Source organism: Rhodococcus sp. 06-156-4 (genome assembly GCF_002259345.1).
GTDB lineage: Bacteria > Actinomycetota > Actinomycetes > Mycobacteriales > Mycobacteriaceae > Rhodococcoides > Rhodococcoides fascians_E.
In genome coordinates, this window is record NZ_NPGB01000005.1 from 1 (window position 1) to 48763 (window position 48763).

Genomic DNA, 48763 nt, shown 5'->3' on the forward strand with positions numbered 1-48763 from the left:
TGGGGTTCCGTCGGCCAGTACGGCGGGGTTCTGGCGTAATCCGAGCAGTGTTTCGGCGTCGAGGAGGATCTGCACCAGCGGACCCCGCCGAGGATCGGGACGGTCCGCGGCACCGTCCAGCGGGCAATGCTCACCGCGCCCGCACTGGCATTCGAGGGCGTGTTCGCCGTGGATCAACGCCATCAACCCATCGACGCGTAACGCTGTGCTCGATCTGGGGTCTTGCTGGCAGACCGTTGCGGCGATCTCGGTCACCAATGCGTCGACTTCGGCGCCTTCGAGGTCGGTGACGATCGCTTCGAGTACCGATGCCCCGCCGGAGTCGCGGCGCACCCGCATCCCCCGGCTACTGCGCACCGTGCTCTCTTGCGCGGCTGCGGCTTCGTCTCGGTCGTGGGCGAGCCACAGTCGCCACAGCCACAGTCGTAGTGATCGCGGGGTCAACCGTTCCGCCGCAGCGACGGCCTCGTGTTCGAGGGCCGCGATGGTGGCATCGGATGCTTTGCCCAGCACGGCGGTCAGTACCTGGATCCGCGGCCAGTCGATTCCGCCGAAGACGAACCGCAGCGCTGTGAGCGGCATCCGCGACAGCTCCTGCCCGACGGTCAGCAACGGCCGCGTGGCGCTCTGCGACAGGCCCAGCGTCACCGCCACCTCGGTGACCACCTGCGCCAGAACGGTCAACGGATCACCACCAGTGTTGTCGGCGGTGGTGATGTTGTCGGCGTCGGTGAGGCGGATGTCGGCGATTTCGCACACCGCTTCCACCGTTCTGGCGCGGGCGATGTTCTCCCGTACCCGGCATACCGCGGCGTAGCCTGCCAACCCGGCCACGCATGCTGTACTCGATCCCGCCGAAACCCCCGTATCGAACATACTTTCGAATATACCGAGAGGGTCCGACACGAACCGCAGAAAGCCGGTTCGACCTGCGGTTTCCCTCGAAAAGCGCTGGAAGTGCACCGCGCCACGGGTGTAGCGTCCGGCCACTATGACAGTGAACAACGATTCCACCGACGATCCGATGGACGGGTGGTTTCCGGAAAGCGTGGCCGCGCGATACGACGATCCGGGAGGCGAGAACGATTCTGCGGCAATCGATCCGGCGGTGGAACTGCTGGCGCAGTTGGCGGATGGACCGGTCCTGGAGTTCGCCGTGGGGACCGGACGGATCGCTGCACCGCTGGCGTTGCGCGGGCTACGGGTGAGCGGCATCGAGCTGAGCGGTGCCATGGCGTCGAGAATTGCAGCCAAATCTGGTGGAGAGTCGGTCGAGGTGCATATCGGAGACATGACCTCGACACGGATCGACGGTGAGTTCGCCCTGGTGTGTCTGGTGTTCAACACGATCGGAAATGTGACCACTCAGGATGGGCAGGTGGCCGTGTTCGAGAACGCCGCATCCCACCTACGTCCGGGTGGACGGTTCCTCGTCGAAGTCGGGGTGCCGGACGTGCGCCGGCTACCGCCCGGTCAAGACACGGTCCCGTTCGCGGTGAACGATGCGGGCGACGGCGGTGGGTATGTCGGGTTCGATCGGTACGACGTCGCCACGCAACAGTTCACCTCGACTCATGTGACGGTCTCCGGTGACGGCTCGGGGTCTTTCCGCCGCATTCCCTTTCGATACGTCTGGCCCGCCGAGCTCGACCTCATGGCCCGGATAGCCGGGATGAGGCTCGAGAGTCGGTGGGCCGATTGGGATCGGTCGGATTTCACATCGGACAGCGTCAAGCACGTGTCGGTCTGGCGGAAACCTACCGGTTGAACGCCCGACGCACGCGAATACTCCGGGCCAAGTGATCACGCTGCTCGACGACGAGCCTGCGCAACGCGGCCGGTGCCCACTCGTGGGCCGTGAGCCACGCGTCGGCGGCGTCGGTCGAATCCTGCTGCGGGAACAGGCCTACGACGAGCCGGCGGGCGATCTCGATGCTGCGGGTCGACCACAGGTCGGCTATGACGTCGAAGTAGCGATCGTCGAACGCGGACAACAGCTCACGGCCGCCGGCACGGAAACCGGCAAGTGTGGCGTCGACGGCGTCGTTGGACAGTTCGTCGGAGTCGATCACGTCGGCCCAGGCCCGTGTCTTCGCCTCGGGCGTCGGTTGCGCGGCGACGGCGGCACGGTAGGAGTTTCGGCCGGAGGACGTCGCGTCCGTGTCCAGCTCGGCATCGAGGCGCGCCACGGTGGTACGGCCGAGGGCGCTGAGCGAACGCAGCAACAGCCATCGCTGCTCGGAATCGAGATCGATTCCCTCGATCGGCAAGGTGCCGTCGACGACGCGCTCGATCTGCCCGGCCCGAACATCCGACCTCTGCGACGCCGACGCCACCGCTCGGAACCAGACGATCTGTGCGTCACTGCCCGGGTCCGCGGTTTCGAGCCTGCTCCAGCACGTTGCGAGCCAATCCGCGGCCGCCGAGCCGGTTTCGGGCAGATAATGATCGACTGCGTACTGGCTGTTCGCCACCACCGCGCCCGCGATGCCTACCTTCGGCTCCGATCCCGCGAATCTCGACGCGATGTCGAGGTAGATCGCGGGGTCCAGCTCGGCGTCGCGCGTCGCATTCCACAGTGCCGACCACACCAACCCGCGCGCCAGGGGATCGATCAGACGCCCGAGCGACGTTCTGATCGTCTCCAGCGAGCGGTCGTCGAAGCGGATCTTCGCATAGGTGAGATCGTCGTCGTTCAGCAAAGTCAGTGCAGCGCTGGGTAGATCGACGGGTGTGGTTGCATCGGTGATGTCGATCTCGTGACGGCCGGTCCGCACGAGGTGCCCGTCGGAGTCCTCGTCGTACAGTCCTATGGCGAGGCGGTGCGGACGTGGATCGGTCTGTTCGACGGCGGATCCGGTGTAGGACAGCGTCGACACGCCCGTCGTTCGGAGCCAGGCCGACGCCCATTCGTCGAGGTTTCGTCCCGACGCCGCCGAAGCGTGGGTCAAAAGATCCGCGAGCGTGGTGTTCCCGTAGGCGAATTCCGCGAAGTAACGCCGCGAGGCCTCGAAGAACGCGTCCTCGCCGACGTATGCGGCAAGTTGTTTGAGGACGCTGGCCCCCTTGGCGTACGTGATGCCGTCGAAATTGAGCTTCGCTGCTTCGAGGTCCGGAATGTCGGCGACGACGGGGTGCGTCGTCGGCAGTTGGTCCTGAAGGTAGGCCCAGGCTTTCCGACGGTTGGCGAAGCTCACCCACGCGTCGGAGAATCGCGTTGCGCGAGCCGAGGTGAACGCGCCCATGAAGTCGGCGAACGATTCCTTCAACCACAGATCGTCCCACCACTCCATGGTCACCAGGTCGCCGAACCACATGTGCGCCATCTCGTGCAGGATGGTGTTGGCGCGCTGTTCGTACTGCGCTTCCGTTGCCGCGGAACGGAACACGTAGGACTCGGTGAACGTGACGAGGCCAGGATTCTCCATTGCGCCCAGGTTGTACTCCGGGACGAAGATCTGGTCGTACTTCCCGAACGGATACGGGAAGTCGAACGCATCGTGATAGAAGTCGAGGCCCTGCTTGGTGATCTCGAAGATGTCGTCCGGGTCGAAGTGTTCGGCAAGGGACGCGCGGCACAGCGCAGCCAACGGTACGGTGAGTTCTCCTCGCTGCCAGGAAGAGTCGACGCGGTGGTACGGCCCGGCGGCGACGGCCGTGATGTACGTGGAGATCGGCAACGTGGGTTCGAACGTCACGGTGGCGCCGGACCTGGTGCCGGTGCGGTTCGACAGCACTTCCCAATTCTCGGGCGCCTGTACCTCGAACACGAACGGCGCCTTGATGTCCGGCTGCTCGAAGTTCGCGAAGACGCGCCTGGCGTCGGCTGGCTCGTACTGCGTGTAGAGGTAGACCTCGTCGTCGGCGGGATCCACGAACCGGTGCAACCCCTCGCCGGATCGGCTGTACCGACCCACTGCGTCGACGACGACTACATGGTGGCCACCGAGGCCGATGAGTCCGATGCGCGAACCGTCGTGGTCGACGGGGACGGGTGTGCCGTCGACGGTCACGGAACGGACCTCGGGACCGATGAAGTCCAGCCATGTCGCTTCGGTGGTGGCGTCGAACTCGAGGGTCGTGCGGGTGCCGAAGGTGGTCGCCCCGGATTCGGATGCTTCCCGCAGGTCCAGCTCGACCCGATACGACACGCCGGTGATGTGGCGGGCGCGGCGTCTGGTCTCGGTTCGGGTCAGGTTCGCGGTCATGGGTTCCACCCTAAGGGAGTGGCATTGTCGTCAACCAGGGTTGACAACAGGGCAATGTCAACTTAAGTTGACGACATGACGGAAGCAACGACTCTGGCGGCTGCGGCAGGTAGCCCCGATCCGAAGGAAGGGCTCCGGGCGGTACTGGCCCTACGGCGACTCCTCGAGCGGCTCGAAGCGATTCAGGTCACGAACGCACGCAGGCAAGGCTGGTCGTGGCAGGCGATCGCCGACTCGCTCGACGTGAGCAAACAAGCAGTGCACAAGAAGCACAACAACATCTGACGCACGACACGTAGGGAGGACGGCGATGTTCGAGAAATTCACCGACGAGGCGCGGATGGCAGTCCTCGCCGCGCAGACGGAGGCGCGAGACCTGCACGCGACGCGGATCGAGCCCGTGCACGTGTTCCTGGGCGTGCTTTCCTCTGCCGACCGCGACCTGAAGGCCGTACTCGAAGACGAGGGATACACCCGCGATTCGGTGCGTACGTCGTTACCCGACGGCGGCGCCCTCGGCGCGAGCGATGCCGAAGCGCTCGGTTCGATCGGGATCGATCTCGATGCAGTGCGGGCAAGCCTGGAAGCGTCGTTCGGTGCAGGGGCACTCGATCGACCACGGAGCGAGAAACGAGGATGGCTCGGGCGCAGGACGGGGCACCTCGCGTTCGCGTCGGGATCGAAGAAGGCACTGAAACTGTCGTTGGTGGAGGCACTTGCCGCCAAGGACTCCGAAATTCGCTGCAAGCACGTCCTGCTCGGGTTGATCAGAGCCGGAGATCTCGAGCGGAACGGAGTCCTCGACGACCCGGACGGATTGCGCGCGCGTCTCGCGTCGTGACCGGATTCGAGTCCTGGGGCGAGGATGTGTGCTCGCATAGGGTGTGGGCATGACATTCCTGGTACGGCTCGTCATCAATGCAATTGCGATCTGGCTCGCGGCGCAGTGGGTCGACGGCATCGACCTGGCCAGCTCCGGGCGCGGCACCGGATGGGACCTGGTGGTCCTCGCGGGCATCGCCGCGGTGTTCACGATCGTGAACGCATTCATCAAGCCAGTGGTCAAGCTGCTGTCGCTACCGCTTCTGATTCTGACGCTCGGGTTGTTCACCCTGGTCATCAATGCCCTCATGCTGATGCTCAGCGCGTGGATCTCCACCGCCACCGATTACGGTCTGCTCATCAGCGGATTCGGCGCAGCGTTCTGGGGCGCGTTGATCATCTCGATCGTCAACTTCCTGCTCGGTGCGTTCGTTCCCGAGAAGCGCTGAGCCCCAGCAGGCTGGGCGACAGACAGACAGACAGACAGACAGACAGACAGGCAGGCTAGGCGACGGCGAGTGCGATGCCGGTCGTGAGTCCCCACACCAGCATCGCGAGCCCGGAGTCACGTAGGGCGGGGATCAGCGCGAGGCCCGTTGCTCCGGACCGGACCGGCTTGTTCGCCCGAGCGGCGAGCGGCAGTGCGATCAGAGCGATCAGGGCCCACGGTGTGCGCGCGACGAGCGCTACGGTGACCGCGAACGGAGCGACGACCAACGCCAGGTGCACGAGGCGAGTCCGGGTGTCTCCCAGCCGGACCGCGAGTGTGTTCTTGCCGGAATCCGGGTCGGTGTCGATGTCCCTCAGATTGTTGGCCACCAGAACTGCGCTCGAGAACGAGCCGACGGCCACCGCCGAGACAACACCGGCCCAGTCGATCCGGCCGGCCTGAACGAACTGAGTTCCCAGCACCGCCACCAGACCGAAGAACACGAACACTGCGATCTCGCCGAACCCGCTGTAGCCGTAGGGTTTGCTGCCGCCGGTGTAGAACCATGCGCCTGCGATGCAGACGACGCCGATGACCACGAGCCACCACGCGGATGTCGCCGCGAGGACGAGCCCGGCGACGGCGCCGACGGCGAAGCATCCGATGGCAGCGGACTTGACTGCCCTCGGCGACGCGACACCGGAGCCCACGAGACGCAACGGCCCGACTCGCTCGTCGTCGGTCCCGCGGATGCCGTCGGAATAGTCGTTGGCGAAGTTGACGCCGATGATCAACGCGAGAGATACGACGAGCGCCAACACTGCTTTCCACCACACGGCCCCATCGATCGACGCCGCCGCGCCGGTGCCGACGAGAACCGGTGCAATGGCGTTCGGGAGGGTCCGCGGGCGTGCGCCCTCGATCCAATGTGCTGTGGTGGCCATGGCTCGATCCTTGCCTATCGACTCCGAGCGCGTGTCGGTGAGGTACCGAGCACGCCGATCACGGGAACGGTAGGCGCGGAATCGGGGGTAGTTGGATCTGAGGCAGCTCGATACGCGGAAGCCCGAACGGGGCAGGCGGTGGCGGGGGAGGCGGCGGAGGAGCCACGTAACCGCCGCCGTAGCTACCGCCACCGTAGCTACCACCGCCGTAACTACCGCCACCGTTGCCGGAGTGCGGCGCAGGTGCTTCGGGGTCCGGTTGCGGCGCCGCGGTGGTCGTTGCCGTGACAGTCGGCGCGACCGGCGGTGCGGACTTGTCGGCTGCAGACGCCGTCGGCTCGTCGGACGCGGTCACTTTCGTCGTCGACGCGGTGTCGGCGATGGTGGTCACCGGGGTACCCGCCACAGTGCGGTCGGTGCCGTCGTCGGGCCACACCATCCAGGACAGAAAGCCGATGGCGACGATAGACGGCAGGCCGAACCTGAGCAACGGCGTCAACAACGTGCGAGCACTGCGTTTCGCGACCGTCGGCGCGGGCGGTCTGGCACCGTCCACCCTCGTCGCGTACAGCGCAGCACCCTCGGCGGCCATGAGCTCCGGGGCGTCGGGCACCACGACGGGAATGCGAAGGTAGCGACTCAGGACGTCCCGGATGAGCGGAATTCGTGCGCCGCCGCCGATGGCGACGACGACCTCGGGTGGTATCTCCGACATCTCGGCCAGATCGCGCAGCGCGATGGCCGTGCGCTCGGCGGGGCGGATGATCTGGAGGTCGAACATGCGCCGATCCATCAATCGGAACTGACCGTCGGAGGTCTGCGTCGCCTCGTGGGTGGTGAGGGCTTCCTTGATCTCCCGGCTGAAATCCAGCAGTGAGGCTTCTTCCTCGTGGTTGCGAGGTTCCGCGAGGATGTCGAGCGTCAGCAGGTGTTCACGAACGGTCCAGTCGATGGACGAGCCACTGAGCTCGTTGGATCGGGTGGCCGCGTAGATCGTCCCGCTGTCGATGTCCGCGATGGTCATTTCCAAGCCGGTGGCGCCCAGGTCGTACAACGCGACCGTGCGATATCGGAACTCCGGATCGGCCCGCAGCTTCTCGATGGTGCCGGAGATCTCCGAGATGATGTGCACCTCGGAGACGTACTCCTCGACCAGCGCGGTCTTGAGGGCGGAACTGTAATCCGGGTCCGGGAAGGCGACACCGAGCGACGTCGGTGCATCCGGCCGATCGACGATGGCGCGAATTGCGTGCGCGACGTCCTCGGCGTCCGGGACGGACCGCGCCGACGGGAAAGTCTCGACGGTGAACGAATGCCCGTCCGACGTCCGGACCGCGCGGATGCCGCTCGCACCCATGGACATGCCGACTGACGAACCCATCGTTGCTCGTGGCCTCCCGTCCAGTGAGCGTTCCGATCCCCGACCCGTCACACCATACCGTCAATCGGTTTGTTTTCCGACTCATAACCGACTGAAAGGTGAAAATGCAGGTGATGTCGACCGTTGACTACGATTGCCCGCAGTGCACACGCAACCCGTCGACCAGCGCGCGGCCGACATCAGGCCGACCCCACGTCCCGACGTCGAGGTGGGGTTGCTCGGTGCTGTCGTGACACGGATCGACGGTGTGCTCGTGTCGGTGCCGGGCGCTCGGGCGAGGGCTCTGCTGGTGGCGCTGGCTCTCGATCCCGGTCGCCGACGGTCCGTTGCTGCGCTGGTCGACGACGTCTGGCCGGGTGAGCCGCCCCGCTCACCGAAGAACGCCCTGCAGACCCAGATCTCGCGGCTTCGGTCACTGCTTCCCTCCGGGGCGCTCGATGTGGGCCCGAGCGGCTATGCGCTCGTTCTCGGCGTCGACAGCGTCGACCTGACGCAGGCGACGTCGCTGTTGTCGGCTGCCCGACGCCACGTCGAACGCGGTGACCACACGGAGGCGCTGACATCCGTCGCCGACGCCCGCGAACTGTGGCGCGGTGAGCCGGGCGCCGACCTCGGTGATCTCCCGATCGTCGAGGATCTCCGCCGTCGGTCCGACGCTCTTTCCGTGGACCTCACCTCGGTCGAGATCGCGGCCCACCTCGGGAGAGGTGACCACCGGGCCGCATTGCCGTTGCTGACCGCGTCGCACGAGAACGATCCACTGGACGAGGGGGTCGCTGCGGAGTTGATGCGCTGCCTTCGCGCGCTCGATCGGACCAACGAGGCCCTGGCCGTGTTCGCCCGTGTTCGACGCCTCCTCGTGGACACCCTGGGTGCGGATCCGTCGCCCGCGCTGGTGGAGTTGAACGTAGAGCTCCTGCAGGCTCCTGCTCCTGCGCCGAGGACCCAAGCCGCGGTCGGGCTCAGAGCATCGCCGAACGCCCTGATCGGCCGCGGTGCGGACATCGATGCCATCGAAGCGACGATGCGAGAGGCGCGCGTGACGACCATCGTCGGGCCCGGCGGCGCGGGTAAGACGCGCATCGCACACGAACTGGGTCGGCGTGCCGCCGCGAGCATGCCGGTCGCCTTCGTCGAACTGGCGTCCCTGAGGCGAGGGGAGGACGTCGCGTCGGCGATCACCGGAACCCTCGGCCTGAGCGAATCCGACCTCAAGATGACCGGTTTTCCGATCACGCGGGTGCAGACCGCGGGTGAACGTCTGCGTGACGCGCTGTCCGTCGCGCCCGGCCTGTTGGTCCTGGACAACTGTGAGCACGTCGTCGACGACGTCGCGCAGGTCGTCGACGAGTTGGTCGCCGCCAGTGAGTACGTCACGGTCCTGACGACGTCGCGATCACCGTTGGCGATCACCGCGGAGGCGACGTACCAACTGCCTGCACTCGAGACGGACGGGAACGACTCGGCCGCGACGCAGTTGTTCGTCGCGCGTGCTCGGGCCGTGCGTCCCGGCGTGACGTTCGACCGGGGTGACGTCGCGAGCCTGTGCCGGTCGCTCGACGGGTTGCCGCTCGCGATCGAACTTGCCGCGGCTCGGGTCCGCACCATGAGTGTCGCGGACATCGGCGCCGGTCTGGAGCACCGATTCTCGTTGCTGCGCAGCAGTGATCGGACGAGGCCCGAGCGGCATCGCACATTGCGCGCGGTGATCGACTGGAGTTGGGACCTCCTGCTCCCCGCGCATCGTGCGGTGCTCAGCCGGTTGTGCCGTTTCCCGGCGGGCTTCACCGCCGACGCTGCGGCTCGCGTGGCCGGGTTCGGCGACATCGACATCGCCGATGTCGCCGACGCGGTGGACGGGCTCGTCGGACAATCGTTGCTGACGGTCGAGGACCGGGACGGTCGAGTTCGGTACCACATGCTCGAGACCGTGCGGGAGTTCGGCGAGGAGCATCTCTCGGCCGCCGATTCGGCGCTGGTGACCGACCGGCTGATCGAGTGGGGTGTGCACGTTGCCGGTGTCGCCGAGGTCGACTTCCGGGCGTCGAGGCAGATGGTGGCGACCGCCTCCATCGAGGCGGAGCACGACAACATCGTCGACGTGCTGCGCAGTGCGTTGCAGGAGAAGCGTTGGGCCGCAGCGTACTCGGTCTTCGCGATACTGGCCTGCTCGTGGTCCATGCGCGGCGCGCACACCGAGGTGTTGAACTGGGCGCCGCGGATGACGGAGGCCCCGTTCGACGGTGACGGCGTGCGCGATGTCGACGACAATTCGATGGTGCTCGCCCACCTGGTGTTGCTTGCGCACGTCGGGTACAACGCCGACGTTAGGTCATCGGCTCGAATGCGTGTGCGGCTGCGTCGAATTGTCGGGTCCAGGAACGGCATCGACGCGAGCCTGAGGTTCGTCGCCGCGGCGCTGCTCGGACGATCCGACGGACGTGGGCTCGCTCGGATGCTCGCGCACGGCACGCGGTCGGCGGATCCGGCAGTGCGCAACGCAGCCTTCATGATCAGAGCGTCGCTGCACGAGAACTACGGCCACCTCCACGAGGCGGCATCCGACGCCGAGGCAGCCAAACTACTGGCTGCCGAACGCGGAGACCTGTGGAGTGTCGCGTCGTCGGCGCAGGCTCTCGGCAGCATCCACGGCCAGGCGGGAGCGGCGGACGACGCAATCGAGAACTACACTCTCGCCGCGGATCTGCTGTGGGACATGCACGCCTACGACGAATCGGTGCAGACCCGAGGATTCGCCGGTGCGTCGATGATCGCGGCCGGACGTGTAGACGAGGGGCGGGCCGTGCTCGATCGAATCACCGAGTTGGGCTCCGGATCCGGCTCGGCGTTGTCCTCGGATGCCGAGTACGCGGATCAGCGGGCAGTATCCCTCGGCGCGACGCGGGCGGAAGCCGATCTGGCAGAAGGGAAGATCGCCAGCGGGCTACTGCTGTACCGGCGGGCGATCGACGGTGCACGGTTCGAGGAGGAACGACGCGGCGACCCGTACATCACGATGCTCGCCAGCGCGTCCGTCGCCGCCCACGCCCTGCACGGCGCCACCGGTGAGATCGACTCGCAGGCAGCCGATCTGGGCGCCGCGGCCTCGCTGCGGTTGGGGCCGGTGGGTTTTCAGGATCTGCCGCAACTGGGTGCGGTGGCGTGTGCGCTCGGCTCGTACCTGGTGCAATCCGGGCGCGACGCCGGTGGCGGTGTCTCGCTGATCGCGCTGTCCCGCAAGCTTCGAGCGAGGCAGGACTACCCGTCCATGCGGATCGATCGGCACCTGGACGCAGCCCGAGCCATGCTCGGCGCGGACGTCGTCGATGCCGAACTGACACGAACCGAGTCGACGAGCCGAGCCGGAGCGCTCGCGGAAGTGTGCGAACTGCTCCGGCTCTGAGGCTCACGCCTTGCGCATGTAGGCCTTGACCGTCAGCGGGGCGACGATCACGACGACAGCCGCCGCGCCGACGAGCGACCACACCAGGTCCATGCCGACGGTGCCGTTGTTCGCCAGGTCACGCACCGCGGTGACCAGGTGCGAGACGGGGTTGACCTTGACGAATGCCTGCAGCCAGCCCGGCATCGTGTCCACGGGAACGAATGCGTTGGACAGAAATGTCAGCGGGAACAGGATGAGCATCGAGATGCCCTGCACCGACGACGCCTTGTTCATCAGGACACCCATCAGGGCGAAGATCCAGCTGATGGCCCAGGCGCAGAAGATCACGAGAGCCCCCGCGGCGACGAGGCCCAGTGCACCGCCTTCCGGTCGGTAGCCCATCGCGAAACCCGTCGCGAACGTGATGACGGTGGCGATGAAGTACCGCACCACATCGGCGGTCAACGCACCGGCCAACGGTGAGATGCGCGCGATGGGAAGCGATTTGAAACGGTCGAACACGCCCTTGTCCATGTCTTCTCGCAACTGCGTACCGGTGACTACGGATGTGGTGATGACCGTTTGCGCGAGGATGCCGGGAATGATCAACGGGAGGTAGCTCGACACGTCGCCGCTGATCGCGCCGCCGAAGATGTAGCTGAACATCAACGTGAAGATGACGGGTTGGAACACCACGTCGAACAGTTGCTCCGGGTTGTGCTTGAACTTGAGCAGTCCTCGGTACGCCATCGTGAACGAATTGGCGAAGGACTGGCGTAGCGAGATGTGGCGCGTCGGATTCAGGTCCGGTTGTACCGCGGCTGGTCGGTCGATTGTCGTGGTCATGCTGCCTCGTTCTCGTCGCGGCCGGTGATGGTCATGAAGACCTCGTCCAGGCTGGGTTTGGTGACGGTGATCTCGTCGACATCGATACCGTTGTCGCGCAGACGAATCAGAATGTCCGGTGTCTGCGACGCATCGGTCATGGGTGCGGTCAGACGACCCGATTCCGGGGTGATCTGAACTTCGACTCCCAACTGCTGGGCGACGATGGACCGCGCCTCGGCGAACCGTGTCGGCTCACGCAACGTCAACTGCAACGACGACGATCCGACGGAGGACTTCAATTCGTCCGCCGTGCCGTCGGCGATGACCTTGCCGTGGTCGATGACCGCGATGCGGTCGCACAACTGATCGGCCTCGTCGAGGTACTGCGTGGTGAGCAGGACCGTCGATCCCTGGGCGACGAGGCGTCGGATCGTGTCCCACATCTGGGCGCGGGTGCGGGGATCGAGCCCGGTGGTCGGTTCGTCGAGAAACAGCAGTGGAGGGGAGGAGATGAGGCTCGCCGCCAAGTCCAGGCGTCGACGCATACCGCCGGAGAAGTTCTTCAGCGGCTTGGTCGCGGCCTCGGTCAGACCGAATTCCTCGAGCAGCTCGGCTGCCTTCAGTCGGCTGTCCCTCCGGCTACGACCGAGCAGCCTCGCGAAGACGATCAGATTCTCCGTCGCCGAAAGATCCTCGTCGACGGACGCATACTGCCCGGTCACACCGACGAGGGACCGGACAGCCGTCGACTCGCGGGTGACGTCGTGGCCGAAGATGCGCGCCGAACCTGCGTCGGGACGCAGGAGAGTCGCGAGCATTCGGACGGTGGTGGTCTTGCCTGCTCCGTTGGGGCCGAGGACTCCGTACACGGAGCCGGTGGGGACGGTGAGGGACACACCGTCGACGGCGCGGTGTGCGCCGAACGATTTGACGAGGCCGTCTGCCTCGATGGCTGGGTTCATGTCGACCAGCGTGAACCCAGCCGCTTGCACGGTGCATGCACGACGCTTGCACCGTGCGCGCGGTCAGAGCGGTAGTGCCGTCTCCGTCAGCCCCGGGCCACCGCCGACGCGTCGGAACCACTCGCGTCCGAACACACTCGCCAGTATTTCCGGTGGCATCTGCAGGAACGGGCCGAAATCGCCGACCTGGGTCTCGTGCGCTTCCATTGCTCGTCGCTTCGCATCCATCACCGAGCTGACGTCGACGACGGTCGTGATCTCCGATTCCGGCAGACCGAAGCTCTCCACGTCCGGCGGGGTGCTGTCGTCCGACCAATTGGGGTTGGCCTCCATCAGCCGCTTCATGTGATCGCGGTTGGTGGTCGTTTCGTAGATGTGCGTCGTGCCGGCCAGCTCGCCCGCCCGGAGCCCGACGACGTGCACCTTGATGTGGTCCGGGTGCCCGTAACCACCGTGAGGGTCGTAGATGGTCAACACATCCGCCCGCTCCTCCTCCAACACGGCCGCGAGCTTGCCTGCCGCCTCGTCGACGTCGGCGTTGCAGAACGCCGTGCCCAGATCGTTCTGCGGAGTGCCCGCCATGCCGGAATCCGCGTAGTGCAGCAGCACGATTCGGCTGACACCGAGAGCGTCGGCCGACTTCTGCAACTCGGTCCTCCTGCGTTCCGCGAGCGACTCGCCGTCGGACAGAATGCCGTCCGGGAACTCGCCCAGTGCTCCGTCCGTCGCCGTCACCAGTACGACGCGGTGGCCGGCGTTCGCCGCGAGACGCATGACGCCACCGGTCGTGAAGACCTCGTCGTCGGGATGGGCGTGAAAGCAAACCAATGTGCTCATGACCGGAAATGCTTGCACACCGTGCGCCGGGCGGTCGACTTCACCGGCTCGGGTTCGACGCGGTCAGTATCTCGCGCAGGCGGGCACGATCGAGCTTGCCCGGTCCGCGGGTGGGGAGGGCGTCCACGAGATACAGCTCCCGCGGTGCGGCTGTGGCATCCAGAGTCGGGGCAACGTGCGTACGCAGATCGTGGAGTGTCAGTGGCCCATCGGCTACCACTGCCACCACGACCTTCTGGCCGAGTCGCTCGTCCGGCAATCCGAGAACTGCGCACTCGCGTACCAGCGGATGCGTCGCGAGAGCCGCCTCGACCACCTGAGGTACGACGGTGAGCCCACCGGTGGAGATCGCCTCGTCGAGACGCCCGGAAATGGACAGCACGCCGCCGGAGACCGCCCCGGCGTCGTCGGTTCGGAACCAACCGGGCTCGGCGAACGCAGGGTGATCCGGCATGCCTCGATACCCCAGAGCGATCGTGCTCCCACCCAGCACCACTCGTCCCGAGTCGATACGAAGCAGAGTGCCGTCCAACGGAACTCCGTCGTAGACGCATCCGCCTGCGGTCTCGCTCATCCCGTACGTTCGGATCAGCCGAATACCCGCGGCAACAGCGCGCTCGCGCAACGGAATCGGTGTCGCCGCACCGCCGAGCAGTACTGCGTCGAGAGAGGCGACCGCCTCGGTCGCCGTCGCATCGTCGAGAACCTTGACCAACTGCGTCGGCACCAGTGAGGTGTATCGAGGACCGCGCATCCGCCCGATCGCGTCGGGCAGCAACGACGTGTCGAACCCGCCTGTGACATCCACGATCTCCGGATCGGTGCCCGCCAACACACTGCGCATCAGGACCTGGAGCCCAGCGATGTGATGCGCAGGCAGCGCCAGAAGCCACGATCCGTGACCACCGAGCCGAACCGCCGTGGCCTCACCGCTCGCGCGCAGCGCCGACGCCGACAGCATCGCTCCCTTCGGCGTGCCCGTCGTACCCGAAGTGGCGACGACGAGCGCTGCGCCGTCCTCGATCTCGGTTCCCGGGGCCAGAGCGTCGCGCAGCCTCTGCGTCTCGCGTGGATCCGAAGCGGGAACCGGGAGCACCGCGGGCGACGAGCCATCCAGAACGTCGACGAGCCGCGGCAGGATGTCTGCCGCGGCGTCGCCGGTGGGGATCTTCAGTTCTTCGAGCACGCTCACAGGCGAAATTCTAGATCGTGAACGGATCCGCCAATGGCCAACCACCCGCAGCCAGCTTCGATCGAACTCGCGAGATGTCCTCCTCGCGAGGCATCTCGTTGGTGACCTTCGTGATGACGACGGCGATACCCGCTTTGTCGGCGGGCAACTGACCTCCCGCGATGAGCGCATCCACGACGGCCTGGATCTCGTCCTCGGTCAACCGTCGAGTCAGAAGAGCCAGTAGCGGAACGTAATCCGCATCCGGCACACCTTCCGGATACCCCGCTCGAAGCCACTCCAGAATCGACTGGAGAAACGAGGGCACAGCCATCACACCCCACCGTCCGTCACTCTGGGGTGAACCCGGGGCGTTCCGCGAGAGGCCAACCGCCCGAAGCCAACTTCGCCGAGACGCGGGCGATGTCGTCTGCCGTCGGCTCGTGGTCGACGAGTTCGCGGATGTAGTCGGTGATCTCGGAGTTGGTGATGGCACCGTCCTCGAGCGCGCCGCCGTTGGGTGCGACGAGGCCGAGCACGACTTCGTGGACCTGAGCATCGGTCAGTGCCGCCTTGCGAAGCAGCGCCACCAGAGGAAAACGATCCTTCGGTGGAACGCCCTCTGGGTAGCCCGCGCGCAGCCACTGAAGCACCGACGCCGGGAAGGTTGCTGTCTCGGTCATGGTCATGCCTCTCAGAAGACGGAGATGCCGAAGGTGCTGTCCAGGAAGTTCTTCATGATGAAGAGGATTCCCGCGACGATGGCGACGACGACGACGGCGAAGCACAGGATGCCGGCTGCGGTGGCCGCGGCCGGGCGAGCGCGGACGGTGCCGTCCTCGGCGATGTCGCCGGTGGAGAGTGCTCTGAGCCCCAGAGCGAAGATGGCGGGCAGTCCTGCACCGAGCAGCAGTCCGACGAGCACTACCTGCCAGAGCGAATCGAGGGTGTGGGTGAGGGTTTCCATGTCAGTCCTAAACCTTGCTCGGGGTGTTCTCGTCGGCCGGGATCAGGCCGCCGTCCCACTCGGCGTTGACGTTGTCGGGGTCGACGGGCTGGCGGCGCGAGCGGATGTACATCAGCGCCGACAGTGCGACGAGGATGGCGAACACCAGCAGAATTCCGGGCAGGCCGCCGACGATGTGAGCGAGGAACCAGCAGACGGCTCCGACGATGCCCGCTGAAGGAAGGGTGATGACCCAGGCGACGGCCATGCGGCCGGCGACACCCCAGCGGACCTGAGCTCCCGGCTTGCCGATGCCGGATCCGAGAATCGATCCGGTCGCGACCTGCGTCGTCGACAGAGGAAGTCCGAGGTGGCTGGAGGTCAGAATGATTGCTGCCGACGACGACTCCGCCGCCATGCCCTGCGGTGACGCGATCTCGACGAGTCCCTTGCCGAGCGTGCGAATGACACGCCAGCCGCCCAGATAGGTACCGAGAGCGATGGCGAGTGCGCAGGTGACCTTGACCCACAGGGGCATCTCCGAGTCCGGCGTCACGGTTCCGTAGGCGACGAGCGCCAGGAAGATGACCCCCATGGTCTTCTGTGCGTCGTTGGTTCCGTGGGCCAGCGACACGAGTGAGGCGGAACCGATCTGGCCCCAACGGAATCCACGTTCCTTGTTCTTCTCCGGGATGGCGTTCGTGATGCGGTAGACACCCCAGGTTCCGACGGCGGCGACGAGGCCTGCGACGACCGGCGCGAGGACGGCCGGAAGGACGATCTTGCTCCAGACTCCGTCCCACACGACACCGGAGGTGCCGAGGCCGGCGATGGTGGCGCCGATGAGGCCGCCGAACAGAGCGTGGGAACTGCTCGAGGGGATTCCGAGGAGCCACGTCGCGAGGTTCCACAGGATGCCGCCGACGAGGCCGGCGAAGATGATGGTCAGGAGGGATTGTCCGCCGGTGTCGCCGAGGTTGACGATGCCCTTGGCCACGGTGGCGGCCACCTCGACGGACAGGAAGGCGCCGACGAGATTGAGGACGGCGGACAACGTGACGGCAACCTTGGGCTTGAGTGCCCCGGTCGCGATGGACGTCGCCATGGCGTTGGCGGTGTCGTGGAAACCGTTGGTGAAGTCGAAGGCCAGTGCCGTTACGACCACCACGAGAAGTACGAGGAATTCTGCGCTCACGTCTTGAAAGTGTGGGGTACCGAGTGCCCGTTCGGATAATTTTGCTCAGAGTGTTCTTCTCGGGTTCTTCGACGACGCCTCTGGTTCATCTTCCGTTCACCTTTTTGCACTAATTGCCCGATTTGTGAGAGGCGTGCGTCACTCGGCTCCGAGGGCGGGTCGGACCGCGCGATTGTGGGACAGTGGACGGCATGCAGATCGACGACGCAGTGGCCGCAGCCCTGTCGTATCTGGACTCCGTCGACCCTGCGTCGGCAGCGGATGCGGCGCTGGGATGGGAGGGGCTGCGTGCGGTCTCGCCACCCGGCGGTCCGACGCAGATCTCGGTGCAGACGTTTCTGTGGTCCTACCTCGGCGAATCGGTGGGGGACCCGGATCGTGCGTGGGACATCGCGGAAGCGCTCGCAGAACTTCTCGATCGGCTCGGGCACGCCCGGTACGCCGACATCGCGCGCAGCGAACGGACGCGCGAGCTACTGACGACCACCGACGAAGGCAGTCGGCAGGAACGCGTCGAACGCGCCGTGAACGCCTCGGGTGTCGCACCCGAGGACAGCGACCTGATCACCTGGCAGGACGTTCCGGAAGGGGCCGAACGCGCCATGGTCGACCTCATCGGAGAAACCCTCGAAGTCGCTTCCGTCGCAGGAGAATTCCAGTCCTCCGGTATCGACGGCAAGCCTCTGCGGGACTCGGCGGTCGCCGCGAAACGTCGACGGATCACCGACTCGGTCCTCCGATCCGAGCGTGCCGGTGGTGTTCTGCTCGAGCAACTGCTCGACCATCGGATCGCACTCTGGACGAGGTACAGCCCGCCGCGCGTCGAGCTCTACCGAGACCTGAACACCGCGCTGCACGACGCGATCGCCCCGGCCTACGGCTGCGTCCGGCGACTCGAAGGCATGCTCGCCATCGTCGGCGACGGAATCACGTTGACCGACAAGGGGTATCTCCCCGCTCCGGTCGTCGAACAGGCACTCGGGACACTGTGGACACCGCGGGAATGGCCGTTTCCCGTCGGCGACGAACGAGGAACCGAGCCCGTCCTCCGTGTCCGACGACTCCTGCTCCGGTTGGGTCTGGTCCGGAAACGCCACGGTCGCCTGCTGCCGACGGCACGCGCCAAGGAGATGAGCGCGGATCGGTTGTGGTCGACGCTCGTCGAACGGCTCGTCGGCGCCGAGTACCACCCGGAGTCCATCGCGGCCGAGGTCGTGTTGGCGGACGTCGCTCGAGGCAGTTGCTCGGACGATCCGTCTCCTCTGGTGACCGAGCTGTTGGCCGCCGAGGGGTGGTCGCACGTCTGCGGCCCCGACGCTGCCGACAAGGATCTACCCCTCGGCGACGACGTTCTGCAGGATCTGGCGGCGCTCGGCCTCCTCGTCTACGGCGACGATCCCGCTCCCACGCCCGACGGGATGCGTCTCGCGGCCGCTGTTCTGCGGCGGAGACTGCTTCACACCCGAATTCCGTCGGTGTGATCGGCAGGGTTCGGGCGGTGTGACCGGAATCCGACGCTAAGCTGACGTGCGGCCGGATTTCGAGAAGGCTCGAACAGCAGGGCAGGGACTGCGGGACAGGAGACGACGATGGAGCACGATCCGTCCTCGGCTGCCCGTCGGCCGCAGGCTCGCAGGCAGAGCGATTCCGCCCGCCGGTATCTCGATCTCGAGGCGACCACCCCGGCGTTGCGGTCGACGGTGGAGCTCGCGGCACGCAGTGTCGGCTTCGCCATCGCCCAGCTCAACGTCCTCGACGAGACAACCCAGTACACGCTCGTCAACATCGGCGGGCCGCCGGTGTCGACGGTCGAACGCTCGGACACCCTGTGCGACGACGTCGTCCGCAGTGAGAAGGCCGCCGTGTTCACCCGCAATCGCGTCGACGCCACGGTGCGGCAACGCAACATTCTCGACCAGAACGGGGTCGCGTCCTACGCGTCGGTTCCGCTGCGCGGGCGTGAAGGATTGGTCATCGGCACCTTGTGTCTGCTCGACAGGATGCCCCGCGAGCTCAGCGACAGTCAGCTGCAGGAGCTCGAGCAGTACGGGTCCGTCCTGGAAGAACAGCTGGATCTGCATCGCAGAGTCGGGTCGACGGCCGCGAAGCTCGACAACGACCACGACCTTGCAGGTGCGCTGTATGCGGGCCAGATCGTGCCGTGGTTTCAGTCCGTCGTGGATCTGCGCACCGGGGAGATCATCGGGTTCGAGGCACTGGCACGCTGGCACCACCCGCGGAAAGGCCTCGTCTCGCCCGCCGACTTCGTGCCGTTCGCGGAGTCGAGTGAACTGATCATCGACATCGATCTCGAAGTACTGCGCCTCGCGGTGAAAGAAGCGGAAGCCTGGCATACGACACGACCGGACCTGAGGTTGAGCGTCAACCTGTCCGGTCGCCACCTCGCGCACCCCGACGCCGTCGCTCAGTTGCAGAGCGCCGTCGCCATGTCTTCCGTCGCGCCGAGCTCGATCTCGCTGGAACTGACCGAGACGTCGTCCGTCAGCGACGGACCGCTCATCCGCAGACACATCGACGATGTGCACGCGCTCGGATTCCGGGTGCTGCTCGACGATTTCGGCTCCGGCTGGTCTTCGTTGGAACGCCTCGTCACGTTCGAGCCCGACGGAATCAAGATCGACGGACACCTGACGAAGTACATCGACACCCCCCGCGGGCGGGCACTGCTGCGTGCCCTGTCCACCGTCGCCCTCGACCTCGGTCTGGTCATGATCATCGAAGGCATCGAGACGCGAGCTCAGGCAGACGTCGCACTGGAGCTGGGTTGCACTCTGGCACAGGGGTTTCTGTGGTCGCGGCCCCAGTCGGCAGCAGCCGTGCGCAGGGTCGTCGCCGCGACACGGTCGTGAGAACCGGCGATCTTCCCGGCGTCAGCCCCGCGTGTCCCGCCTGAGCGGATGGTCCGCGGGAATTTCCACCAGAACGATCGGCACCCCGTCCGGATCACGAAGCCACATCTCGATCAGGCCCCACGACTCCTGCTTCGCGTCACGCTCGATCGGGACGCCCCGACCTCGAAGCTCGTCGGCAGCGGCCTCTGCGTCGCGGACCTGCAGCCACAGCGCCCCGTCGAACACCTGCGCCGAGCCCGAACTACCGTGAGCCGCGATCTCGATCAGCGACTGCCCGGCGAAGAACACCGTCCCCGCCCCGTACTCGCGATGCACGGCGAGCCCGAGGCCGTCTCGGTAGAACGCGAGAGTCTTCTCGTAGTCGACTGGACGCAGGATCGTTCGGCCGCTGAGTATCTCCACGCCTCATCGATACCACAGCCTCATCGATACCACAGCCTGCACGACGTGTGTGAGCATCAGGGCGTTGCTTCGTGGCCCGATTTTTCGTGTGTGCGCCGCGACTCCTTCATTTCCGCCTCGAAGACGTGTCGCTTCCCTTCCTGCAGTTCGTCCCTCGTCTGCTTCTCGTGCTGCCGGAACGCCGACCAGTAGAGATCGTCGAACTCCTCCACGATCTGGAACGACCACCTGCCGTCGATCGCGTTGCGACCGATCATCTCCTCCGACAGTCGGTCGGCTGCCGACGTGTTGCCGGCATCTCGCAGCGCATCGACGGCCTCGCCGAGCTGCAGGTCCGCGTGTCCCATCAGCTGGTGGAACGAGTACAGGTGACCGCGGGCGCGTTCGATCGTCTCGAGTGCCTCGGAGACCTTGCCGACGGCAGCGACGGTGTCGTCGGACAGTCCGTCCGGTCGTCGGTGTTCGGGAGACGGGGTCTGGCGGTCGGTCGTCATGATCGGTGTATTGCCGCTTCGTCAGGTTTCAATCAGGCACGGTGTCAATCAAGCACGGTGTCGATCGGCACACGGTCAGATGAGGGTGGTGACCACTCGGTTGCCCCCGGACGCTTTGGCCTCGTACATCATCGAGTCGGCCACTCTCGACGCAGTGTTCACCGTGTCCGTGCTCGTCGTCCACAGCGGGGACTCGGCGTACAGAATCGCGGCGCCGACGCTGACGGTGACCGGAACGGAATCGCCCTCACCGTGCAGGGCACGCCTGATTCCGTGGATAAGCGCGTCGATGTGCAGTCTCGACGTCACCACCGCAGCCAGATACTCCTCACCGCCCGTGCGTCCCAGCGCTCCGTACCGCGACACGTGCATGGTGAGGCGCTCGGCGACGCGGCAGATCACCGCGTCACCCTCGTCGTGGCCGTGGATGTCGTTGACCGACTTGAAGTTGTCGATGTCGACGACGATCACCGCAGCGCACTGACCTTCGCGGCGTCCCCGCGGCCACAGGTCCTCGAGGGCGGCGTCGAGACCCCGACGGTTGAGCAGGCCCGTCAGTGGGTCGAGCTTGGAACTCCGCGCGTCGGCGGACAGCGTCGTCAGGAAGATGTGCGAGGTGACGGGCACACTCATGATGCCGAGCAGCACCACGTCGGTCTGGACGAGCAGGGTGATCGTGTCCATGTCGCCGCGCACGTAGATCGCGACTGCGAAGCCGATGGCGATTCCGGAGGCGAAGATCAGGTGCGCCACCACCCAGCGCGGGCTGAGGAAGAACGTCACGAACGCACCGATCACTGCGTACAGGACACAGCCGAGCAGCGCGTTACGGAGATCGAGGACCGACAGCGCGGCGGCGACGCCCAGGTCGGAGTAGATCGCGAACGACACCACGCCGAGACGCCCGGGGAACGGCCGCAGTACCCACAGTGCAGCGATGATCAGGTTGACGGTGCACAGCGTCAACGTCAGCGCAGTCGCCGCAGTACCCGTCGGGCCGCCGATCGCGAACAGCGACGTGAACGACATCGCACTGATGTTGATCATCGACAGGGCGACGATGATCCGAACGATCTTTCCCGACGGCCGCGAGTTCTGGAACTCGCGCATCCACTCGTAGTCGTGCTTCTGCAGAAACCACGACGTCACCGACGACCACGCACTGTCCGGTGCGCGGCGTCGATGCGTGAGGGGATTTCGAGAAACGGACATGAAACCTTTAGAAGTAGCGGGGGAACGGCGACCAGTCCGGATCCCTCTTCTGAAGGAACGAATCGCGGCCCTCGACGGCTTCGTCGGTCATGTACGCCAGACGCGTCGCCTCACCGGCGAAGAGCTGCTGGCCGACCAGGCCGTCGTCCTGAAGGTTGAACGCGTACTTCAACATCCGCTGCGCCTGCGGAGACTTGGCGTTGATCTTCGCGGCCCACTCGATGGCCACGTTCTCGAGTTCGTCGTGATCGACGACGCGGTTGACTGCGCCCATTCGATGCATCTCCTCGGCCGTGTACGTGTCGCCGAGGAAGAATATCTCGCGAGCGAACTTCTGTCCCACCATCTTCGCGAGGTACGCACTGCCGTAACCTCCGTCGAAACTGCCGACGTCGGCGTCGGTCTGCTTGAACCGCGCGTGCTCGCGGCTCGCGAGCGTCAGGTCGCAGACGACGTGCAGGCTGTGGCCTCCGCCCGCAGCCCAGCCGTTGACCAGACAGATGACGACCTTGGGCATGAACCGGATCAGGCGCTGCACCTCGAGGATGTGCAACCGTCCGGCCCGGGCCTTGTCGACGGTGTCCGCCGTGTCTCCCTCGGCGTACTGGTAGCCGCTGCGTCCACGGATGCGCTGATCTCCGCCCGAGCAGAACGCCCAGCCACCGTCCTTCGGGCTCGGTCCGTTGCCGGTGAGGAGCACCGTGCCGACGTCCGAGCTGACGCGCGCGTGTTCCAACGTGCGATACAGCTCGTCGACGGTGTGGGGCCGGAACGCGTTTCGGACCTCGGGACGGTCGAACGCGATCCGCACGGTGTCGTCGGTGACGTGGCGGTGATAGGTGATGTCGGTGAGGTCGTCGAACCCGGGAACCGGCTGCCAGAGCGAAGGAGTAAAGGTCACCTGGGCCACGATAGAGCCAGTGCTTCGGACCGCACGATACGGTGCAGAGATGAGTGAAGACGCACGCCAGGACGAGTACTCCCACCACGGCGGATTCCCGAAGTTCACCCCCGCGAACGTCGGCCCCGAGTGGGGACGCCTCGTCGAGGCGCTGCGGACGCTGCAGGACCTCGCCGTCAGTACCGCTCCCACTCCGGAACTGACCGAGAAGCTCGCCGAGCAGGTCGAGGCGATGAACGCCGAACTTGCCCCGTTCCAAGTTCCCGAAGGCGAATCTCCGGCGGGGCGGGCCATCCGTCTGCCGGGCCGCGGATCACTGCTGATGCTGCCGTGGCGCATCGAGAAATTCGACGCGGAAGGCGTGCGCAGCCGAGGCGTGTTCCGCCGCTATCACCTGGGTGGGAACGGCGCCGCGCACGGAGGAACACTCCCGCTGCTGTTCGACGAGATGTTCGGGCTGATCCAGCACGCGTACGGACGCCCGATCAGCCGAACCGCATACCTGCACATCAACTACCGCAAGATCACCCCACTGAACACCGAACTCGTGGTCGAGGGCAGCGTCGACCGAGTGGAGGGCCGCAAGACGTTCATCAGTGCCGTCCTGCGTGACCTCGACGGAAACGTACTCGCGGACTCCGACGCCCTGATGGTGCAACTTCTCGAGGGCCAGCCGTGACACCGCCTCTCGAGGAGCTTCTCGCGTCCTCACACGTGCTGTCCCTGCCGATGCGCACGAAGTTCCGCGGCATCACGACACGCGAAGTGGTGGTGTTCCGCGGGCCCGCCGGCTGGGGCGAGTTCGGACCCTTCGTCGAATACGACGACGCCGAATCGTCGAACTGGCTGCGCTCGGCCGTCGAAGCAGCGTGGGACGGACCTCCCCAGCCGTATCGCGAACGCGTCCGCGTCAACGGAACAGTCCCCGCCGTCACCCCCGACGAGGTTCCCGGCATCCTGGCCCGGTACCCCGGCGTCGACACCGCCAAGGTCAAGGTCGCCGAGAAAGGCCAGGTCGGTTTCGAGACGAGCGTCTCAGGCGACGTCGCACGGGTTCGAGCCGTCCGCGCGCTCGTTCCACACGTCCGAGTGGACGCCAACGGCGGGTGGACCGTCCCGCAGGCGGTGACTGCCATCTCGGCGCTGCTGGAGGACGGCGACCTCGAGTACGTGGAACAGCCCTGCGCGACGGTCGCCGAGCTCGTCGAACTACGACGCCTTCTTCCCGGAGTGCGCATCGCGGCCGACGAGAGCATCCGACGCGCCGAGGACCCGCTGCGGGTGGTCCGCGCAGGCGGAGCGGACGTCGCCGTCGTCAAGGTCGCGCCGCTCGGTGGCATGCGGGCGCTCCTCGAGCTCGCCGGTGAACTCGAGGAGTACGGGGTGCCCGTCGTGGTGTCGAGTGCACTCGACTCCGCGGTGGGGATGGCGTCGGGTCTCGCCGCTGCGGCCGCGATCCCCAGGCTGGAGTTCGCGTGTGGCCTCGGGACCGGAAGCCTGTTCACCGGTGACGTCGCGGACGGGCAGGACATCGTGGACGGAACCATCGCGGCCGTGCCCGTCGAACCCGATCCGGACAGGTTGACGGCACTCGCCGCCGCACCCGAGCGGGTGCAGTGGTGGCACGAGCGAGTTCGGCGAACATACACCTACCTGCGGTAGTCTTCCCCGGTTCGAAGGAAGAAACTGAACCTCCGGGAGGAATTCGAAGTGGTTGCTGCACTCAGGGAATCGTTGCTCGACGAGTCGAAGCGCGATGTTCTGCTGCCCGACGTCCTGGCGCTGATCGACGCCGAGGTGTCGGACAAGAAGGGCGCCAGTGGCCTGGCGGTCAAGGGCGGCTACGGAGCCGTCAAGAAGGTCGGACCGTCGTACATCGAAAAGGCCGTCGAGACACTGTGGCCCGATTTCGTCGATCAGCTCGAGCCGTTCTGGCAGTCCTACAACGCCGCGCCCACCGGGACGTTCTCCGACTACCTCGTCGCGAACTCGGACCAGGTGTCGAACGCGCTGCTGTCGGTGACGGACTCGCGCATCGAGGACACCGACAAGAGCGTCGTGAAGAAGTTCTACGGCAGCCTGCGCGGTTCTGCGCAGAAGAACGTTGCCGAGGCACTCCCGCGTCTGGGCGCGCTGGTCACCAAGTACGCCGCCTGAGCCTCACGTGAGTGGAGCGGAACCGGCGGGTCACTCCGCAGGCTCCGCTCCCAGTAGGCCAGGGCCTACAGTTCCACTCAGAACAGTTCCACTCACAACGCGAAGCGGCCCCGGCGAACGGCGTCGACGAGCAACGCGTGATCGGCCTCGGTCTGATCGGCGTACAGCCGGGCGAACCTGCACAGAGCGACATCGAGCGTGTCGGACGTGCCCACGTAACCGGCGATCATCGACGCACCACTGGTACGCGCATGGCCCTTGGCCAGCAGCCGACCGACCACTCCCGCGTAGTCCACGAGGGCCGGAGCATCGATCGAACCCAGGTCGATCGTGCCCTTCATGTTCCGGAACTGCCGCACGTAGTACTGCCTGCCGTCGATGGTCGTCCACCCCAGCAGCGGATCGCTCACCGTCTGCAGATCCTGCTGGTACTCCACCACCCGCTGCCCCTGATGCGCGTGCCACGCATCCTTGCCGTGCACGTACGGCGCCAACACCGAACGCCTCGCCTGCTTGAGCTGCAGGAACACCACGTCGTCCGGGCTCGATCCCTCGAGCAGCGCCACGTACGCCCGCAGTCCGACGCTTCCGACGCCGACGACTCGATGCGCGACGTCGATGAGCGTGTACCCACCGAGCACCCGACGCCAGTGCGGGGAGAGCGTCGTCAGATACTCGTCCAGCCCCTCGGCCAGGAGATCCTCGTCGCGGGCCGAGATGCGGGTGGTGATCGGGGGCTCCTCGACCAGCCTGCGGGTGCCCTCGTGTTCCTCGGTGAACCGGGGAAGGACGCGGTCGCTGGTGCGCCGGCGAGCCTTCTTCGTGGCCCGCTTGATCTCCTTGCGCAGCGAACCCTCGGTGGCGTCGGCCTGCAGTTTCTCCGCAGTGAGCCGCTGGAACGACCGCGACATCAGCGGCTCGTCGGCCAGGCGTGACACCTCGACGCGGTACGCCCGCACACATGCCGCGACGGCTTCCTCGCACTGGGCCTCGGTGCGCCCGTTCTGGCGGCCCGCCACCCAGATGCTCGCGACGAGGCGTCGGAGATCCCATTCCCAGCCGCCGGGGTGCGCCTCGTCGAAATCGTTGAGGTCGATCACCAGATCACGCTCGGGAGATGCGTAGAAACCGAAGTTGCCGAGATGTGAGTCTCCGCTGATCACCGGATTGATGCCGGTCGACGGCAGCAGCGCCACGTCTCGGGCCATGACGATGGCGGTGCCGCGCAGGAACCCGTACGGCGACTCCACCATCCGTTCGGCCCGCACCGGGATCAGCCAGTCGATTCGACCGTCGTGGGAGAACTCGATCTGGCGGATCGGGTCGTAGCGATCCGCGGGCGGAGTCCAGTCGCCCATCGACTCGCGGGAGACCTTGTCACGCAACTGCCTGCCGAGTTCGTAGCGTTCGGCACGTGGCGTCGGCCGTGATCGGAGCGAGGCGTAGGCCTGACGACCCATCTCGCCGATCTCGGGAAGCACTGCATGACCTTTTCGAGCATCGGGCATGACTAGAACTGTATGACCTGTGCCTCAGTCCGTGGTCGCGGGACGCCCGGGTCGATCGAGCAGACGAACCTCGGGAGGAAGACCCCATTCGTTGCGGCCGAGTCGACTGGCCGGGGCGACGGCGGCGAACGACGGCAGCCCGTCGTCGGCGAGGGCATCGGTCCGGACGGCGAGGGCGACGACGCGGCCCATGACGACGAAGGAGTCCCCGACCTCGACGATTCGGTGCAGCGTCGCCTCGATCGCGATGGGTGAGTCCGCGACGCGGGGCGGGGCCACCTTCTCGCTGTGTTCGCTCGCGATACCGAGCTCCTCGAGCTCGCTGACGCCGTGCTCGTAGCCGGCCGAGGACGCGTTGATCTGCTCCACCATCGCGTCGGTGGCCACGTTGATCACGAACTCGCCCGTCGCCTCGATGTTCCGCAGGCTGTCCTTGCGGCCCACGGACGTGAACTGCACGACGGGCGGGTTGGACGAGGACACCGAGAAGAAGCTGTACGGCGCGAGATTGGCCACACCGTCGGCGGACACCGTGGAGACCCAGGCGATCGGACGCGGCACCACGGACGCTGTGAGCAGGGGATAGAAGCCACCGGGCGGCATCTCGGACGGATCGAAGACAGTTCTCACTGCTCCATGGTGTCAAACAGGACACATGCGGGCCGACTAGGGCGCCGACGCGAGAATCTGACAATCTGAAGTGGTGAACCCGTCCAGTGCTCAGGCCACAGCTGTCGTCGACGAACTCGTCCGCGGTGGTGTTCGAGACGTCGTGCTCTGCCCGGGCTCGCGGAACGCGCCGCTCGCGTTCGCTCTGCAGCAAGCCGACGCCGACGGACGGCTTCGCTTGCACATGCGCATCGACGAACGGACTGCAGGGTTCCTCGCGATCGGCCTTATTCTCGGCAGCGGTGCCCCGGTACCGGTGGTGATGACGTCGGGCACCGCCGTCGCCAACCTCGGCCCCGCGGTACTCGAAGCCAACTACGCCCGCCTACCGCTGATCGTGCTCAGCGCGAACCGCCCGTACGAAATGCTCGGGACCGGCGCCAACCAGACCGTCGAACAACTCGGGCTGTTCGGCAGTCAGGTGCGCGCGACCATCAGCCTCGGGCTCGCCGAGACCGATTCGCAGAACAGTCAGTGGCGCAGCGCCGTGTGCCGTGTCCTTGCCGCGTCCCGCGGAACCAGGTCGGGAAACGCCGGCCCCGTCCACTTCGACATCCCACTGCGCGAGCCCCTCGTGCCCGATCTCGCCGACGCCACCGCCGCACCCGCGGGCCGTGTGGACGGGTCCGCCTGGACGACGACCCAGCAGGCGACGCTCGACGTACCCGTCGACATCGATCTGTCGATCGACACCGTCGTCGTCTCCGGGCACGGCGCTGCCCTGCGGCCGGAGTTGGCGGGGTTGCCGACCGTCGCCGAACCCACAGCTCCGCTGCACGGGCTGCCGCTGCATCCGCTCGCGCTGGCACAACTGCGGCCGAAGCAGGCGATCATCACCGGCCGCCCGACGCTTCATCGCCCGGTCTCCGCCCTCCTCGCCAACCCCGATGTCGACGTCTTCGCGATCACGACGGGTCCGCGGTGGCCCGACGTCTCCGGCAACGTTCTGGCCACCGGAACGCGGGCTGTGGTGACGGGAAGCCCGAGCGAGGGATGGCTCGCACGCTGCGGCGAACTGTCCGCGCGCGCCGACATCGCCGTGCGGGACCAGCTGGCGGCGCACCCGAAACCCACCGGCCTCCACGTCGCCGCAACGGTCATGTCCTCGTTGCGGGACGGTGACCAACTGCTGCTCGGAGCATCCAACCCGGTGCGCGACGCCGCACTCGTGGCGTATCCGACGCCGGGAGTCCGGGTCCGGTCCAACCGCGGCGTCGCCGGAATCGACGGCACCGTGTCGACGGCGGTCGGTGCGGCACTGACGAGCCCCGGACGCACCATCGCGTTGCTCGGTGACCTGACGTTCCTGCACGACGCGTCGGGCCTGCTCATCGGTACCGGTGAGCCGAGGCCGGAGGACTTGACGATCGTCGTCGCCAACGACGACGGCGGCGGCATCTTCGAACTGCTCGAACAGGGCGATCCGCAGTACGCCGGTGCATTCGAGCGTGTCTTCGGAACCCCGCACGGCATGGATCTCGCTGCCCTCTGCGCGGCCTACCGAATTCCGCACTCCCGCGTCGACGTGACCGAACTGGCCGACGCTCTCGCCGGCCCCGCTCCCGCCCCTCTTGCTCGTTCCGCAGGCTCCACTCCTGCCCCTCTTGGTCGTTCCGCAGGCTCCACTCCTGCCCCTCTTGGTCGTTCCGCAGGCTCCACTCCTGCTCCCCATGGTCGTTCCGCAGGCTCCACTCCTGCCGGCATCCGGGTACTCGAAGTGACGACCGAACGCTCCGGCCTACGTGAACTGCACGCCGGGATTCGCTCTCGGCTGTAGGAGTTCGGTCAGTCGGTGTCTCTCGCTTCGGCCCACTCGACGGTCTCGCGGGTTTCCTGGTCGACCATGTCCTTGATCATGTCGTTGATGAGCGACTCGATCTTGCCGCCGATCAGAGGGATCTTGACGGTCGAGCGGCCGCGCACCGTCAGGATCGACCCGTCACCGTCGGGGCGAAGCGCCAACGTGCCCTCGACCTTCGCGGGCAACGACGACGAGCCGCCCGCGAGGGTGCCGTCGGCTGCATCGCCGTCGAGTGGCCCCCAATGGTCGGTGCGGGTGATCAGCAACTTGCCCTTGATGACCTTCTTGACGAACCCCGGCAGCTCGGACGTGCCGACCTCCTCGGAGATGTCGACGGTGAAGGCGCCGTCCTCGTGGCGGATCATTTCGTATCCGTCGGTCTTCTTGGCCTTCTCGAACCGTGCCAGCCACTGATCTTCACTGGTCAGTGCTTCGTGGACGTCGGCGGGAGGGTACTCGGAGACGATTGTGAACTCGAAGTCGCGAGACATGCCAGCAGACGCTACCTAAAGAGGCGAGCCGGTGGGCGCACAGTAACGTTTATCGGCGTGAGCACCCCGAAAGTCACGCATCGAGCGCGGATCTCCGTCCTGATCGTCGCTACCGGGATTTCCGTTCTGGCGTTCCTGTTGGTGGTCGCGGCGTGGCAGAACGATCGCACCATCACCTCGGACGAGGGACGCGCGACGGCGGAAGTGCTGTCGGCGGGAAAGTTGCGTTCCGCAGTCAGCTTCGTGACCCCGGACGGTGTCACCCACAATCCTCAACTGGGTGTGCTGTACCCAACCAATCTCATTGCAGGACAACGCATCGACGTGGAGTACGCGCGCGAAGATCCCGATCTCGTCCGCGTGGCCGGGCGTGACGCAAGCGTCGCGCTCGTTCCCGCCGGCTCGGTCATCGGCGGGACCTGGATCGTCGCGGGTGGAGTGTTGTTCCTTCTCCGGCGGCGGGAGACGTCGGCTTCTTGATCGGCCGAGCGGGTCGCATTGCCCGATACTCCGCGCATCGACGGGAATGCGGCAATCGAAGGAAGTATCGGGCAATTCATCGCATCATGAGCGATCGTGGGTCAGGCGGTGGACGACGGCTCTCGCGGATCCATCGTCGTCTCGCGCCGGGACTCTTGCGTGACGCCGCGCAGCATTAGCGCGAACTTCGCCCGCTCGTAACGTCGGCGCTGCCGGATGGTCCGAGTGCGACTCCACACTGAGGATCGTGCGAGTAGCCATCGTTGCGGAATCGTTCCTACCCAACATGAACGGCGTCACGAATTCGGTGCTTCGAGTTCTCGAACATCTCCAGCGCACCGGCCACGACGCCATGGTCGTCGCCCCGGACAATCCAGCGGGCAAGCCGCGAGCCTCGATCGAGCACGATCGCGTACCGGTCCATCGCGTCCCGGCCGTCATGGTCCCCAGGATCAGCTCGCTTCCTGTCGGCGTGCCCGGCCCGGGCCTGACGGCGACGATCCGTGAATTCGCTCCGGACGTCGTTCACCTCGCGTCTCCGTTCCTGCTCGGTGCGGGCGGACTCGCAGCGGCCGGCCGCCTCGGTGTGCCCGCGGTGGCGGTCTACCAGACCGACGTCGCAGGGTTCGCCGAAAGCTACGGCCTCGGTCTGACATCCCGTGCGGCGTGGCGGTGGACACGTCGAGTTCACCGCGGAGCGGCACGGACGTTGGCCCCGTCGAGCTCGGCCGTCGAGGCACTCGAACTGCACGGTGTTCCGCGGGTCCACCGTTGGGCCCGAGGTGTCGACGCCGTCCGTTTCGCGCCGTCGTCGCGCCGGGAGGCGCTGCGTACGCAGTGGTCGCCCGACGGCAGGCTGATCGTCGGGTTCGTCGGGCGTCTCGCTCCGGAGAAGCACGTCGAACGACTCGCCGCGCTGCCCGACGACGTGCAGGTGGTGATCGTCGGCGACGGTCCGGACAGGGGCGCTCTCGAGAAGCTGATGCCGACGGCGATCTTCACCGGCCAGCTCGGCGGCGACGAGTTGGCGCAGGCGTACGCAAGCTTCGACGTCTTCGTTCACCCCGGCGAGCACGAGACGTTCTGCCAAGCCGTCCAGGAAGCACTCGCCAGCGGGGTCCCGGTGATCGGTCCCGACGCCGGAGGCCCACGCGACCTGGTGGCGCACTGCCGCAACGGCTACCTGTTGCCCGTCGACAGATTCTGCGAGTTGCTGCCGAGCGCCGTGGCGGCATTGGCCTCGCCTGTCATGCGTGCCCGGTTCGGTGAGGCCGCCCGCACGTCGGTGCTGCACCGCACCTGGCCCGCGATCTGCGACGAGTTGCTCAGCCACTACGGCGACGTCCTCGGGTGGCAGCGCGAGCGGTCGCTGAGAACGGCCTGATCCCGGCGGCGGCTAAACTCGATCGTGTGCCTACAAGTTCACGTGCCACCCTCGAGAAGGAACCGCACGAGGTCGCCTCGATGTTCGACGGCGTCGCCCGTCGGTACGACATCACCAACACCGTTCTGTCGTTCGGTCAGGATCGCAGTTGGCGGAAGCTGACCCGCGCTGCGTTGAACCTGAAGCCGGGGGAGAAGGTCCTGGACCTCGCGGCTGGAACCGGGGTCTCCACGGTCGAACTGGCGCGTAGCGGCGCGTGGTGCGTCGCAACCGATTTCTCGAAAGGGATGCTGCAGGCCGGCGCTGCCCGGCCGGTGCCGATGGTGGCCGGCGACGCCATGCACCTGCCGTACGCCGATGCCAGTTTCGACGCCGCGACCATCTCCTTCGGGCTGCGGAACGTCTCCGACTTCCAGGCGGGTCTGAAGGAAATCGCGCGTGTCACCAAGCCCGGCGGTCGCCTCGTGATCTGTGAATTCTCGACGCCGACGTTCACCCCGTTCCGCACGGTGTACATGGAATATCTGATGAAGATGCTCCCTGCAGTGGCGCGGGCCGTCTCGTCGAATCCGGACGCCTACGTATACCTGGCGGAATCGATCCGCGCCTGGCCGACGCAGGAGCAGTTGGCCACCACCATCGCCGAGTCGGGCTGGTCCGGAGTGCAGTGGCGCAATCTCACCGGCGGAATCGTCGCGCTGCACCGCGCCGTGCGCTGATCGTCAGGTGAAGGGCGGCCGGCTGTCGACTTTCAGTGACGCGGTGCCCGACGCTCTCCATGCCCTGGCGACGAGGTCCGAATCTGCCTCCGTCACCAGGTTTCCCATGACGCGCACCGCGACGGTCATCAACGCACGCGAGCGCATACCGATCGGTCCCGTCGCGGGCAGGAAGCGAGGGACGGTCAGGAGCCCGGCGAGGCGTCGGGCGATGGAGAAGGCCTGTCCGTAGTGCTCACGCAGCAGCGTCGGCCATGCCAGTGTGAGGTCGTTCTCGCTCAGCATGTCGGCGACGAACCGGCCGCCTTCGAGGCCGTAGTCGATTCCTTCGCCGTTGAGCGGGTTCACGCACGCGGCGGCGTCGCCGATGATCGCCCAGTTGACTCCGGCCACGTTCGAGACCGCGCCGCCCATGGGAAGCAGAGCCGACGCCACTGCGCGAAGGTCACCCGTCAACGACCAGTCCTGTCGACGCTGCGAGGTGTACAGATCCAGCAGTGGCCGCAACGCTCCGGGGCCGGGGCGCTTGGCTGTCGCCAATGTACCGACGCCGATGTTCACCTGACCGGTGCCGAGCGGGAAGATCCAGCCGTAGCCGGGCTGTACGGTGCCCGCGGCGTCACGCAGTTCCAGGTGGGAACTGATCCAAGGATCGTCCGACCTGTCGGAGTCGATGTACGCGCGGGCAGCGACCCCGAACGTGGTGTCGCGATGCCACTGTCGACCGAGTTTCTTACCGAGTGTGGAACGCACACCGTCGGCGACGATCAGCTTCTCGCAGCGGATCTCCTCACCGTTCGCGAACGTCACCGAGGTGACTTTCGCGCCGTCTCCGGTTGCGTCGACGGCCTTCGCGCCCTCGATCATCGTGGCACCGGAATCGACCGCCGCAACACGGATTCGGTCGTCGAGTTCGGTTCGCGGGACTGCGCTCCCGACCGTCGGCAAGGACCCGCCCGGCCATTCCAGCTGAAGTTCCTGACCGAAACCGGACAGCCGCAGGCCGCGATTCTCCGCTCGTCCGCGAACCCAGTCGCCGAGTCCCAGACGATTCAGCTCGGCGATCGCGCGCGGTGTCAGTCCGTCGCCGCACGTCTTGTCACGCGGAAAGGTCGCCGCGTCCGCGAGGACGACATCCCGGCCTGCTCTTGCGGCCCACGCCGCGGCGGACGACCCGGCAGGGCCCGCGCCGATGACGAGGACGTCGGTGCTTCGCACAGCGCTCACCCGTCCAGTAAAGCAGTGGCGCCGACGGGCCTGCTCCCGCGGGGTTTCGGCCCCCTCTCGCGTGGTGTGTGGCACCTTCCGGCGCTCGCCCGCGCCAGGTTCACTACGGTAGAGACGAAACGACGCCCCCGACGAGGACAGGACGAACAATCGTGAGCACTTTCGACGCGGCCGGATCGACGGTCGTTGCCGGGGTCGACCTCGTCGATCCGCAGCTTGCAGACACCGTCGCCGCGGGGCTGGAACGCGTCGAGAAGCTGATGATCGCCGAATTGTCCGACGGCGAGGATTTTCTCACCGAGGCCGCGCTGCACTTGGCGAAAGCGGGCGGTAAGCGATTCCGTCCGCTGTTCACCGTGCTGACGGCTCAGCTCGGACCCAACCCGACGGACGAGTCGATCGTCACCGCAGCGACCGTCGTCGAACTGGTGCACCTGGCGACGCTGTACCACGACGACGTGATGGACGAAGCGACGATGCGGCGCGGCGCCGAGTCGGCGAACTCGCGCTGGGGCAACAGCATCGCCATTCTCGCCGGCGACTACCTGTTCGCCCATGCGTCGCGGTTGGTGTCGACGCTCGGTCCCGAGGCCGTCCGCATCATCGCCGAGACGTTCGCCGAGTTGGTCACCGGCCAGATGCGCGAGACCATCGGCGTCAAGAAGGACGAGGATCCCGTCGCACACTATCTCCGCGTCGTCTGGGAGAAGACCGGTTCGTTGATCGCGGCGTGTGGACGCTTCGGCGGTACGTTCTCCGGCGGAGACGCTGATCACGTCGCGTCGCTGGAACGTCTCGGCGACGCTGTCGGTACGGCGTTTCAGATCTCCGACGACATCATCGACATCTCGTCGGCGACGGAGCAATCGGGCAAGACGCCGGGCACCGACCTTCGCGAAGGTGTGCACACACTGCCTGTTCTGTTCGCGCTTCGGGAGGACGGCGCCGACGGCGATCGATTGCGGGTACTGCTCGACGGCCCCGTGACCGACGACGCGTCGGTCACCGAGGCGCTCGAACTGTTGGGGCGCTCACCGGGAATGGTTCGGGCCAAGGAGACTCTGGGAGAGTTCGCCGCGAAAGCACACGCCGAGCTCGAGAAGCTCCCGCAGGGTGCAGCCAACGATGCGCTGGGTCGACTGGTGGACTACACCGTCGAGCGGGTCGGCTAGATCCCGCTCGTCTCCGGCGCGCTACCCACGGGGAACTTCGTGGGGTGCGCTGATCGTTCTTCCCGTGGGTAACGAGAGAACTTCGGGAAGAGGCGCTGCAATGGGTTTCGCGAACAACGCAAAGACGTTCGGCCTGTTGGTCGGTATGTCCGCGCTCATCGTCTTCGTGGGGGCGTTGTTCAACAGTCCGACGATCTTGTTCGCGTCGATCGCGCTCGCCGTCGGGATGAACGGCTACGCCTATTTCAACAGCGCGAAGCTCGCACTGCGAGCGATGCACGCCCAGCCGGTCACCGAGGTGGAACAGCCGGCGATGTTTCGCATCGTGCGCGAGTTGGCGACGACGGCGCACCAGCCGATGCCCGCGCTGTACATCAGCCCGACGAACAACCCGAATGCGTTCGCCACCGGCCGCAATCCGCGCAACGCTGCGGTGTGCTGCACCACCGGCATTCTTCAGATCCTGGACGAGCGTGAGTTGCGGGCCGTTCTCGGCCACGAACTGTCGCACGTCTACAACCGCGACATTCTGATCTCGTCGGTGGCGGGCGCGATGGCCGCGGTGATCTCCGGGCTCGCGAACTTCGCGATGTTCGCATCCATGTTCGGCGGCCGCGGCAACGGCGGCGCCAATCCCTTTGCGCTGCTGCTCGTCTCACTGCTGGGGCCCATCGCGGCCACCGTCGTCAAGCTGGCGGTGTCGCGTTCTCGCGAGTACCAGGCGGACCGGTCGGGAGCCGAGCTGACGGGCGATCCGCTTGCTCTGGCGTCGGCGCTGCGCAAACTGGAGCGAGGCGTTCAGGCGGCACCGCTGCCGCCTGAACCGCGCCTCGCTGCCGAGTCCCACCTGATGATCGCCAGCCCGTTCCGGGCCGGAGACAAGGTCGGCAAACTGTTCTCCACGCACCCGCCGATGGCGGACCGTATCGATCGCCTCGAACGAATGGCCAGGGGAGAGTAGAACTAGCGGTAGTTGACGAACTGAAGCGCGAGGCCGAAGTCCTCGGACTTGAGCAGCTGCTGCACAGCCTGCAGGTCGTCCCGCTTCTTGCTGCTGATGCGTAACTCGTCGCCCTGGATCTGCGCCTTGACGCCCTTGGGGCCGTCGTCGCGGATCTTCTTGGTCAGCTTCTTCGCGTTCTCGCTCGAGATGCCCTGAACGAGCTTCCCGGTCACCTTGTAGACCTTGCCCGACGCCGCCGGCTCGTTGGTCTCGAACGCTTTCAGCGACACATCGCGGCGAATCAGTTTTTCCTTGAAGACGTCGAGGGCGGCTTTCACCTTCTCTTCGCTTTCGGAGGTGATCACGATCACCTCGTTGTCGCCGCTGCCCGACCACTCGATCACGGTGCCGGAACCGCGGAAGTCGAACCGCGTCGCGAGCTCCTTCGCAGCCTGTCCCAGAGCGTTGTCGACCTCTTGACGGTCGACCTTGCTCACTACGTCGAAGGAAGAATCAGCCACGTGCAACTCCTGTACTCGAATCGGTTTCGATCGGCTTCTGTGAGCCGATCCGTGAGGCTCGTCCTGACGACGTTAGCTCGTTCGCACCCGCGCTATCCACCCGGTTTGCGTTTCCGGGGGACGTTCGTTGTATTCTTCTCTCCGCGTCGAAGAGAGCGAAAGTTCTCGTCGAGCACCCGGCAGATTGCCCGAGCGGCCAATGGGAGCGGACTGTAAATCCGTCGGCTTATGCCTACGTAGGTTCGAATCCTACATCTGCCACACAGATGCCCCGGCGAGAGAAATTCTCGCTGGGGTTTCTACTGTAAGAGGATCCGCAGAAGGCGCGGCGAGCACGCAATTTGGTACTCGACGCTCGGACTGTGTAACCTCTTGAAGGCTTCGACGCACGGCTTGCCGCGCAGAGAAGCGAACGCCCCCTTAGCTCAGTCGGTAGAGCGTTTCCATGGTAAGGAAAAGGTCAACGGTTCGATTCCGTTAGGGGGCTCGCTGGATTGGATGGTTCGCGTCCACACCCTTGTTAGTGAGATGGTGTAGGGGTGAGCACCTGAGGCGGTGTAGCTCAGTTGGTAGAGCAAACGACTCATAATCGTTGCGTCGCCGGTTCAAGTCCGGTCACCGCTACACAAGAAGAATGCACAGTCCTGATTAACCGGATCAGATTTACCCGAAAGTAGGCATCCAGTGGCCTCCTCCACCGATGTGCGGCCCAAGATCACCTTGGCCTGCGAGGTTTGCAAGCACCGTAACTACATCACGAAGAAGAACCGCCGCAACGATCCCGACCGCCTCGAGCTGAAGAAGTTCTGCTCGAACTGCGGCACGCATCGCGCGCACCGCGAGTCTCGCTAGTCGCGAGCCTCATCGGCTGCTGGTTCTCGTTCGGAGTCGACGCCACGCGTTAGGCTTACTTTTCGTGCCCTAACCGCATCTGCGTCCTGGGTAGAAAAGGTTCTTTCAGCGTGACCGAGTCAGTGCAGGACCCAGAGCTGGTGCAAGATCCAGCTCTGCATGCGGCGGCGATGGTGGGCCACCACTACAAGGTGGACCACGCCTACGAGGTCGGTCGTGAGAAGGTGCGTGAGTACGCCCGTGCCGTCCAGGACTGGCACCCCGCCCACCACGACGAGGATGCAGCCAAAGGCCTCGGATACGACGGCCTGCTTGCCCCGCTGACGTTCATCTCGTTGGTCGGCATCATCGCGCAGTCGCGGATGTTCAAGGAATTCATCACCGGGTACGACCCGAGTCAGATTCTGCAGACCGATCAGAGGCTGCAATTCCACAAGGCCATTCAGGTCGGTGACGAGTTGTCCTGCGAGGTCTACCTCGAATCGTTCCGCCAGATGAGCGGCAGTGACATCATCACCACCAAGAACATCGTGACCGATCAGAACGGCGAGCTGGTCCAGACGACCTGGACGACGCTGGTCGCCCGAACCGGCGGCGAAGTCGACGAGAACATCGCCCACGCAGTCAAGGAAGTGATCATGCATGGCGCTTCGTAGTTTTGCGGATGTGGCGGTCGGCGACGAGCTGCCCGAGCGCGTGGTCAAGCTGACCCGCGGAGATCTGGTCAACTACGCCGGCGTGTCCGGTGATCCCAATCCGATCCACTGGAGCGACGAGGTCGTCAAGCTCGCGGGATTGGACAACGTCATCGCCCACGGCATGTTGACGATGGGTCTCGGCGCTGGGTTCGTGACGTCGTGGCTCGGCGACCCGGGTGCGGTCACCGAGTACAACGTCCGCTTCACCAGCTCCGTGTACGTGCCCGCGGATTCGGCCGCGTCGGTCGAGTACACCGGCAAGGTGAAGTCGGTCGACCCCGAATCCAAGTCCGCGGTCATCGCGATCACAGCGAAGTCCGAGGGCAAGAAGATCTTCGGTAGGGCGACGGCAACCGTCCGTCTGGCCTGACCTGCCTGATTTCAAACTTCCATAGCCTGTGCAGTACACTGAGATTTCTGGGGTTGTTCAGCGCTGCGCGCTGCCAAGACTCTCTTTCGAGGGTGTGAGGTAGCGCGTACGTCGTGTGTGACTCCAGAACGGTCCGACTCCAATCGGGTTGGACCGAAGGGGCGTAGCTCAATTGGTAGAGCAACGGTCTCCAAAACCGTAGGTTGCAGGTTCAAGTCCTGTCGCCCCTGCCCATGTGGCTCCCTCACCGCATTTCCGGTGAGGAGAGCGACGGTGTCAGCTACTGAGAGGAACGACGGGTGAGCGAGGAGCGCGGCAAGCGCGAAGACGAGTCCGGGGATTCGTCAACGCCCGATTCGTCGACGCCGGATGCCTCTGTATCCCAGAACGACACTTCCTCCGCCGCTGTCGCCAAGCCTTCCGGCAAGCGCACTGCGCGACGTTCACGGACCGCAGGCGCTGCGTCCGAGCCCGTGTCGATCTCCAAGTCGTCGGACGGCAAGTCCACCGCGCCGGCAGGCAAGGCATCCGTTGCCACCCGCACGCCGAAGTCCCGCGAGGCGAAGCGCCCGAACATCTTCAAGCGTCTGATCCAGTTCCTGCGCGAGGTCGTCGCAGAGCTGCGCAAGGTCATCTGGCCGAACCGCAAGCAAATGGTCACCTACACCAGCGTCGTGCTCGTGTTCGTGGCGTTCATGGTCGCGTACATCAGCGGTCTGGACCTGGCATTCACGCAAGGCGTCGAGTGGCTGTTCGGTTGACACCGATCCGCTGGCCGAGTCCGATGAGTAGTACGACATGCATGAAACGACAGAAAGGGTGCCTGCTGTGAGCACGCCGCACAACGACGCCACCGAAGTGGCCGCATTCGACGCCGATGTCGAGGCGACCAAACAGGGCCTCGAAGCGGAGCAGGCCGCTCTGGACCGCGAGACCGACGAGGCCATCGCTGCCGACGTCGCCGCTGCCGCCGGTGACGACGCGGTAGCCGACGAGACGGCAGAGGCCGAGCCCGCCGAGGTCGAGGATCCGGTCGCCGAGTTCAAGGCAGCTCTCCGACGCGCACCCGGTGACTGGTACGTCATCCACTCGTACGCAGGCTACGAGAACAAGGTCAAGACCAACCTCGAGACTCGTGTGCAGAACCTCGACGTCGGCGACTACATCTTCCAGGTCGAGGTCCCGATCGAAGAGGTCACCGAGATCAAGAACGGCCAGCGCAAGCAGGTCAACCGTAAGGTTCTGCCCGGCTACATCCTGGTCCGGATGGAACTCAACGACGAGTCGTGGGGCGCGGTGCGCAACACCCCCGGTGTCACCGGATTCGTCGGCGCCACGTCGCGTCCGTCGCCGCTGACCATCAACGAGGTCGTCAAGTTCCTCATGCCGCAGGACGGGCAGAAGAAGGACGCGAAGGCCACGGCTGCTGCAGCCGAGGGCGCTACCACCGAGACCACGTCGAAGCCGGCCATCGAGGTCGACTTCGAGGTCGGCGAGTCCGTCACCGTCATGGACGGCCCGTTCGCGACACTCCCGGCCAGCATCAGCGAAGTCAACGCCGAGCAGCAGAAGCTCAAGGTGCTGGTATCCATCTTCGGCCGTGAGACTCCGGTCGAACTGGGCTTCACGCAGGTCGCCAAGATCTAGTCGGCGCCGCGTGGGCGAGCCCACACAGAACTTGCAGTAGTTACCGCAAGAAACCCGAGCGAATACAAGGAAAAAGAAATGCCCCCGAAGAAGAAGAAGCTAGCCGGGATCATCAAGCTTCAGATCCAGGCAGGACAGGCCAACCCTGCTCCTCCCGTCGGCCCCGCACTGGGTCAGCACGGCGTCAACATCATGGAGTTCTGCAAGGCGTACAACGCAGCGACCGAGTCGCAGCGCGGAAACGTCGTGCCGGTCGAGATCTCGGTCTACGAAGACCGTACGTTCGACTTCAAGCTCAAGACTCCTCCCGCCGCCAAGCTGCTGCTCAAGGCTGCAGGCGTCGCCAAGGGTTCGGGCGAGCCGCACAAGACCAAGGTCGCCAAGGTGACCATGGACCAGGTGCGCGAAATCGCCAAGACCAAGGCAGAAGACCTCAACGCCAACGACATCGACCAGGCCGCGAAGATCATCGCCGGTACTGCTCGTTCGATGGGCATCACGGTCGAAGGCTGACCTAGGCCTCGTCACATACGAAGCGTCACGTGGGAGGGCCTGCCAGGCCTGTCAACCACACTGAACTCATGATTGGACAGTAAGAAATGGCAAAGCGCAGCAAGGCCTACCTCGAGCAGGCCGCAAAGGTGAATGCAGACAACCTGTACTCGCCGCTTCAGGCAGCACAGTTGGCCAAGGACACCGCGTCGAGCAAGTTCGACGCGACCGTCGAGGTCGCCGTTCGTCTCGGCGTCGACCCTCGTAAGGCCGACCAGATGGTGCGCGGCACCGTCAACCTTCCCCACGGCACCGGCAAGACCGCTCGGGTCATCGTTTTCGCCGCTGGTGAGAAGGCTGCAGAAGCAGAGGCAGCAGGAGCCGACGTCGTCGGCGCAGAGGATCTGATCGAGCGCATCCAGGGCGGTTTCCTGGACTTCGACGCCGCGATCGCCACCCCGGACCAGATGGCCAAGGTCGGCCGCATCGCCCGCGTCCTCGGACCGCGTGGCCTCATGCCGAACCCGAAGACGGGCACCGTCACCAACGACGTGACCAAGGCCGTCAACGACATCAAGGGCGGAAAGATCAACTTCCGCGTCGACAAGCAGGCCAACCTGCACTTCGTCATCGGCAAGGCATCGTTCGACAACGCCAAGCTGGTGGAGAACTACGGTGCGGCACTCGACGAGATCCTCCGTGCGAAGCCGTCCTCCGCCAAGGGCCGCTACGTCAAGAAGATCACCGTCTCGACGACGACCGGACCGGGAATCCCCGTGGACCCGAACCGCACGCGTAACCTCCTAGAGGACGACGCAGAAGCGTAAGCAGCAGTACCGAAAGAGGGCCGACCCCACCGGGGGTCGGCCCTCTTTCGTATTTCGTGCGTCTCGCGGGAACCGATCAGGCTCGCGCGAAGTTGGACGACAGTTCGCCGAGGATTTCGTCCCACAGTGGACGGGGGAGGTCGTGGCCCATTCCGCCGATGAGGTGGAGTGAGGATCCGGGGACTGCTCGGGCGACGGCTTTGCCACCGGAGGGGCGCATGAGTCGGTCGGCGCGGCCGTGGACGACGACGGTGGGTGCGGCGATCTGCGCGGCGATCCGGCGGAGACTGCCTGTTCCGGTCACTGCGGCCATCTGGCGGAGTGCGCCGGCGGGGTTGTAGTTGCGGTCGTACATTTCGCCTGCGGTGACGAGGAGTTCTTCCATGGGCGTGGGGTACGCGGGGCTGCCGATGATTCGTCGGGTGTTGGCGGAGTGGGCGACGATCTGTTCGCGGGTGGCACCCGGGCCAGGGCCTTTCATGAGGGGGAGGAGTGCGCGCGGGTCGGGAGGCGGCAGGAAGGCCTCGTTGGTACTGGAGAAGATGATCGCGGTGCTGAGTACGCGATTCGGGTACAGCCCGGCGAAGACCTGCGCGATCATTCCGCCCATGGATGCGCCGACGACGTGTACCTGTTCGATGTCGAGGTGGTCGAGTAGGCCTTTGGTGTCGAGTGCCATGTCCTTCAGGGTGTACGGGACGGTGCTCGACGCGCCGAGGCCCGTGCGGATCAGCCGGAGCAAGGCGGAGCCTTCGATGCGGAGCCCGTCCATCTTGGTGGACAGTCCGATGTCGCGGTTGTCGAATCGGATGACCCGGAATCCCAGGTCGACGATTCGCTCGCAGAATTCCTTGGGCCACAGCGTCATCTGGGCACTGAGCCCCATGATCATCAGGACTACCGGGTCGTCGGGGTTGCCCATGTCCTCGTAGGCGAGTTCGATGCCGTTCGACGGTGCGAAGCCGGTGCGGGTCTGCATTGGTTCTCCTTCACCAGCCTGGGTCGTCGAGCATGGGCACGACGAGGAAGCTGGGGTTCTCGGGATCGATGACGATGTCCTGGCTGCGGGCTCGGGTTCGAAGCAGGTCGGGGAGGATGGGCATGAATCGGGGCGGGTCGGCGGCGAATACGTCGACTCTCAGGCGGTGTCCGACGGAGATCGCGGCTTCGGTGGTGAGCAAGTCGATGTCGAGGGTCAACGGTTCACCGACGGGTACCGGAAGCATCGAGGCTTCGGTCAATGGGTGGTGCGGGCGGGTGTAGTCACCGTTGGGGGCGAACAAGGACTTCTCGTCGTCGACGGCTCGGCGCGATGCGAGCAGGGCCCCGTTGGTCACGACGGTGGACGTGCCGTCGGGTGCGACGTCGCACACCATGATGGCCCAGAGTGCTTCTCGTGCACGGCATACGACGCGCAGATGCAGATTCATCGGTCCCGAGATCACCGTGTCGACCGAGGCCGGCATCGTCGTGAAACTGACCGCGGCGCCCTCGGCGAATCGATTGTCGTAGGTAAAGCCACCACCGAGGACGGCGGTGACTCCGGCGAGCACCTGCGTCGTGTCCCGTGAGACGACGGCTCGAAGCGAGGGGCGGACGGTGAATGTTCCACTGCTGCCGTCGGATCGGCCGCCGAGTGTGCCGTCGGCTGCTGCGTGCCGCGCCGTTCCCGACGTGGCGGCGGACAGGTAGAGCCGTTGCGGTACGGCGTGGGGTGCGGGGAAGCGGCCGTGGGCCGTCCACGATCCGCCCTGGCTGCGGAGCGTGACGGGCCCGAATCGCTCGATACCGTTGTCCTCGTCGCGTAGCCAGCGGTCGAACCATGCTCGTTCCAGTACGTCCAGCCGTGGCGGGAAACCCGGTCGGCCGAAGCCGATTCCGGGGTTGCCGTGATAGCCGTCTCCGACGAGTAGTTGTTTCCGGCCGCGTTCGAGGGCCAGGCGGTTGTAGATGTCGGGCGCGGATCCACCGAAGATGTCGTGCCAGCATCCGTACACGAACGTGGGGACGTCGATCTCTTCGATGTCCGCGTCGATGTTGTCGTAGTACGGGTCGTCGTAGATCCGGGTGTCGCCACCGGTCAGGAAACCTTTGGCAAGATCGAACATGTGGGTCGCGGGGGAGGCCGCTCGGTCGCGAAGCCACGTCAGGGCGTCGACGCCGCGGAGCGTCGGAAACCATTTGAGCGCGTTCACCGCCGTCAGCCACAACGGGATGAACAGTGACGGTGCACCTCCCGTCGCGAAGATCTCCCGAACGATGTCGACGGAGCCCTCCACGGCGAACACTGCGTGCAGGCCGTCGGGCCGCTTGGATGCTGCTTGCAGTGCGTTGATGGCGGAGTAGGAGATACCGGTCATGCCGACGCGGCCGTTGCACCAGGGCTGGGAGGTGATCCAGTCGATGATCTCGACGGAATCGAGCTGCTCGCGATCCCCGAGGATGTCCCACGTGCCGTTCGACGAGCCGGTACCACGTGCGTCGACGATGACCTGGACGTAGCCGCTTCGAATCAGATGCCGGTTGACCGACAGCAGATCGGCGGCACCGCCGTCCACGATGCGCGTGATCTCGGTGATTCCGTCGAACGCGGTGTTGCTCAGGTCGAATCGACGCGACGCACCGCGAAGGGCACGTCCCAGGACTGGCGCCCCGAGGAGTGCGTCTATGCCGGTGATCAACCGCTTGTTGTACGGGGTGATGTTGAGGACCGCGGGCAGTGCGGTCTCCACGGCCCGACCCGCCGCGTCGGCCGGACGCATGACATCTGCGCGTAGCACCGTCCCGTCGCTCATCGTGACCGGGACGTTCCGTGCGCGTGCGATCCGCGGGTACAACGGTGGAGATTCGACGAGGCTGCGCCAGGCGGCAGCTGCGTCGCCGCCGCTCGGGTCCCGCTCCGGGCTCGATCCGGCGGAGTCCGGTAGGAGCAGTGGGCGTGGCTGCGCTGCCGTCATGTTCTCGATTCAACAGCCCCGAGTACCGTCTTGTCCTGCGTGCGCCGATTGTTGTTCACGATGACAGCGTCGCCGGTGCGTCGTCACAGCAGCGCGTTTTGGACTTTGCAGCGCAGCGCTGTAGTCTGGTCGACGGCTCTGAATCGTAATTCGGTTCGGATCCGCCCAAACAAGTTCTACCCAAGACCGTTGGTCACCGCCTTCTCGGGGGATTTCTTTCACGAGATTGCGGTTGAAGGTCCGAGACACTCGGACGGCCCACGCAGGAGAACGAGGTAAGGGACCTGTTCGACGGTTCGGATCACTCCACGCCGCCATCATGTCTACGCCCCGTGTGCCTCCTGCACCGGGGCGTTCGTCGTTTCTGCAGGACCTCTCGCGATCGACATAACTTCCACGAGAGGAGGCGAAGTATGGCAAAGCCCGAAAAGGTCTCAGCGGTTTCCGAGATCACCGAGCAGTTCAAGGGTTCGACGGCTGCCGTCGTCACGGAATACCGTGGCCTGTCGGTATCCGGACTGACCCAGCTGCGGCGTGCGCTCGGCGACAGTGCCACCTACTCCGTCGCCAAGAACACCCTGGTCAAGCGCGCTGCTGCCGAAGCCGGCATCACCGGGCTGGACGAGTTGTTCGTCGGACCGACCGCCATTGCGTTCATCAAGGGCGAGCCGGTCGACGCTGCGAAGGCCATCAAGGCCTTCGCGAAGGACAACAAGGCCTTGGTCGTCAAGGGCGGCTACATGGACGGCGCGACGCTGTCCGTGGACGAGATCAACAAGATCGCGGACCTCGAGTCCCGCGAAATCTTGCTTGCAAAGCTTGCAGGTGCCATGAAGGGCAACCTGTCGAAGGCTGCAGGACTGTTCAATGCACCTGCTTCGCAGGTTGCACGTCTGGCTCAGGCATTGGCAGACAAGAAGGCAACCGAAGGTTCTGCAGCTCCCGCAGCTGCTGCAGCCGAGGCACCGGCAGAAGCAGAAGCTCCCGCCGAAAGCTGATCCGCACTCACAGCGACAGCTACACAACCAACCTGTGTCGCGGATCAGCGACTCGGTACTAAAGGAAGGACCGCCACCATGGCGAAGCTCAGCACCGAAGAATTGCTCGACCAGTTCAAGGAGCTCACCCTCCTCGAGCTCAGCGAGTTCGTGAAGGCATTCGAGGAGACCTTCGAGGTCACCGCAGCCGCTCCCGTCGCCGTCGCCGCTGCTGGCGCACCGGCTGCCGGTGGCGCTGACGCTGCCGAGGAGCAGGACGAGTTCGACGTCGTCCTCGAGTCGGCCGGCGACAAGAAGATCCAGGTCATCAAGGTCGTCCGTGAGGTCGTCTCCGGCCTCGGCCTGAAGGAAGCCAAGGACCTCGTCGAGAGCGCTCCGAAGGCAATCCTGGAGAAGGTCGCCAAGGATGCAGCCGAGGCTGCCAAGGAGAAGCTGGAAGCAGCCGGCGCGAAGATCTCCGTCAAGTAATTCTGGCGTAGCTCGTACACACGAAGGGCCATCCCCACTCGGGGGTGGCCCTTCGTCGTGTCGTGTTCGGGTCTGTTACCTATGTCTTCGCCTCGGTTCTGTTCGTTCTCACAACGTTGTGCCGTTGGGTTTCATCACAAATCGGGCGAGTCGCACGCGTGTCGTGGTGAGATGAGCCACACTGATGCAAGGACCGCAGCCCGACTCGGGGAAGTTATTACTGGGCAGTAAGCTCCGGTGTCGGTGTGGACACTCGTGTGCGATAGAGTGACCCAACCCACATCCGGGTCGATGTGAACGAACTGTGGAGGTCAGCGTGGGAGTCGAGGTTTCGGTCGAGGGATTGACCAAGTCTTTCGGTGTCCAGAAGATTTGGCAGGACGTCACTTTGACGTTGCCGTCGGGCGAGGTCAGTGCACTGCTGGGACCGTCGGGAACCGGTAAGTCGGTGTTCCTGAAGTCGCTGATCGGTCTCCTTCGCCCCGAGCAGGGCAAGATTTTCATCGACGGGACCGACATCCTGCAGTGCAGTTCGCGGGAGCTGTACGAGATCCGCAAGCTGTTCGGAGTGCTGTTCCAGGACGGTGCACTGTTCGGGTCGATGAACTTGTACGACAACGTGGCGTTCCCGCTGCGTGAGCACACCAAGAAGTCCGAGTCCGACATCCGCAAGATCGTCATGGAGAAGCTCGAACTGACGGGCCTGATCGGCGCGGAGGACAAACTGCCCGGTGAGATTTCCGGAGGTATGCGCAAGCGCGCCGGCTTGGCCCGTGCGTTGGTGTTGGACCCGGAGATCATCCTGGTCGACGAGCCGGACTCGGGGTTGGATCCGGTACGTACGACCTACATTTCGCAGACGTTGATCGACATCAACGCCGAGATCGATGCGACCATTCTGATCGTGTCGCACAACATCAACCTGGCTCGGACGGTGCCGGACAACATCGGGATGCTGTTCCGCCGTCAGTTGGTCATGTTCGGTCCGCGTGAGGTGCTGCTGACCTCCGACGAACCTGTGGTCAAGCAGTTCCTGAACGGCACGATGATCGGGCCGATCGGTATGTCGGAGGAGAAGGACGAGGCGCAGATGGCGCACGAGCAAGCTCTTGTCGACGCCGGGCATCATGCTGGTGGTGTCGACGACGTGGAAGGTATCGTGCCGCAGATGAAAGCGACTCCCGGTACGCCGGTTCGGCAGGCAGTCGGTCGCCGTCAGGAGCGGGTGCGTCAGATCATGCACACCCTTCCGCAGAGCGCTCAGGTCGCCATTCAGGAAAGCCTCGACACCACGGACCCCGGCAGCCAGACACCCGCGTACGCGGGGAGCCAGACGTACGAGAACGACGGCCACACCGGTTACGACAACGCCGGTTACGACAACGCCGGCTACGACAACGCCGCGTACGACAACTCCGGCTACGGCAACTCCGGCTACGACCAATCCGGGTACGACAATTCAGGCTATGACACTTCAGGACGTAGCGATCAGGGCCACGGTCCTGCGCAGGGGCGGGGACAATAAGCACCATGGGGGGATCGAAGAAGTCCGCTCTTGCTCCGGCGGGCGCAGCACTCGCGCAAGCCGGAAACATCGTAGAACTACTGGTCGACGTCGTTCGGAACACGTTCAGACGGCCCTTCCAGTTTCGCGAGTTCATCGAACAGGCCTGGTTCATCGCCAGCGTCACGATTCTGCCGACGGCGCTCGTCGCCATTCCGTTCGGCGCGGTCGTCTCGCTGCAGACGGGTTCTCTGATCAAGCAGCTCGGCGCCGAGTCGTTCACCGGCGCGGCGAGCGTCCTGGCGGTGATTCAACAAGGCAGCCCGATCGTGACGGCGCTGCTGATCGCCGGTGCTGCCGGGTCGGCTGTGACCGCCGACCTCGGTTCGCGAACCATTCGTGAAGAGATCGACGCGATGCGAGTACTCGGAATCGACCCGATTCATCGTCTGGTCGTACCGCGCGTGCTCGCCATGATCCTCGTCGCGCTGCTCTTGAACGGATTGGTGTCCGTCGTCGGAATCGCGGGCGGCTACTTCTTCAACGTCGTGCTGCAGGGCGGTACCCCCGGCGCTTACCTCGCCTCGTTCTCGGCGCTCGCGCAGCTGCCGGATCTGTATGTGGCCGAACTGAAAGCAGCGATCTTCGGGCTGATCGCAGGCATCATCGCCTCCTACAAGGGACTCAATCCCAACCCCGGCCCCAAGGGCGTCGGCGAGGCAGTGAACCAGACGGTGGTCATCACCTTCCTGCTGCTGTTCTTCGCCAACCTCATTCTCACCCTGGTGTACCTCCAGGTCGTGCCGGCGAAGGGAAGCTGACGCGCAATGACCATCGCCAAAGGTCGCGGCGACCGTACTCTCATGCGCGCGAAGCGCATCGCCGGTGCTCCGCTCACCGTGTTGGACAACGCGGGCGAGCAGATGTCGTTCTACGTGCGTGCCATCGGATGGATTCCGCGCACGCTCGTTCACTACAAGAAGGAAGTTCTGCGACTTCTCGCCGAGGTCACCTTCGGTTCGGGAGCCCTCGCGGTCATCGGCGGCACCATCGGCGTCATCGTCATGATGTCCGGTGCCACCGGTGTGGTCGTGGGTCTGCAGGGATACGCCGCACTCGAGCAGCTCGGAAGCTCGGTCCTCACCGGCTTCCTCTCCGCGTACGTCAACACGCGTGAAATCGCGCCTGTCGTCGCAGGTCTCGCCCTGTCCGCGACGGTCGGGGCCGGATTCACGGCACAGCTCGGCGCGATGAGAATCTCCGAGGAGATCGACGCGCTCGAAGTGATGGCGGTGCCCAGCGTTCCGTTCCTCGTCACCACACGCATGATCGCCGGATTCGTCGCCGTCATCCCGCTCTACATCGTGGGACTCCTGGCGTCGTACATCGCATCACGCGGAATCAGCACGATATTCAACGGGCAGTCGGGTGGGTCGTACGACCACTACTTCAATCTGTTCCTACCGCCCGAGGATGTTCTCTATTCGTTCCTCAAGGTGTTGATCTTCGCCTTCGTGCTGATCATGATCCACTGCTACTACGGATTCCATGCATCGGGCGGACCTGCAGGCGTCGGGGTAGCCGTGGGCCGCGCCGTGCGAACGGCCATCGTGACGGTGGCGGTACTGGACTTCTTCCTCAGCCTCGCAATCTGGGGAACCACGACGACAGTGAGGGTTGCAGGATGATCGACTCGCCGTCGCGGCTGAAGCGACTTCTGCTCGGCCTCGCGTTCTTTCTGGTGTTGATCCTCTTCCTCGGATGGTCGGTCACCTCGTACAACAAGACCTTCAAGAAAGTCGTCAGTATCGACCTGGTGACCGATTCGGTGGGTAATGCGTTGCCCAGCAACGCGGATGTGAAGGTTCGCGGTTTGATCGTGGTGAA

Annotated in this window: 51 protein-coding genes, 4 tRNA genes and 1 pseudogene; 33 read left to right on the top strand and 23 right to left on the bottom strand. The window is 65.4% G+C overall.

All coding sequences use genetic code 11. The features are described 5' to 3' along the window. On the bottom strand, positions 1 to 876 hold an 876-nt coding region (locus CH290_RS02215; protein WP_249277801.1), incomplete at its 3' end, for a 13E12 repeat family protein. A gap of 115 nt (positions 877 to 991) precedes the next feature. Between CH290_RS02215 and CH290_RS02220 the strand changes: the two genes are divergently transcribed. Beyond that, positions 992 to 1768: a class I SAM-dependent DNA methyltransferase gene (locus CH290_RS02220; RefSeq protein WP_033188733.1), complete on the top strand. Its 777-nt coding sequence runs from the start codon at positions 992 to 994 to the stop codon at positions 1766 to 1768. On the opposite strand, the gene pepN is transcribed toward CH290_RS02220, so the two are convergent. Next, a complete protein-coding gene (pepN, locus tag CH290_RS02225) occupies positions 1758 to 4208 on the bottom strand; it encodes an aminopeptidase N (RefSeq protein ID WP_033188732.1) in 2451 nt (816 codons plus the stop codon). The genes CH290_RS02220 and pepN overlap by 11 nt on opposite strands. Before the next feature lie 75 nt (positions 4209 to 4283). On the opposite strand from pepN, the gene CH290_RS02230 reads away from it, so the two are divergent. Genes CH290_RS02230 through CH290_RS02240 form a run of 3 tightly spaced genes read left to right on the top strand, consistent with a single transcriptional unit; the run spans position 4284 to position 5479 of the window. Beyond that, positions 4284 to 4493 carry a hypothetical protein gene (locus tag CH290_RS02230; protein ID WP_019666470.1) on the top strand — a complete coding sequence of 70 codons (210 nt, stop codon included), beginning with the start codon at positions 4284 to 4286 and terminating at the stop codon, positions 4491 to 4493. 25 nt (positions 4494 to 4518) lie between these two features. Continuing rightward, positions 4519 to 5049, top strand: coding sequence for a Clp protease N-terminal domain-containing protein (locus tag CH290_RS02235; protein WP_033188731.1), 531 nt, complete (start codon positions 4519 to 4521; stop codon positions 5047 to 5049). Between the two features lie 49 nt (positions 5050 to 5098). Then, positions 5099 to 5479 carry a phage holin family protein gene (locus tag CH290_RS02240; protein WP_026348034.1) on the top strand — a complete coding sequence of 127 codons (381 nt, stop codon included), beginning with the start codon at positions 5099 to 5101 and terminating at the stop codon, positions 5477 to 5479. 55 nt (positions 5480 to 5534) lie between these two features. On the opposite strand, the gene CH290_RS02245 is transcribed toward CH290_RS02240, so the two are convergent. Beyond that, positions 5535 to 6404 (bottom strand): 1,4-dihydroxy-2-naphthoate polyprenyltransferase, encoded by an 870-nt coding sequence (locus CH290_RS02245; RefSeq protein ID WP_020112502.1) that lies wholly within the window; start codon positions 6402 to 6404, stop codon positions 5535 to 5537. Positions 6405 to 6462: 58 nt separating this feature from the next. Continuing rightward, positions 6463 to 7785 (bottom strand): acetate and sugar kinases/Hsc70/actin family protein, encoded by a 1323-nt coding sequence (locus CH290_RS02250; RefSeq protein WP_020112501.1) that lies wholly within the window; start codon positions 7783 to 7785, stop codon positions 6463 to 6465. 142 nt (positions 7786 to 7927) lie between these two features. Here CH290_RS02250 and CH290_RS02255 point away from each other — a divergent pair, with 142 nt between their 5' ends. Continuing rightward, positions 7928 to 11188, top strand: a complete 3261-nt coding sequence (locus CH290_RS02255; protein ID WP_033188730.1) for an ATP-binding protein — start codon at positions 7928 to 7930, stop codon at positions 11186 to 11188. 3 nt (positions 11189 to 11191) lie between these two features. Here the strand turns inward: CH290_RS02255 and CH290_RS02260 are convergent, their stop codons facing one another. The 8 genes from CH290_RS02260 to CH290_RS02295 all read right to left on the bottom strand — a co-directional run bounded on the left by CH290_RS02260 (position 11192) and on the right by CH290_RS02295 (position 17109). Continuing rightward, a complete protein-coding gene (locus CH290_RS02260) occupies positions 11192 to 12016 on the bottom strand; it encodes an ABC transporter permease (RefSeq protein ID WP_019666464.1) in 825 nt (274 codons plus the stop codon). Next, on the bottom strand, positions 12013 to 12960 hold the full coding sequence (locus CH290_RS02265) for a daunorubicin resistance protein DrrA family ABC transporter ATP-binding protein (RefSeq protein WP_019666463.1): 948 nt from the start codon (positions 12958 to 12960) through the stop codon (positions 12013 to 12015). The genes CH290_RS02260 and CH290_RS02265 overlap by 4 nt, the downstream gene beginning before the upstream one ends. A gap of 63 nt (positions 12961 to 13023) precedes the next feature. After that, the gene (locus CH290_RS02270) at positions 13024 to 13797 is read right to left on the bottom strand and encodes a PIG-L family deacetylase (RefSeq protein ID WP_033188729.1); all 774 of its coding nucleotides are present in this window, start codon (positions 13795 to 13797) and stop codon (positions 13024 to 13026) included. A 40-nt stretch (positions 13798 to 13837) separates the two neighbouring features. Next, a complete protein-coding gene (menE, locus tag CH290_RS02275; protein ID WP_033188728.1) occupies positions 13838 to 14989 on the bottom strand; it encodes an o-succinylbenzoate--CoA ligase in 1152 nt (383 codons plus the stop codon). Between the two features lie 10 nt (positions 14990 to 14999). Then, positions 15000 to 15302: a DUF3349 domain-containing protein gene (locus tag CH290_RS02280; protein ID WP_019666460.1), complete on the bottom strand. Its 303-nt coding sequence runs from the start codon at positions 15300 to 15302 to the stop codon at positions 15000 to 15002. Positions 15303 to 15318: 16 nt separating this feature from the next. Then, positions 15319 to 15651 carry a DUF3349 domain-containing protein gene (locus CH290_RS02285; RefSeq protein WP_026348033.1) on the bottom strand — a complete coding sequence of 111 codons (333 nt, stop codon included), beginning with the start codon at positions 15649 to 15651 and terminating at the stop codon, positions 15319 to 15321. 11 nt (positions 15652 to 15662) lie between these two features. Beyond that, the gene (locus tag CH290_RS02290) at positions 15663 to 15935 is read right to left on the bottom strand and encodes a hypothetical protein (RefSeq protein ID WP_019666458.1); all 273 of its coding nucleotides are present in this window, start codon (positions 15933 to 15935) and stop codon (positions 15663 to 15665) included. A gap of 7 nt (positions 15936 to 15942) precedes the next feature. Next, positions 15943 to 17109, bottom strand: a complete 1167-nt coding sequence (locus tag CH290_RS02295) for an inorganic phosphate transporter (protein ID WP_019666457.1) — start codon at positions 17107 to 17109, stop codon at positions 15943 to 15945. 191 nt (positions 17110 to 17300) lie between these two features. On the opposite strand from CH290_RS02295, the gene CH290_RS02300 reads away from it, so the two are divergent. Both CH290_RS02300 and CH290_RS02305 read left to right on the top strand, forming a co-directional pair. Next, positions 17301 to 18590, top strand: a complete 1290-nt coding sequence (locus tag CH290_RS02300; RefSeq protein WP_230620909.1) for a hypothetical protein — start codon at positions 17301 to 17303, stop codon at positions 18588 to 18590. Positions 18591 to 18698: 108 nt separating this feature from the next. Further along, a complete protein-coding gene (locus CH290_RS02305) occupies positions 18699 to 19979 on the top strand; it encodes a sensor domain-containing phosphodiesterase (RefSeq protein WP_019666455.1) in 1281 nt (426 codons plus the stop codon). 21 nt (positions 19980 to 20000) lie between these two features. Here CH290_RS02305 and CH290_RS02310 read toward each other — a convergent pair whose 3' ends face one another. The 4 genes from CH290_RS02310 to CH290_RS02325 all read right to left on the bottom strand — a co-directional run bounded on the left by CH290_RS02310 (position 20001) and on the right by CH290_RS02325 (position 22991). After that, positions 20001 to 20384, bottom strand: a complete 384-nt coding sequence (locus CH290_RS02310; RefSeq protein ID WP_019666454.1) for a VOC family protein — start codon at positions 20382 to 20384, stop codon at positions 20001 to 20003. A 56-nt stretch (positions 20385 to 20440) separates the two neighbouring features. Continuing rightward, entirely contained in the window at positions 20441 to 20878 is a 438-nt protein-coding gene (locus CH290_RS02315) for a hypothetical protein (RefSeq protein ID WP_019666453.1), read from the bottom strand. A gap of 75 nt (positions 20879 to 20953) precedes the next feature. Then, positions 20954 to 22090: a GGDEF domain-containing protein gene (locus CH290_RS02320; RefSeq protein ID WP_230594282.1), complete on the bottom strand. Its 1137-nt coding sequence runs from the start codon at positions 22088 to 22090 to the stop codon at positions 20954 to 20956. A gap of 7 nt (positions 22091 to 22097) precedes the next feature. Further along, positions 22098 to 22991, bottom strand: coding sequence for a 1,4-dihydroxy-2-naphthoyl-CoA synthase (locus tag CH290_RS02325; RefSeq protein WP_027498938.1), 894 nt, complete (start codon positions 22989 to 22991; stop codon positions 22098 to 22100). Positions 22992 to 23040: 49 nt separating this feature from the next. Between CH290_RS02325 and CH290_RS02330 the strand changes: the two genes are divergently transcribed. From CH290_RS02330 to CH290_RS02340, 3 genes are read left to right on the top strand one after another with little or no spacing between them, the layout of a single operon-like run. Beyond that, the gene (locus CH290_RS02330; protein ID WP_026348031.1) at positions 23041 to 23670 is read left to right on the top strand and encodes a PaaI family thioesterase; all 630 of its coding nucleotides are present in this window, start codon (positions 23041 to 23043) and stop codon (positions 23668 to 23670) included. After that, positions 23667 to 24653, top strand: coding sequence for an o-succinylbenzoate synthase (locus CH290_RS02335; protein ID WP_020112495.1), 987 nt, complete (start codon positions 23667 to 23669; stop codon positions 24651 to 24653). The genes CH290_RS02330 and CH290_RS02335 overlap by 4 nt, the downstream gene beginning before the upstream one ends. 48 nt (positions 24654 to 24701) lie before the next feature. Continuing rightward, positions 24702 to 25148, top strand: coding sequence for a DUF6918 family protein (locus tag CH290_RS02340; protein ID WP_019666448.1), 447 nt, complete (start codon positions 24702 to 24704; stop codon positions 25146 to 25148). 92 nt (positions 25149 to 25240) lie between these two features. Here CH290_RS02340 and CH290_RS02345 read toward each other — a convergent pair whose 3' ends face one another. After that, on the bottom strand, positions 25241 to 26656 hold the full coding sequence (locus CH290_RS02345) for a DUF2252 domain-containing protein (RefSeq protein ID WP_051104947.1): 1416 nt from the start codon (positions 26654 to 26656) through the stop codon (positions 25241 to 25243). A gap of 24 nt (positions 26657 to 26680) precedes the next feature. Continuing rightward, positions 26681 to 27286 (bottom strand): flavin reductase family protein, encoded by a 606-nt coding sequence (locus CH290_RS02350; RefSeq protein ID WP_020112493.1) that lies wholly within the window; start codon positions 27284 to 27286, stop codon positions 26681 to 26683. A gap of 73 nt (positions 27287 to 27359) precedes the next feature. On the opposite strand from CH290_RS02350, the gene menD reads away from it, so the two are divergent. After that, complete coding sequence (gene menD, locus CH290_RS02355; RefSeq protein WP_037156616.1) at positions 27360 to 29102, top strand: 2-succinyl-5-enolpyruvyl-6-hydroxy-3-cyclohexene-1-carboxylic-acid synthase; 1743 nt, start codon at positions 27360 to 27362, stop codon at positions 29100 to 29102. A gap of 8 nt (positions 29103 to 29110) precedes the next feature. On the opposite strand, the gene CH290_RS02360 is transcribed toward menD, so the two are convergent. Next, the gene (locus CH290_RS02360; RefSeq protein WP_019666444.1) at positions 29111 to 29617 is read right to left on the bottom strand and encodes a DUF2505 domain-containing protein; all 507 of its coding nucleotides are present in this window, start codon (positions 29615 to 29617) and stop codon (positions 29111 to 29113) included. Positions 29618 to 29674: 57 nt separating this feature from the next. On the opposite strand from CH290_RS02360, the gene CH290_RS02365 reads away from it, so the two are divergent. From CH290_RS02365 to CH290_RS02375, 3 genes are all read left to right on the top strand, one after another. After that, complete coding sequence (locus tag CH290_RS02365; RefSeq protein ID WP_019666443.1) at positions 29675 to 30097, top strand: DUF3592 domain-containing protein; 423 nt, start codon at positions 29675 to 29677, stop codon at positions 30095 to 30097. Between the two features lie 247 nt (positions 30098 to 30344). Then, on the top strand, positions 30345 to 31481 hold the full coding sequence (locus CH290_RS02370) for a glycosyltransferase family 4 protein (RefSeq protein WP_196250049.1): 1137 nt from the start codon (positions 30345 to 30347) through the stop codon (positions 31479 to 31481). Positions 31482 to 31507: 26 nt separating this feature from the next. After that, positions 31508 to 32200, top strand: coding sequence for a demethylmenaquinone methyltransferase (locus tag CH290_RS02375; protein ID WP_026348028.1), 693 nt, complete (start codon positions 31508 to 31510; stop codon positions 32198 to 32200). 3 nt (positions 32201 to 32203) lie between these two features. On the opposite strand, the gene CH290_RS02380 is transcribed toward CH290_RS02375, so the two are convergent. Next, positions 32204 to 33502: a geranylgeranyl reductase family protein gene (locus CH290_RS02380; RefSeq protein WP_141216230.1), complete on the bottom strand. Its 1299-nt coding sequence runs from the start codon at positions 33500 to 33502 to the stop codon at positions 32204 to 32206. Between the two features lie 77 nt (positions 33503 to 33579). On the opposite strand from CH290_RS02380, the gene CH290_RS02385 reads away from it, so the two are divergent. Together CH290_RS02385 and htpX are read left to right on the top strand one after the other, a co-directional pair. Beyond that, positions 33580 to 34599: a polyprenyl synthetase family protein gene (locus CH290_RS02385; protein ID WP_019666439.1), complete on the top strand. Its 1020-nt coding sequence runs from the start codon at positions 33580 to 33582 to the stop codon at positions 34597 to 34599. Between the two features lie 100 nt (positions 34600 to 34699). Beyond that, positions 34700 to 35560 (top strand): zinc metalloprotease HtpX, encoded by an 861-nt coding sequence (gene htpX / locus CH290_RS02390; RefSeq protein WP_033188725.1) that lies wholly within the window; start codon positions 34700 to 34702, stop codon positions 35558 to 35560. 2 nt (positions 35561 to 35562) lie between these two features. Here the strand turns inward: htpX and CH290_RS02395 are convergent, their stop codons facing one another. Then, positions 35563 to 36063, bottom strand: coding sequence for a YajQ family cyclic di-GMP-binding protein (locus CH290_RS02395; protein ID WP_019666437.1), 501 nt, complete (start codon positions 36061 to 36063; stop codon positions 35563 to 35565). 178 nt (positions 36064 to 36241) lie between these two features. Between CH290_RS02395 and CH290_RS02400 the strand changes: the two genes are divergently transcribed. The 11 genes from CH290_RS02400 to rplA all read left to right on the top strand — a co-directional run bounded on the left by CH290_RS02400 (position 36242) and on the right by rplA (position 40949). Continuing rightward, positions 36242 to 36324, top strand: a tRNA-Tyr gene (locus tag CH290_RS02400). 153 nt (positions 36325 to 36477) lie between these two features. After that, a tRNA-Thr gene (locus tag CH290_RS02405) sits at positions 36478 to 36550 on the top strand. A 64-nt stretch (positions 36551 to 36614) separates the two neighbouring features. Continuing rightward, positions 36615 to 36687, top strand: a tRNA-Met gene (locus tag CH290_RS02410). Positions 36688 to 36747: 60 nt separating this feature from the next. Next, entirely contained in the window at positions 36748 to 36915 is a 168-nt protein-coding gene (gene rpmG, locus CH290_RS02415) for a 50S ribosomal protein L33 (protein ID WP_019666436.1), read from the top strand. 170 nt (positions 36916 to 37085) lie between these two features. After that, positions 37086 to 37571 carry a (3R)-hydroxyacyl-ACP dehydratase subunit HadA gene (gene hadA / locus CH290_RS02420; protein WP_196248810.1) on the top strand — a complete coding sequence of 162 codons (486 nt, stop codon included), beginning with the start codon at positions 37086 to 37088 and terminating at the stop codon, positions 37569 to 37571. Next, the gene (gene hadB, locus CH290_RS02425) at positions 37558 to 37983 is read left to right on the top strand and encodes a (3R)-hydroxyacyl-ACP dehydratase subunit HadB (RefSeq protein WP_026348024.1); all 426 of its coding nucleotides are present in this window, start codon (positions 37558 to 37560) and stop codon (positions 37981 to 37983) included. Before hadA ends, hadB begins: the two co-directional genes overlap by 14 nt. A gap of 157 nt (positions 37984 to 38140) precedes the next feature. Continuing rightward, a tRNA-Trp gene (locus tag CH290_RS02430) sits at positions 38141 to 38213 on the top strand. A gap of 69 nt (positions 38214 to 38282) precedes the next feature. Next, complete coding sequence (secE, locus tag CH290_RS02435) at positions 38283 to 38744, top strand: preprotein translocase subunit SecE (protein ID WP_019666433.1); 462 nt, start codon at positions 38283 to 38285, stop codon at positions 38742 to 38744. A gap of 67 nt (positions 38745 to 38811) precedes the next feature. Further along, positions 38812 to 39630 (top strand): transcription termination/antitermination protein NusG, encoded by an 819-nt coding sequence (nusG, locus tag CH290_RS02440; protein ID WP_019666432.1) that lies wholly within the window; start codon positions 38812 to 38814, stop codon positions 39628 to 39630. Between the two features lie 78 nt (positions 39631 to 39708). Further along, positions 39709 to 40143, top strand: coding sequence for a 50S ribosomal protein L11 (gene rplK / locus CH290_RS02445; RefSeq protein ID WP_019666431.1), 435 nt, complete (start codon positions 39709 to 39711; stop codon positions 40141 to 40143). Positions 40144 to 40229: 86 nt separating this feature from the next. Continuing rightward, on the top strand, positions 40230 to 40949 hold the full coding sequence (gene rplA / locus CH290_RS02450) for a 50S ribosomal protein L1 (protein WP_019666430.1): 720 nt from the start codon (positions 40230 to 40232) through the stop codon (positions 40947 to 40949). Positions 40950 to 41025: 76 nt separating this feature from the next. On the opposite strand, the gene CH290_RS02455 is transcribed toward rplA, so the two are convergent. Next, on the bottom strand, positions 41026 to 41928 hold the full coding sequence (locus tag CH290_RS02455; protein WP_033188724.1) for an alpha/beta fold hydrolase: 903 nt from the start codon (positions 41926 to 41928) through the stop codon (positions 41026 to 41028). Positions 41929 to 41938: 10 nt separating this feature from the next. After that, positions 41939 to 43906 (bottom strand): CocE/NonD family hydrolase, encoded by a 1968-nt coding sequence (locus tag CH290_RS02460; protein ID WP_033188723.1) that lies wholly within the window; start codon positions 43904 to 43906, stop codon positions 41939 to 41941. Between the two features lie 413 nt (positions 43907 to 44319). On the opposite strand from CH290_RS02460, the gene rplJ reads away from it, so the two are divergent. From rplJ to CH290_RS02490, 6 genes and pseudogenes are all read left to right on the top strand, one after another. Continuing rightward, positions 44320 to 44904 carry a 50S ribosomal protein L10 gene (gene rplJ, locus CH290_RS02465; RefSeq protein ID WP_019666427.1) on the top strand — a complete coding sequence of 195 codons (585 nt, stop codon included), beginning with the start codon at positions 44320 to 44322 and terminating at the stop codon, positions 44902 to 44904. A 78-nt stretch (positions 44905 to 44982) separates the two neighbouring features. Further along, positions 44983 to 45372, top strand: a complete 390-nt coding sequence (rplL, locus tag CH290_RS02470; RefSeq protein ID WP_019666426.1) for a 50S ribosomal protein L7/L12 — start codon at positions 44983 to 44985, stop codon at positions 45370 to 45372. Positions 45373 to 45688: 316 nt separating this feature from the next. Further along, the gene (locus CH290_RS02475) at positions 45689 to 46897 is read left to right on the top strand and encodes an ABC transporter ATP-binding protein (protein WP_176460153.1); all 1209 of its coding nucleotides are present in this window, start codon (positions 45689 to 45691) and stop codon (positions 46895 to 46897) included. Between the two features lie 5 nt (positions 46898 to 46902). Then, positions 46903 to 47697 carry an MlaE family ABC transporter permease gene (locus CH290_RS02480; RefSeq protein WP_019666424.1) on the top strand — a complete coding sequence of 265 codons (795 nt, stop codon included), beginning with the start codon at positions 46903 to 46905 and terminating at the stop codon, positions 47695 to 47697. Between the two features lie 6 nt (positions 47698 to 47703). Further along, a complete protein-coding gene (locus tag CH290_RS02485) occupies positions 47704 to 48564 on the top strand; it encodes an MlaE family ABC transporter permease (protein WP_019666423.1) in 861 nt (286 codons plus the stop codon). Then, positions 48561 to 48763, top strand: a pseudogene (locus tag CH290_RS02490) (MCE family protein); the annotation flags it as partial. The gene CH290_RS02485 and the pseudogene CH290_RS02490, both read left to right, overlap by 4 nt.

Excerpts from the sequence above, each read along its gene's own strand:
- CH290_RS02250 (WP_020112501.1), bottom strand. The coding sequence starts at position 7,785 with ATGGGTTCGTCAGTCGGCATGTCCATGGGTGCGAGCGGCATCCGCGCG.
- rplA (WP_019666430.1), top strand. The coding sequence starts at position 40,230 with ATGGCAAAGCGCAGCAAGGCCTACCTCGAGCAGGCCGCAAAGGTGAAT.
- rplL (WP_019666426.1), top strand. The coding sequence starts at position 44,983 with ATGGCGAAGCTCAGCACCGAAGAATTGCTCGACCAGTTCAAGGAGCTC.
- CH290_RS02330 (WP_026348031.1), top strand. The coding sequence starts at position 23,041 with ATGAGTGAAGACGCACGCCAGGACGAGTACTCCCACCACGGCGGATTC.
- CH290_RS02220 (WP_033188733.1), top strand. The coding sequence starts at position 992 with ATGACAGTGAACAACGATTCCACCGACGATCCGATGGACGGGTGGTTT.
- CH290_RS02230 (WP_019666470.1), top strand. The coding sequence starts at position 4,284 with ATGACGGAAGCAACGACTCTGGCGGCTGCGGCAGGTAGCCCCGATCCG.
- CH290_RS02285 (WP_026348033.1), bottom strand. The coding sequence starts at position 15,651 with ATGACCGAGACAGCAACCTTCCCGGCGTCGGTGCTTCAGTGGCTGCGC.
- CH290_RS02455 (WP_033188724.1), bottom strand. The coding sequence starts at position 41,928 with ATGCAGACCCGCACCGGCTTCGCACCGTCGAACGGCATCGAACTCGCC.
- CH290_RS02360 (WP_019666444.1), bottom strand. The coding sequence starts at position 29,617 with ATGTCTCGCGACTTCGAGTTCACAATCGTCTCCGAGTACCCTCCCGCC.
- CH290_RS02270 (WP_033188729.1), bottom strand. The coding sequence starts at position 13,797 with ATGAGCACATTGGTTTGCTTTCACGCCCATCCCGACGACGAGGTCTTC.
- CH290_RS02280 (WP_019666460.1), bottom strand. The coding sequence starts at position 15,302 with ATGGCTGTGCCCTCGTTTCTCCAGTCGATTCTGGAGTGGCTTCGAGCG.
- rplK (WP_019666431.1), top strand. The coding sequence starts at position 39,709 with ATGCCCCCGAAGAAGAAGAAGCTAGCCGGGATCATCAAGCTTCAGATC.
- CH290_RS02245 (WP_020112502.1), bottom strand. The coding sequence starts at position 6,404 with ATGGCCACCACAGCACATTGGATCGAGGGCGCACGCCCGCGGACCCTC.
- CH290_RS02300 (WP_230620909.1), top strand. The coding sequence starts at position 17,301 with ATGCAGATCGACGACGCAGTGGCCGCAGCCCTGTCGTATCTGGACTCC.
- CH290_RS02320 (WP_230594282.1), bottom strand. The coding sequence starts at position 22,090 with ATGTCCGTTTCTCGAAATCCCCTCACGCATCGACGCCGCGCACCGGAC.
- CH290_RS02240 (WP_026348034.1), top strand. The coding sequence starts at position 5,099 with ATGACATTCCTGGTACGGCTCGTCATCAATGCAATTGCGATCTGGCTC.
- hadB (WP_026348024.1), top strand. The coding sequence starts at position 37,558 with ATGGCGCTTCGTAGTTTTGCGGATGTGGCGGTCGGCGACGAGCTGCCC.
- CH290_RS02315 (WP_019666453.1), bottom strand. The coding sequence starts at position 20,878 with ATGACGACCGACCGCCAGACCCCGTCTCCCGAACACCGACGACCGGAC.
- CH290_RS02305 (WP_019666455.1), top strand. The coding sequence starts at position 18,699 with ATGGAGCACGATCCGTCCTCGGCTGCCCGTCGGCCGCAGGCTCGCAGG.
- rplJ (WP_019666427.1), top strand. The coding sequence starts at position 44,320 with ATGGCAAAGCCCGAAAAGGTCTCAGCGGTTTCCGAGATCACCGAGCAG.
- hadA (WP_196248810.1), top strand. The coding sequence starts at position 37,086 with ATGGTGGGCCACCACTACAAGGTGGACCACGCCTACGAGGTCGGTCGT.
- CH290_RS02345 (WP_051104947.1), bottom strand. The coding sequence starts at position 26,656 with ATGCCCGATGCTCGAAAAGGTCATGCAGTGCTTCCCGAGATCGGCGAG.
- CH290_RS02480 (WP_019666424.1), top strand. The coding sequence starts at position 46,903 with ATGGGGGGATCGAAGAAGTCCGCTCTTGCTCCGGCGGGCGCAGCACTC.
- CH290_RS02485 (WP_019666423.1), top strand. The coding sequence starts at position 47,704 with ATGACCATCGCCAAAGGTCGCGGCGACCGTACTCTCATGCGCGCGAAG.
- CH290_RS02235 (WP_033188731.1), top strand. The coding sequence starts at position 4,519 with ATGTTCGAGAAATTCACCGACGAGGCGCGGATGGCAGTCCTCGCCGCG.
- pepN (WP_033188732.1), bottom strand. The coding sequence starts at position 4,208 with ATGACCGCGAACCTGACCCGAACCGAGACCAGACGCCGCGCCCGCCAC.
- CH290_RS02290 (WP_019666458.1), bottom strand. The coding sequence starts at position 15,935 with ATGGAAACCCTCACCCACACCCTCGATTCGCTCTGGCAGGTAGTGCTC.
- CH290_RS02260 (WP_019666464.1), bottom strand. The coding sequence starts at position 12,016 with ATGACCACGACAATCGACCGACCAGCCGCGGTACAACCGGACCTGAAT.
- htpX (WP_033188725.1), top strand. The coding sequence starts at position 34,700 with ATGGGTTTCGCGAACAACGCAAAGACGTTCGGCCTGTTGGTCGGTATG.
- CH290_RS02460 (WP_033188723.1), bottom strand. The coding sequence starts at position 43,906 with ATGACGGCAGCGCAGCCACGCCCACTGCTCCTACCGGACTCCGCCGGA.
- CH290_RS02265 (WP_019666463.1), bottom strand. The coding sequence starts at position 12,960 with ATGAACCCAGCCATCGAGGCAGACGGCCTCGTCAAATCGTTCGGCGCA.